Genomic DNA, 55,580 nt, shown 5'->3' on the forward strand with positions numbered 1-55,580 from the left:
GTGATCAGCACCTTTGCTTCCGTCAAAGCGGCCCATCACGCCTCCTTGTCGATCAGCTTCGCGGCAAGGCGCGAAAGCAGCTTTACCGCCTCGCCATAGGTCCGGGCCTTTTCCGGATTGGAGGCGTTGCCGTCCAGCGCCCGCTTGTAGACGCCCTGGCAAATCGCGGCCAGCCGGAAGAAGGAAAAGGCGAGGTAGAACGTCCAGTTGCCGATACCGATGAGCCCGCGCCGCCGGCAGTAGGCGGCGACGTAGTCCTCCTCGGAGGGCAGGCCGAGTGCGGAACGGTCGACACCGCCCAGGCCGCGAAAGCCGGAAGTGTGCGGCAGCCGCCATTGCATGCATTGATAGGCGATATCGGCGAAGGGGTGGCCTGATGTCGACAATTCCCAGTCGAGCACCGCCAGCACCTTCGGCCGGTCCGGCGCGAAGATCAGATTGTCCAGCCGGTAGTCGCCATGCACCAACGAGATCCGGCCGTCATCGGCGGGCATATGCGTTTCCAACCAGGCAATCAGCCCGTCCATCTCGGCGACTGCGTCAGTCTCCGAGGCGCGGTACTGGCTGGTCCAGCGCGCCAGCTGGCGCTCGAAATAATTTCCCGGCCGCCCGAAATCGCCGAGCCCCACTGTCCCGACATCGATCTCGTGCAGCGCCGCGAGGGTTTCGTTCATGGCATCGTATATGGCGGCGCGTTCTTCGTTGTCGCCTGCCTCCGGCAGCGCCGGATCCCAGAAAATGCGGCCGTCCAGGAAATCCATCACGTAAAACATGCGGCCGATGGGCGAGTCTTCCGCCGACAGATGCAGCATGGCAGGCACGGGCACGGCGGTGCCGGCAAGCGCGCTCATCACCCTGAATTCGCGGTCGACCTGATGCGCCGATTTCAGCAATTGCCCCGGCGGCTTGGCGCGCAGCACGTAACGGCCGCTTGCCGCCGTCAAAAGGTAAGTCGGGTTCGATTGGCCGGATTTGAACTTCTCGACTGCTGCAAGCTCGGAAAAGCCCGGTATGTTCGCCTCGAGGTAAGGCGCAAGCGCTGCCTGGTCGAGTACGGGATCACTCATGCCGTCTCGGGCTGGCGTTCGATCAAGGTCAGCGTCAGCCAGCGCGCGGTCAGTGCCGGCTTCTTCGAACCTTCGATTTCGATCGTCACGTCATGCGCGGTCTGCACCCAGCCCGACGGCCTGACCTTGACGTCGGCCAGCACGAAACGCGTGCGGATGCGCGCGCCCGTTTTCACCGGCGCCAGGAAGCGCAGCGAATCGAAGCCGTGGTTGACGCCCATCTTGCCGTTTTCCAGCGGCGGCATGGTCTCGAAGGTCATCGCCGACAACAGCGACAGCGATAGGAAGCCGTGCGCGATGGTGCCGCCGAACGGCGTTTCGCGCATGGCCCGCTCCGGATCGCAGTGGATGAACTGGTGGTCGTCGGTGGCGTCGGCGAACTGGTCGATCATGCGTTGCGTGACCGCCCGCCATGGCGACACGCCAACCTCCTTGCCGACACTGGCCAGAAGCACATCGAGACTGATCGGTTCCACGCTCATGTCCTCCAGTTCACCCCCGGCTTCTGTGGCCGGAAAATGTCATTCCTTGAACAGGGTCAGCCCATGCTGCACCGACTGTCCGCCGTCGATCGGCAGGATGGCGCCGGTGACATAGCTGCCTGCACGGCTGCACAAATAGAGCGTTGCGCCGGCAATGTCATCCGGTGCGCCGATACGGCCGATCGGAACATGGCTGCCGACGTGCCTGGCCTGCTCATCCGTACTGGTGGCGAATGCCGTCATCCGGCTCTGGAAGGGGCCGGGAGCGAAGGCATTGACGGTGATGCGGCGGCCGGCGAACTCGAGCGCAAGGGTGCGGGTCAGATGATGCACGGCTGCCTTGGACGCCGTGTAGGAATAGGCGTCGTCGGCCAGCGGCTGCGTGCCCATCACCGAACCGAGATTGATCACCCTGGCCGGATCGGCGTCGCTGGCGGCGGCATCAAGCAGCGGCAGCAATTCGCGGGTCAGATGGAAGACCGCGGTGACGTTGACGCCAAACACCTTGGCCCATGCCGAATAGGGGAAGCTTTCCAGCGGCGCGCCCCAGGAGACGCCGGCGTTGTTGACCAGAATATGCAGTTTCCCGGTCCGCGCTTTGACGTCGGCGACGAGTGCGGCAATGCCGGTTTCGCTGGAGACATCGCCGGCGAAGCCTTCGGCCCGGCCGGATGCGCCAAGCTCGTTCAGTTCTTCGGCGACTTTGATGCAGTCATCGCCCTTGCGCGACGCGATCATCACGTTGGCGCCGGCCTGCACCAGCGCGGTCGCCGCCATGCGCCCGATGCCGGTCGCGGCACCCGTCACCAGCGCAGTCTTGCCGGCCACCGAAAACAGCTCGTCCAGATAGCTCATCACAATCCTCCGCGCTCGGCATGCGGGCAAACAGTTCGCGTTGACAAGGCTATCCGAAGTACGGTCATCCTTGCCACTGACAAAATGCCTGGCATGCATGAAGGGTTAGCGACCGATGACGGAGATGAATCTCGGCATGACCGAGCGGCTGAAGCCGATCCATGCGCGCGTCGCGGCCATGGTGCGCGACAAAATCATGCCGCTCGACAGGGAGTTTCTCAGCGAGGTGGGCAAGGAAGGCGACCGCTGGGTCTACAGTGCGCGCCAGAGCGAGATCCTCGAAGGGCTGAAGAAGACCGCACGAGAGCGCGGCCTGTGGAATTTCTGGCTGACCGGCTCGGAACGCGGCTACGGCCTTTCCACCGTCGAATACGCCTATCTGGCCGAGGAGATGGGCAAGGCGCATCTCGGCGCCGAGACCTTCAACTGCTCGGCGCCCGACACCGGCAACATGGAGGTGCTCGAGCGGTACGGCTCGGCCGACCACAAGAAAGCATGGCTGGAACCGCTGCTCGATGGCAAGATCCGTTCGGCCTATCTGATGACCGAGCCGGATGTCGCTTCGTCCGATGCCACCAACATTGCCATGCGCTGCGAACGTCAGGGCGACGACTATGTGCTCAACGGCGAGAAATGGTGGGCTTCGGGCGCAGGCGATCCGCGCTGCGCCATCTACATCGTCATGGTCAGGACCGGCGGCGATGACGAGCCGCAGCACCGCCGTCATTCGATGATCCTGGTGCCATCGGACACAAAAGGCGTGACCAAGGTGCGGGCCATGCAGGTTTATGGCGATGACGACGCGCCGCACGGCCACATGCATCTTCGCTTCGACAATGTGCGGGTACCGGCATCGAACCTGATCCTCGGCGAAGGCAGGGGGTTCGAGATCGCGCAAGGGCGGCTCGGCCCCGGCCGCATCCATCACTGCATGCGCGCCATCGGACAGGCCGAGATGGCGCTCGAGATGCTGTGCCAGCGTTCCTTGCGCCGCGAGGCCTTCAGCCAGAAGCTGGCAAAGCTCGGCGCCAATTTCGACATCATCGCCGAATGCCGCATGGAGATCGAAATGGCCCGGCTGCTCTGCCTCAAGGCGGCGTGGATGATCGACCAGGGCGACGCCCGCGCCGCGGCCCCCTGGATCAGCCAGATCAAGGTGGTGGCACCCCGCGTCGCGCTCAAGGTCACCGACGAGGCCGTGCAGATGTTCGGCGCGCAAGGCATCAGCCAGGACACGCCGCTGGCGCGGTCGTGGACGCATCTGCGGACCTTGCGCCTTGCCGACGGGCCGGACGCCGTGCATCGCCGTCAGGTGGCGCGCACCGAGCTGAAGAAATACACGCAGGAAAAGGTCTGAGCGCCGGCATCGTCATCCGGCGATGCCGACAGCCCAAGCACGGAGTGTTCCAATGGCCGTCCCCTCCGAAATGAAGGCGCTGCTGCTGGTCGGCGACGGCTACACCAGGACGCCGAGCGGCAGTGTGCTGGAGGCGATGGAGCCGTATCTCGAGCCGGGCAACATCGCGGTGCCGACACCCGGACCGACGCAGGTGTTGATCAAGGTCAACCTCGCCTCGATCAACCCCTCCGACATCGCCTTCGTCAAGGGCCAGTACGGCCAGCCGCGCGCCAAGGGACAGCCGGCGGGCTTCGAGGGCGTCGGCATTGTCGTCGCCAGCGGGGACGAACCCGATCCCAAAGGCCTGATCGGCAAGCGTGTCGCTTTTGCCACGGGCGTCACCAATTGGGGCTCTTGGGCCGACTATGCCGTAGCCGAGGCCGATGTTTGCATCCCGCTGCTCGACACCGTTAGCGACGAGGATGGCGCGGCGATGATCGTCAACCCGCTCACCGCGCTCGCCATGTTCGACGTCGTCAAGGAGGAAGGCGGAAAGGCCTTTATGATGACCGCCGGCGCCAGCCAGCTCTGCAAGCTGATCATTGGCCTGGCCAACGGAGAGGGCTTCCGGCCGATCGTCACCGTGCGCCGCGACGACCAGATCGCGGCGCTGAAAGCGCTCGGCGCGGCGCACGTCCTCAACGAAAAGGCGCCGGATTTCAAGGCGGCGCTACGCGAGGTGGTGAAGGCCGAGCAGCCGCGCATCTTTCTCGACGCGGTGACCGGGCCGCTGGCTTCCGCCATCTTCGACATTATGCCGAAGCGGTCGCGCTGGATCATCTACGGGAAGCTCGATCCCGAAGCCACTGTTATCCGCGAGCCCGGCCAACTGATCTTCCAGCACAAGCGTATCGAAGGTTTTTGGCTGAGCGAGTGGATGCGCCAGTTCCGCGATCGCCGCGGCCCGGCGATCCTGGAAGCGCAGAAGCGTTTTTCCGACGGGCGCTGGTCGACCGACGTGACAGCGGTGGTGCCGCTTGCCGAGGCCATGACGCGGGTGCCGGCGGAACTGGCCAAGCCGAACGGCAAGGTGTTCATCCGGCCTTAGGCCAATTCGAAAGGTTCGAGAAGCTTGGACGCGAGGGGGCCTCGGAGTGCTTTGCGTCAGAGATTGCCGGTTATCCGCCGCCTCGGAACCGTCAGGCCGATATCCGCGTCCATCAAGCCCCCTATGCCATGCCGCTGCGTCCGTGATATGCCGCCGCCATCGAATGCCGGGACAGGCTGGACTGAGCTTGTTCCGGGATTGTGTGGGGTGCCTTGATGACGATTTCCAAGCCGGTTTTCGACCGTTTGGGGTTTGGCCTGTGGATCGGAGCGTTCCTGGTCGTTCTTGCCATGGTCCTGAGGTCGCCGTACACGCGGACGGTGTGGAAGGCCTATATAGATGGCAGCGAGGCGCTTCTGGCCGGTCTGCCGCTCTACGACACCCAATCCGAGATGGGGTATCTCTACGCGCCGGCCTTCGCCGCGCTCTACACTCCGATAGTCAAGCTCGGTCCGCATCTGGGCGGCGTGGTGTGGCACTCCCTCGGGTTTGCGGTGCTGACCTTTGCCGCGATGCGGCAGGTGCGCAAGCTCGGTGGTGGCGAGTTGATGTGGCTGCTTTCTTTCGGCCTCTTCCTCGCTTTGCCGATGGCGCTCGGCGCGATCCGCAACGGCCAGGCGACGATCCTTTTGACCGGCGCTTGCTGGCTTCTCACATTGTCGGCGCTGGAAGGGCGACGGGCGGAGACGTTCTTCTGGGCTTCGCTTGCCATCATCGCCAAGCCGACCGCGATCATAATGCTGTTGTTGGTAGGAGCCCTTCGGCTTCGGTTGATACCGGTGCTGGTGCTGGCGGTGCTGTTCGTGCTCGCACTGCCTTACGCTTTTGCTCCCGCCGGCTATCTCAACGATCAGTATCGTGTCTTCGCCCAGATGTTGACCTCCATGGCCGTCGACAATACCAGCCATTTCGTGTCCACCGATTTCACGGCACCGTTCACCACGATAGGGCTGCCGATACCGGAATTCGGCGCAACGATCGTGCGCATGGTCATGGCCCTCCTTACGCTTTCAGCCGTCATCTGGTTCGACCGCAGGCTCGAAGGGGGAAAGGCAGCGCTGGCGATCTTCCTGACGGCCACCTTCTACATGTGCGTCTTCAACCCGCGCGTCGAGCCCAACACCTTTGCCATGATCGCGGTACCAGCCGGTCTTGCCATCGCCCTGTTGTGGCGCGAAGAACGAGGCGGCGTCCTCGCCTCGGTGCTGTCGATGACGCTGTTCGTGACCGGCCTGAGCGGCGTCGAGCGCCATGTGCACGATTTCCTCTTCCCCTGGTTCCGGCCGGTCGCCGTCACTTTCATCGCCGGTTTGCTGATCTGGTGGTTCTGGGCCAAGGCACGGGAAAAGGTGGTGAATGCGGGAGTCGCGAATGGCTGAGTTGCGACAGAGCCTCGATATCGTTGCGCCATTCTTCAACGAGGCGGCTTCGGCATCGGCCTTCGCGCGCCTGCTCGGCGAGCTCGAAGCGGCCGTGGCACAGCGCTTCGGCATGACCGTGCACAAGATCCTGGTCGATGACGGCAGCCGTGACGATGGCGCCGGACGATTTTCGCAGGCGCTGACGGGATCGTGGGAGATCGTCCGCCTCAGCCGCAATTTCGGCAAGGAAGTCGCTGTGCTCGCCGGCCTCGACCAGTCGCGCGGCGACATGGTGCTGATCATGGACGCCGACCTCCAGCATTCCCTGGACATCAGCCTGAAGCTGATCGCCGAGCTGGTGAACCATCCCGACATCGACGTCGTCTATGCCCAGAACGACCGCCGCGAGGCGAGTTGGCGGCGCAGCCAGCTTGCACGGCTTTTCTACAGCCTGATCAACAGCAGCCAGCGTTTCGACATTCCTGAAAATGCCGGCGACTTTCGCGTCATGCGCGGCGCCGTGGCGCGCGCACTGACCAGCCTGCGTGACAAGCGTCGCTTCAACAAGGGCCTGTTTGCCTGGGCGGGCTTTCGCCAGAAAGCATTGCCCTATTCGCCGGAAGGCCGCGCCAGTGGCACATCGAAATGGAGCCGGCTCAACCTGATCGCCTTCTCGCTCGAAGGGTTCACCTCGTTCTCCGTCATTCCGCTGCGCCTGATCAGTCTTAGCGGGCTGCTCGCGGCGTTGGCCGGCGCGCTCTATGGTGCAAAGGTGTTCTTCGAGGTGATCTTCTACGGCATTGCCGTTCCGGGCTACCCCAGCCTGCTGGTTGCCGTCGTTCTGCTCGGCGGCCTCAACCTGACCCTGCTTGGCCTGATCGGCGAATATGTCTGGGTGACGCTCAGCGAGAGCAAGGATCGGCCGGTCTATCTCGTGCGCGATGTCGTGCGCAGCGATGCCCCCGCCGACCGGCCGGAGCCGGGCTCTTCGAACAGATGACGCGGCGCATTCGCCTGATCGCCGACGATTACGGCCTGGCGCCTGGCGTTTCCGCCGGGATTCTCGATCTTCTCGATCGGGGGCGCCTGACCGGCACCAGCTGCATGACCGGCTTTCCCGAGTGGGCAAAGGAGGCAGAGCGCATAAAACCGCTGTGCGGCCGGGCTGCGGTTGGGCTGCACCTCACCTTGACCGACCAGTTGGCCGTCACCGGCCGGTCGGCCCTGGCGCCGGAAGGCCGGCTGCCACCGCTCCGCGCACTGGCCTTGCCTGTTCTGCGCGGCCGCATCGGCGCCCGCCATGTCCATGCCGAGCTTGACGCCCAGTACAGCCGCTTCGTCGAGGCGCTTGGCCGCCGCCCCGATTTCGTCGACGGGCATCAGCATGTGCATTTCCTTCCTGTCGTGCGCACATGGCTGTGCGCACGGTTTCCAGAAGGCGCCGACAGGCCGGCCCTGCGCGGCGCCCCGGCGCTGGCCGCGGGAGCGAAAGTCGCTGCGATTGCCGCGCTCGCCGCCGGGTTCAACCGCTCGATGCAGCGCGCGGGCTTCACCGTTTTCCAGCCGCTCGCCGGCATCTATGACTGGCGGCAACCGGAAAAGTTCGCTGCGGTTCTGCTGGCCGCCGTCGAAGGGTTGCCAGAGCGAGGGCTGTTCATGTGTCATCCCGGCCATGTCGACGAGACGCTGCGCGCGCGCGACATGATGCAAGGTGTGCGCGAGGTCGAATTCGCGGCCCTCGCATCGGACGCGTTCGGAGCCAGCCTGGCCCGCGCCGGCGTCGAGATCTTGGACGGCAAGAGATGAGCGACGCCGATCGGCCCCAGCGTTCGGCCGGCAGCAAGATCGTCCGCTTCGCCATTGTCGGACTGGCGAACACGGCCATCGACCTTGCCAGCTTTTTCCTGCTGCTCAAGCTCGGGGTTCCGCCGGTGCCGGCCAACATCGCTGCCTGGTTCGTCGCCGTCACCTTTTCCTTCGCGGCGAACGGCTTGTGGTCGTTCGAGCGCAATCGAGCCATCCGTTTGCATGACGCGTTCCTTCGTTTCGCCACGCTTGGAGCGCTGATTTCGCTCGGTGTCTCCAGCCTCTCGATCGCGCTGTTCGCCGGCATCATCGGGGTGTGGCCGGCGAAAATCGGCGGCGTCGTGGTGGCGGCGGTGCTGAATTTCCTCGCCGCGCGCTGGTCGATCGAAGGCCGGTTCTTGAGATAGGCGGAATTATTTTTCTTACGAAATTCCGGACGAAAAACCGCTACACACTTTTCCTGGGATTTCTATTCAGCCGGCTCCACATTGGTGTAGGCGGCTTCCTCCAACTCGCGCTTCAGTCGGGCTTCCTCGTGGGTCTTCGGCGTGACGAAGCGGCCAAGCAGGAGATAGGCGACCGGCGTCAGGAACAGCGTCGAGACGGTGGCCAGCCCCAGGCCGCCGACGATGACCCAGCCGAGCGCGACGCGCGCCTCGGCACCGGCGCCGCTCGCCAGCACCAGCGGCAGGCCGCCGAGCACGGTGCAGATCATCGTCATCATCACCGGCCGCACGCGGATGATCGAGGCCTGTTCGATCGCCTCGCGCACGCCAAGCCCGCGGTCGCGCAACTGGTTGGCGAATTCGACGATCAGGATGCCGTTCTTGGCCATGACGCCGACCAAAAGCACCAGGCCGATCTGGCTGTAGGCGTTGAGACTGGTGCCCGAGAGGAGAAGCGCGAAAATCGCACAGGCCAGCCCTAGCGGCACCGTCGCCATGATGATGACGGCGCTGACAAAACTTTCGAACTGGGCGGCCAGCACCAAAAGGATGATGACCAGCGCGAAGCCGAAAATGGTGACCATGGCGCTGTTGGTCTCGCCCAGCGTCGCCGCCTCGGCCAGCGGCAGGATGCGGCTGCCTGGCGGCAGCAGCGGCGTGGCGATTTGCTCGGCGCGGGTGAGCGCATCGCCAAGCGCGAAGTCGCCGCTGAGGTTGGACGTGATCGCCACAGAGGGCTGCTGCTGTTCGCGCGACAGCGACGGCGGCACGGCGCGTTCGGTCAGCGTGGCGATGGTCGACATCGGCACGAAACGTCCGTCGGCTGTTTTCAGGAAGATGTTCTCCAGATCCGTCGGATCGTTGATCGGATTGGTGGTCGAGACCAGCTTCACGCCGTAGCTGCGGTCGGCGATGTAGACGTCGACGACGTCGTTGCCGTCGAGCATGGCCTGCAAGGTGTTGGCCAGTCCCGATATGTCGATGCCGAGGTCGGAGGCGCGCTCGCGGTCGATGGCCACGGCGAGTTGCGGCTGCGTCGGGTCGATGGACAGGCGCGGTGTCTGGAAGCGCGGGTCCTTCTGCATCTCGGCGATGATCTTCACGGCGGCATCGCCGAGCGCCTTGCGGTCGTTGCCGACCAGCGCGAACTGCAGGCCGTTGCCGGCGCCGCGGATACCGAGGCTGTTGGGCTGGACCGGGAAGATGCGCACGCTCGGCACCTGCCTGGTCAGCTGGCTGATCTCGGCCATGATCTCCTGCTGGCTGCGGCTGCGCTCGTTCCACGGCGCCAGCGTCATCACCATGAAGCCGGAGTTGTAGGAGCCGTTCTGGCCGGCATTTTCGAAAGTGCTGCGGATCTCGCCGGAATCGCGCATCGGCTGGATCAGTCTCTCGATCTTCTGCATCTGCTGCGTGGTGTAGTCGAGGCTGACGCCTTGCGGGGCGCTGATGCGCAGAAGTACGGCGGCGCGGTCCTCGGTCGGCGTCAGCTCCTGGCGGATGGTGCCGAACAGCGTGAAGGCGGTGCCGGCGAACAGCACCGCGACCAGGAGTACGATCCATGGCGCGTCGAGGCAGGCGTGCAGGCTGCGCTTGTAGGCCGTATTGAGCGCGCCGCCGATGCGGGCGCCGATGCCATGGTCACCTTCGTGGTGGAGCGATGCGCCGGTCAGCATGCGCGAGGCGAGCATCGGGCACAGCGTCAGCGCCACCACGCAGGACAAGAGCACCGACATGGCAAGCACGAAGCCGAATTCGCGGAACAAGCCGCCGGTCTGGCCGGGCAGGAACGAAATCGGCACGAAGACGGCGACCAGCGTCAAGGTGGTGGCAATAACGGCAAAGAACACTTCCTGCGCGCCAAGCACAGCGGCCGCACGCGGTCCCATGCCTTCGTTGCGTCGTCGCACGATGTTTTCGAGCACGACGATGGCGTCGTCGACGACCAGGCCGGTCGCCAGCACCAGCGCGAGCAGGGTCAGGATGTTGACCGAGAAGCCGGCCAGATAGATGGCGGCGATGGTGCCGATCATGGCGACCGGCATCGCCAGGCCGGGGATAAGCGTCGCGCGCCAGTCGAGGAGAAACACATAGATGACGATCAGCACCATGGTGACGGACAGGCCGAGCGCGATCTCGACTTCGTGCACCGCGCCCTTGACGAAGACCGCGTCGTCGCTGGTGATCTTGATCGACATGCCCTTGGGCAGGTTTTCCTGCAACTTGGCGACGGCGGACTGGACGCCGGTCGAGATGTCCAACGTGTTCGATTCCGCCTGGCGGATGACGCCGATGCCGATGCCGGTCTTGCCATCCGAACGCAATGTGGTCTGGCCGACATCGGGGCCGAGTGTGACGGTGGCAACATCGCGGATGCGCGTCGTGCCGCCGATGATGATGTTCTCGAACTCTCCCGGCGTGGTGACGTCGGCAGTCGTGCGGACGATCAGGTCCTGGTTGGTCGTGGTGATCGAACCGGCGGGGGAATCGAAGGCGACCGAGGCAAGGGCGGCCCTGAGATCGGCAACCGTGAAGCCGAGGCTGGCCAGCTTGTTCTGATCGACATCGATGCGGAAGATCTTGTCGCGGTCGCCATAGACCTGGACGTCGGCAACGCCGGGCACGGCGGCCAACTCGTCCTCGATCTGGTCCTGGACCACCACGGTCATGTCCTGGATCGACATGTTGTCCGAGGTCACCGCCAGCCGCATCACCGGGTCGGAATTGGCGTCGGCCTTGACGATGCGCGGCGGATCGGCGGTGTCCGGCATCTGGTTGGCGACGCGGCCGACAGCATCACGCACGTCCGAGGCGGCGACATTCAGATCGACGCCATCGTTGAACTCGATGGTGACGCGGCTTGAGCCGAATGAGGAAGACGACGAGATCGACTTGACGCCGGAGACGCGGGCGACGGCGCCCTCGATGGTGTCGGTCAGCTCGCGATCGACGGTCTCGGCCGCCGCGCCCTCGAAGGTGGTGGAAACGGTGACGACCGCGCGATCGACATCAGGCAGTTCGCGGATCTCGACGCCGTAGAAGGCGGCCAAGCCGGCGACCGCAATCAGTGTGTTCAGCACGAAGGCCATCACCGGCCTGCGGATGAACAGGGCGGTGAAGCCGGTCTCGCTGGCAGTGTTGGCGGGGCTGGTCATGTGCCTGCGGCGGCGTCCGCGGCGCGCTGCTCTTCACCTGCAAGGCGGACCGCGCCGCCCTCGCTGACGCTCTGGGTGCCCTCTGTGACCACCATGTCGCCATTGTCGATCTCGGCGTCGATCAGCACGGTCTCGGTGTTGCGCTGTATGATGCGCACCGGGACCCGCCTGGCCTTGCCATCCTCGATCTGCCAGACATAGGCGCCGTCCGACCCCCACAGGATCGCCAGCGGGCTGACGGCCGGATAGATTTGCCCCGGAAATTTCATGGTGATGCCGAACGACATGCCGGCGCGCAACGAATCCGCAGGGTTGGCGATCTTGGCCTTGACCAGCAGGGTGCGGCTCTTTTCATCGATGTGGTTGTCGATGGCCGAAACGGTGCCGCTATAAGCGTTGCTGGGATTGGCGATCGGCGTCGCCGTCAATTGTGCGCCGACCTTGACGGCGGCAGCGAAGCGCTCGGGCACCAGGAAATCGACCAGGATTGAGGACCGGTCGTCGAGCGTGGCGATGGCCGACTGGTTGGTGACATAATTGCCGGCCGAGATCGGCAGGATGCCGACGGTGCCAGCGATAGGTGCCAGTATCGACCGGCGCTGCAGCGCCAGTTCCGCATCCTGAAGCGCCAGCTTGGCGCCGGCCAAGACCACTTCGGCATCGGCCACTGCGACTGGTGTCGCGGCATTGGAGGCACGAAGCGACCTGACGCGGTCGAGTTTGGCCTGCGCATCCTGCAAGGCGAGCTTGGCGCGGTCCTGAGAGATCACTTCGGTCTCGGAATCCAGGGTGGCGAGGATCTGTCCCTTATCGACATGGCTGCCGGATTCGACCAGCAGTTCGGCGAGGCGGCCGGAGCTGTAGGGATTGACGGTCACCGAGGCGTTGGCACGGCCGGTGCCGATTGCCTGCAGGCGGTCGTTGATAACAGCCGAAGTGGCCGCAAGGGCGACCACGTTCACCCGCTGGTTGCCGCCATTACGGCCGTTTGCCTGCTTCGCGTTGGCGGTGCCGGTCTCAGCCGGGGGCGTTGCCGCGGAGGCCCAGTCGATGCCCCAGCGTGCCAGCACGTCCGGCGCGCCGGGATAAAAGCGCAGCCAGGCGGCTGCCGCCACCACCAGCACCACAAGTGCAAAAAGTATCTGTTTCCAGGCGGCCATCGGCACTCCGGTTGGTAAAACAATCCTTCCGTCTACCGGTTTCCCGAATGAAGCAGACGCAGCGAGGCTATTGTAAGGCAAAGAAGCCGCCTCGATATCGCGTCTTTATGACAATTCTCCGGGGCTGCGCACATTAAATATATGTAACCTTTGAGAAAATATGCGTAACGCTTTGGATCGTCGCACAGGCACTAACGCAGACTTTCCATCTCGCGAATGCGTTTGGCGCCTTCTGCTTCCAGTTGCCTGGTGACGGCGCCGATCAGCGTTTCGGCGACAACGAAAAGGGCAGCCGAAGAGTCCCATGCCGACGGCACCGCGGTTCGTCCGGCGATAACATGACGAGCAAAGCGGGCGATCGGCGACAGCCACTGGTCGGTGAACAGCACGATCTGGACGCCACGCTGATGCGCCTTCTCGGCGAAGCGGACGAGGCTGTCCTGGTAGCGCCTGATGTCGAAGATCACCAGCACGTCGCGCTTGCCTATGTCGATCAGCCGGTCGCGCCACATGCTCTCCTGCCCGGCGAGGTGAAAGACATCCGGCTGGATGACGGCGAGGTGGGCGGCCATGTAGCGCGCCAGCGGATCGGTGAAGCGACCGCCGATCAGGAATGTCTTGCCGCGCCGGTCGGCGAGCCGGGCGGCGATGTCGGCAAGCTGCCTGTCGGAGAGGTGCCTGAACGTCTCGCGCATATTGTCGAGCGTCGCTTCCAGCATCGGCGACGCCGTGCCGCCGCCGGGCGAGGGCGGGTTGAGCGTCCTTGTTGCCGGCGATTGCAGTTGCGCCGCCAGTTCGTCCTGCAGGCTCGACTGGAATTCCGGATAGTTCTGAAAACCCAGCCGGGCGACGAAACGCAGGATCGTCGGCGAGGAGACGCCCGCCGCGGCCGAGAATTCAGCGACCGTTTTCAGGCCGATCATCGGATAGTTGGCGATCAGTGTCTGGGCCGCGCGCCGTTCGCCGGCCGGCATCGTGCCGAGGCGATCGGCGATCAGTTCGGCAATGCTGGAAATCATGTTTTCCCCACCTCTGGCTCGGCCGAAGGCCTTTTCCGAGATCGCATTTGACAAAGCCGGACAAACTGTATGAAATCATCCACAGGGACGCAATGAGGCAAAATACGTAACATACGATACAGCGCTCCCCGGGGACGGCAGAGTATGGAGAAAGCACGGCCCGCCAGCCTTGCATCGTCTGATACCGTGAGGGTGACGAACCCCGCCGGATCGAGCCCATTCGTGCTGACCTGCGATCACGCCTCGAACTACCTGCCGGCCGAATTCGGCACGCTCGGCCTTGCCGCCGAGGACCTGTCGCGCCACATCGCCTGGGATCCCGGCGCGCTGCCTGTTGCCCGCCGCATGGCGCAGGCGCTTGACGCGACTCTGGTCGAGACCCGCATTTCGCGCCTTGTCATCGACTGCAACCGGCCGCTCGACGCGCCCGACCTGGTGCCGCCGGTCAGTGAGACAACGGTCATACCGGGCAATGCCGGCCTGTCGGAAAGCGAGCGGGCGGCACGTGTTGCCCTGTCATGGCAGCCTTTCCACGACACGATTGCCGGTATCATCGACAACAGGCTGTCACATGGTCAGGAAACGCGGCTGGTTTCGGTCCACTCCTTCACGCCGGTCTACAAATCCAAAAACCGGCCCTGGCATATCGGCATCATCCACGACGAGGATCGCCGGCTGGCGGCGCCGCTGATATCGGCGCTGAAGCGGCTTGCCGGCGTCACCGTCGGCGTCAACGAGCCGTATTCGCCTGCCGACCGCGTCTATTTCACGCTGGAACGGCATGCGCGATCACGCGGCCTGCCTTGCGCGATGATCGAAATCCGCAACGACGAAATCGCCGGCGAGACCGGGCAGCGGAAATGGGCGGATCTGCTCACGGGCATTTTTTCGGATCTGGAGCCAGAGGAGGCCGGATATTCCAGATCGCCTTCAGTCGGAAAGTCAGTTCAATCGGCCAATTAGAACCACAGGGGAATGAAAATGGCAGGACCGGATTATACGGACGTTGACAAGAAGGAGGACCTGAAGGTTCTCCACGGCATGGGCTATGCCCAGGAACTGTCGCGAAGCATGAGCCGCTTCTCGAATTTCGCGATATCGTTCTCGATCATCTGCATCCTTTCGGGCGGCATCAACTCCTTCGCGCAAGCCACATCGTCGATCGGCGGCGCAGGTGCGGGCATCGGCTGGATCGTCGGTTGCTGCGTGTCGGGCTTCTTCGCCCTTGCCATGGCGCAGATCGCCTCGGCATTTCCGACCGCCGGCGGCCTCTATCACTGGTCGTCGATCCTCGGCAACCGCTTCACCGGCTGGCTGACGGCCTGGCTAAACCTGTTCGGTCTGATCACTGTGCTCGGCGCCATCAACATCGGCACCGCTTTCTTCTTCGTTGGAACATTCGGAAGCTGGTTCGGCATCACCGGCACGCCGGGCGAAATCGTCGGGTTTGTCGCCTTCATCACCGTGCTGCAGGCGCTGTTCAACCATTTCGGCATCAAACTGACGGCAATGCTTACCGATGCTTCGGGCTTTCTTATCCTGGGCGCAACAGCAGTGCTGATCGTGGCCTGCCTGGTGTTCGCACCGGCAATCGACATCAGCCGGCTGTGGACGTTCACAAACTATTCAGGCGATGCGGGCGGCGGTGTTTTTCCGCAAACCGACTCCATGAGCTACCTGTTCCTGCTCTGCCTGCTTCTGCCCGTCTATACCATCACCGGCTATGACGCCTCGGCCCACACCTCCGAGGAGACCGTCAAGGCAGCACACTCCGTTCCGCGGGCGATCGTTTCGTCGGTGCTGTGGTCGTCTCTGATCGGCTGGGTGATGCTGTGCGCAATCGTTCTCGCGATCCCGGACCTGGCTGCCGGCGCCAAGCAGGGATGGAGCGTATTCTTCTCGACAATGGATGCAATCCTGCCGGTGTGGCTGAAGGAACTGCTTTATTTTGCAATCCTGATCTCGCAATTCCTCTGCGGCCTCGCCACCGTGACCTCGGCTTCGCGCATGCTGTTCGCCTTCTCTCGCGACGGCGGCATGCCTGTTGGCTCCGCGGCTCTCGCCAAGGTCAACCCGACCTGGCGCACGCCGGTCAATGCGATCTGGACGGCCGCGATCCTCGAGATCCTTTATGTGTTCCTTGCCCAGTTTATTTCGATCGGCGGCACCAACATCTACACCATTGTCGTCAATTCGACGCTGGTGTTCCTGTTCCTGTCGTTCACAATCCCGATCGCACTCGGCATGGTCGCATTCGGCACGGCCAAGTGGCCTAATCCTGGCCCGTGGAACCTGGGCGCCGGACTGTTCAAGCTCTTCTGTGCGCTGTCGATTGTCGGCATGGTGATCATCTTCTACATCGCCATCCAGCCGCCGAACGACAAGGTGCTTTACATCACCATAGGCTTCATCTTGCTGACCGCCGTGCTTTGGTTCGGTTTCGAGAACCGCCGCTTCCAGGGTCCGCCGATCGGTGACCAGATCGCCAAACGCCAGGCCGCGATCAGGGCAGCCGAGGTGGCTATCGGCGAAGCTGGCGCCTGACATCGCCCAATATGGCCATGGCCGGCCTCGCGCCGGCCATGGCTACGTTTATCCCTTTCAATCGACAAGCGCTGGAGTGCCAAAGGAATGGCCGGAAATTTCTCGTTCGATCAGTTGAAGAAAGCGGTCTCCAGCGGTGAGATCGACACCGTGCTGGCCTGCATCGTCGACATGCAGGGACGGCTAGCGGGAAAACGCTTCCTGGCGCAGTACTTCGTCGATTCCGCGCATGACGAAACGCATGGCTGTAATTATCTGCTGGCCGCAGACATCGATATGGAGCCGGTGCCCGGCTACAAGGCGGCGAGCTGGTCGAAGGGCTATGGCGACTTCGTCATGAAGCCGGATCTCGCCACGCTGCGGCGCATTCCCTGGCTGGAAAAGACCGCACTCGTGATCTGCGACGTGCTCGACCACCACACCCATGATGACCTGCCACATTCGCCGCGCGCCATCTTGAAGAAGCAGGTCAAGCGGCTGACGGAGCGCGGCTATATAGGCTATTTTGCTTCCGAGCTTGAATTCTATCTGTTCAACGAGACATACGATTCCGCCCGCAAGAAGCACTGGCAAGGTCTCGATACCGCATCGCCCTATATCGGCGACTACCAGATCGGTATCACCACCAAGGAAGAGGGCGTCATGCGCCGGCTTCGCAACGAGATGGAAGCGGCCGGCATTCCGATCGAGAATTCCAAGGGCGAGTGGGGTCCGGGTCAGGAAGAGATCAATGTGCGCTACGCCGAGGCGCTCGACATGGCCGACCGTCACGTCATCCTCAAGAACGGCGCCAAGGAAATCGCGGAGTCCGAGGGCAAGGCGATTTCGTTCATGTCCAAATACAATTACGGGCTCGCCGGCAATTCCAGCCACATCCACAATTCGCTGTGGAGCGCCGACGGCAAGACGCCGTTGTTCTTCGATAAGGCGGCCGACTGGACGCTGTCGACGCTTGGCCAGCAATGGGCCGCCGGCCAGCTCAAATACGCCAAGGAATTCACCTGGTTCCTGGCGCCCTACATCAACTCCTACAAGCGCTTCCAGGCCGGCACCTTCGCGCCGACCAAGATCATGTGGAGCGAGGACAACCGTACCGCCGGCTTCCGCCTGTGCGGCGAGGGCACCAAGGGCATCCGCATGGAATGCCGCATCGGCGGCGCCGATCTGAACCCGTATCTTGCGTTCGCAGCGCTGATCGCCGCCGGCCTTGCCGGCATCGACGAGAAGCTGGAATTGCAGAAGCCGTTCGTCGGCGATGCCTATCAGGCATCGCGCCTGCCGGAGATTCCGAAGACGCTGCGCGATGCCACCGAGACGCTTGCGAAGTCGAAGATGCTCAAGCAGGCGCTCGGCGAGGATGTGCTCGAACATTATGTCCACACCGCAAAGTGGGAGCAGCTTGAATACGACCGCCGCATCACGGATTGGGAACTGCACAGAGGGTTCGAGCGGTACTAGGTATCGACGGTTCGTCGGCGCCCCTTCACTCTTACCCTCTCCCCGTGGGGGAGAGGGTGCCGGCAGGCAGATGAGGGGCAGCGCCAGGCCATACGATTTTGTTGTAGAATACGAGGACTTACAAAATGACCGAGACGGTCAAACTCATATCCCCCATCGACGGTTCGATCTATGCCGAGCGACCGATCGCGACCGACCAGGCGATCAATGCCGCGGTCGAGCGTGCCAAGGCGGCTCAGGAGAAGTGGGGGCTGACGCCAATCGTCGAGCGCGGCAAGTACATGCTCGCCATGCTGGAAGCGCTGGTCGCGATATCAGACGAGATCGTGCCGGAGATTGCCTGGCAGATGGGGCGGCCCGTACGCTACGGCGGCGAGTTCGGCGGCGTCAGGGAACGCACCACCTATATGGTCGAGATCGCCGAGCAGGCGCTCAAGTCGGTGCCTGCCTCCAACCCGAAGGACGGCTTCCGCCGTTATGTGAAGAAGGACCCGCTCGGCGTGGTCATGGTGATCGCGCCGTGGAATTATCCCTATCTCACCGCCGTCAACACCATCGTGCCGGCGCTGATGGCCGGCAACACCGTCATCCTCAAGCATGCGGCGCAGACGCTGCTGGTCGGCGAGCGCTTTCAGCAGGCGTTCGACAAGATCGGCCTGCCCAAGGGCGTGTTCCAGAATGTCGTGCTCAATCACGCCCAGACCGAAAGGCTGCTCGGCTCGGGAAAGATCGACCATGTCAATTTCACCGGTTCGGTCGGCGGTGGCCGCGCCATCGAAAAGGCGGCGGCCGGCACCTTCATGACGCTCGGCCTCGAGCTGGGCGGCAAGGATCCGGCCTATGTGCTGCCGGACGCCAAGATGGATCATGCGATCGCCAATCTGGTCGACGGCGCCTTCTACAATTCCGGCCAGTGCTGCTGCGGCATCGAACGCGTCTATGTGCACGAAAAGGTCTATGACGAATTCGTCGAAGGCTTCATCGCCGAGACCAAGAACTATGTCGTCGGCAACCCGCTCGACCAGGCGACGACGATGGGACCGATGGCGCAGGCGCGCTTCGCCGATCTGATCCGCGAACAGAAGGCCGAAGCGCTGCGCAAGGGTGCCAAGGCGCACATCGACATGAAGGTGGCTAACGACAAGGCCGGTTCGCCTTATCTGGCACCGGAAGTGCTGACAGAAGTCGATCATCAGATGAGCGTCATGCGCGAAGAGAGCTTTGGCCCGGTCGTCGGCATCATGAAGGTGCGTAACGACGAAGAGGCGATCGCGCTGATGAACGACAGTCCTTACGGGCTGACGGCTTCGATCTGGACCCGCGATACCGAGCATGCCGTCGCGATCGGCAATCGGGTCGAGACCGGCACGGTGTTCATGAACCGCTGCGACTACCTCGATCCGGCACTGGTCTGGACCGGCGTCAAGGACACCGGCAAGGGCGCGGGCTTGTCGGCCATCGGCTATGACAATCTCACCAGGCCGAAATCATTCCATCTGCGCGAAGCCATCTGATTTATTGAAAGACAAAAATGTCCAAGCTGATCTCCAAATGGAACTACCCCACCACCGTCCGCTTCGGCGCCGGCCGCATCAAGGAATTGCCTGAGGTGCTGGCGGCCACCGGCATCAAGCGGCCGTTGTTCGTCACCGATCCTGGACTGGCGAAACTGCCGGTCGTCGCCTCGACCCTAGAGATCCTCGACGATGCGAAGGTCCCTTACGGCGTTTTCTCCGAGGTCAGGCCGAACCCGGTCGAATCCAACCTGACCGCCGGCATCGCCGTGTTCAAGAAGGGCAAGCATGACGGCGTCATCGCCTTCGGCGGCGGCTCGGCGCTCGATCTCGGCAAGCTGATCGCCTTCCAGGCCGGGCAGACGCGGCCGGTGTGGGATTTCGAGGATGTCGACGACTGGTGGACGCGCGCCAATTCGGATGCCATCGCGCCGATCATCGCCGTGCCGACCACCGCCGGGACCGGATCGGAGGTTGGCCGCGCCGGCGTCATCACCAATGAGGCCACGCACACCAAGAAAGTCATCTTCCATCCCAAATTGTTGCCGGCTATCGTCATTGCCGATCCGGAGCTTTCGGTCGGCATGCCGGGCTTCATCACCGCCGGTACCGGCATGGATGCGCTGGCCCATTGCCTCGAAGCCTATTGCGCGCCCGGCTACCATCCGATGGCCGACGGCATCGCCGTCGAAGGTGTGAGGTTGGTCTTCGAGAACCTGCCGAAGGCCTATGCCAACGGCGGGGATCTCGTTGCGCGCGCCCATATGATGAGCGCCGCCGCCATGGGCGCCACCGCCTTCCAGAAAGGGCTCGGCGCCATCCATTCGCTGTCGCACCCGGTCGGCGCGCTCTACGACACCCATCACGGCATGACCAACGCGGTGTTCATGCCCTATGTTCTGGCCTTCAACCGGGACTCCATCGAGGAGCGTATCGGCCGGCTCGCCGCCTATTGCGGCATCAAGGGCGGCTTTGACGGCTTCGCCAAAGCCATCATCAAGCTTCGCAAGGAACTGAAGGTGCCGCATGCACTGCCCGGCCTTATCAAGGGGCTCGATATGGACAAGAAACGTAAGACGCTGATCGCCGATATGGCGGTGGTCGATCCGACTGCCGGCGGCAACCCGGTCAAGCTGACCAAGAAGGCGGCGCTGACCTTGCTCGAAAACGCCATCGCCGGCACGGTCTGAGGCGTTTTCCGCGCCGCAAAGTGATCTGAAAAGGGGCTATGAAAACAAGGGGGAGGATGACGGGCAAGGCAAAAACTAGTTAGCCGGAAAAAGAATCGCGGAGCGATTGCTACATTAGGTTAAAAAGAGTTTACTTTTTCGCACTGCGAGCAGCCGCTTTCACAAAGCTTTCATCTGGCTGTCACATGAAAACGATACCGCATCGCAGGCGTCCAACGGCGTCAGTTCAACGGAGAGAACACATGTTCAAATTCACGGGGAAAGTGCTTTCCCTTTCGGCCGCGGCGCTTTTCGCGTCGACGGTGATTTCGTCCGCGGATTCGCTGGACGATCTCGTCAAGGCCGCCAAGGCGGAAGGCCAGCTCACCACCATCGCGCTGCCGCATGACTGGTGCGGCTACGGCGACGTCATTGCAGGCTTCAAGGCGAAGTATCCGGAAATCACCGTCAACGAACTCAATCCCGATGCCGGTTCCGGCGACGAGATCGAGGCGATCAAGGCCAACAAGGACAACAAGGGCCCGCAGGCGCCCGACGTCATCGACGTCGGCCTGTCCTTCGGCCCGACCGCCAAGGCCGACGGCCTGATCCAGCCCTACAAGGTGTCGACCTGGGACTCGATCCCCGACAGCGCCAAGGATGCCGAGGGCTTCTGGTACGGCGACTATTACGGCGTGCTGTCGTTCATGGTGAACAAGGATCTGGTCAAGGAATCACCGAGCGACTGGGCTGACCTCTTGAAGCCGGAATTCGCCAACGCGGTTGCTCTTGCCGGCGATCCGCGCGCCTCGAACCAAGCCATCCAGGCGGTCTACGCTGCAGGCCTTTCCGGTGGCGCTGCAGCCGGTGAAGCCGCCGGCACCGCTGGCCTCGACTTCTTCAAGAAGCTCAACGCCGCCGGCAATTTCGTTCCGGTCGTTGGCAAGCCGGCAACCCTCGCCCAGGGCCAGACCCCGATCCTGATCAACTGGGACTACAATGCGCTCGCCGGCCGCGACACGCTGAAGGGCAATCCGCCCGTCGACGTCGTCGTGCCGAAGACCGGTGTCGTCGCCGGCGTCTACGTGCAGGCGATCAGCGCCTACGCGCCGCATCCGAACGCAGCCAAGCTGTGGATGGAGTACCTCTACTCCGACGAAGGCCAGATCGGCTGGCTGAAGGGTTATTGCCACCCGATCCGCTTCAACGATCTCGCCAAGAATGGCAAGATCCCGGCGGACGTGCTGGCAAAGCTGCCTCCGGCGGAATCCTATGCCGCAGCAGTGTTTCCGACGCTCGACGAGCAGGGCAAGGCCAAGGAAGCGATCAGCAAGAATTGGGACGCCACTGTCGGCGCCAACGTCAAGTAAGGTTTGAAATCGTGCCGGGCGGCCGCATGGCCGCCCGGTATCCCTCTAGGACGGTAGCCGGCGCATGACCGATCTCTCGCTTTCCGATCAGGCAATTGCCGGGAAGACTGCGCCCCCAAGCGAGGCGCGCGCGATGCGATTGCCGACGCAGTGGCTCGGCGTTGCGCCGTTCTTCATCTTCGCCATCATGTTCCTGATCCTGCCTACGCTCTATCTGATGCTGGGCGCATTTCAGAACAATGATGGCGAGTTCACCCTCGAAAACATTGCCGCGCTGGCGCAGCCGTCTATCGTTGCCGCCTATTGGATCTCGATCAAGGTCAGCCTTGCCTCCGCGCTGATTGGCGCGTTCGCCGGTCTGGCAATTGCGATTGCCATCGTGCGCGGCGGCCTGCCGGACTGGATACGTTCCGCGACGCTGACCTTTTCCGGCGTGGCCTCCAATTTCGCCGGCGTGCCGCTGGCCTTTGCCTTCCTTGCCACGCTCGGCCGGCTTGGGCTTGCCACCGTGCTGCTTAACACGGTGTTCGGGTTGAACATCTATGCGCACGGCTTCAACATCCTGTCCTTCTGGGGCCTGACGCTGACCTATATCTATTTCCAGATTCCGCTGATGGTGGTCATCATCACGCCGGCGATCGATGGGCTGAAGAAGGAATGGGGCGAAGCGGCGGCGACGCTCGGCGCCACCCAGGCGCAGTACTGGCGCATGGTGGTCATTCCGGTGATCTGGCCGAGCTTCCTCGGCACGGTAATCCTTTTGTTCGCCAATGCCTTCGGCGCCATCGCCACCGCCTATGCGCTGACCGGCTCGTCGCTCAACATCGTGCCGATCCTGCTCTATGCGCAGATACGCGGCGATGTGCTGCACAACCCGCATCTGGGCTATGCGATTGCCTTCGGCATGATCGTCATCACCGGGCTTGCCAATGTCTTCTACATTTGGTTCCGGACCCGTTCCGAGAGGTGGCTCAAGTGAAGTCTGGACGTTTCTGGGCCTGGGTCGTCTTCATCCTCGGCGCGGCCTACTTCTTCATTCCGCTGATCGCGACGGTGGAATTTTCCATGCGCATGCGGCGCGGCGTCTATTCCTTCGACGCCTATCAGATCGTGCTGGGCGATCCGCGCTTTCAGGCGACCTTTGGCTATTCGGTGCTTGCAGCCCTCTTCACCATCATTCTCGGCGTGCTGATCGTGGTGCCCGCCGCTTATTGGATTCGGCTTCGGCTGCCGCAATTGCGGCCGATCGTCGAATTCATTACCCTGCTGCCGCTGGTCATTCCGGCCATCGTCATCGTCTTCGGCTACATCAGAATGTACGGGTCGAATTCGCCGCTGCCGTTCCTGGCGACCGATACAGGCACCAATGCCTTGCTGGTCATCGGCTATGCAACACTGGCGCTGCCGTACATGTATCGCGCCGTCGACACCGGGCTTCGCACCATCGACGTGCGCACACTGACGGAGGCGGCACAGATCCTTGGTGCTGGTTGGGGGACGATCATCACCCGTGTCATCCTGCCCAACGTGCTGATCGCGGTGCTCTCGGGCGCCTTCCTCACCTTCGCCATCGTCATCGGCGAATTCACCATGGCCAGCCTGCTCAACCGGCCGGCCTTCGGCCCCTATCTGCAGAATATCGGCGCCAACCGCGCCTATGAGCCGGCGGCACTTGCCATCATCGCCTTCGCCATCACCTGGGGCTGCATGTCGCTGATACAGATCCTGTCCCGCTTCGCGCCGAGATCGGCGAACCGTCCGAACTGAAAGTCAAAGCCATGGCCGACCCATTCCTCTCCATCCAGCACGTTCGAAAATCCTTCGGCGCCACCACGGTGGTCGAGGACTTCAATCTCGACGTAGAGCGCGGCGAATTTGTCTCTTTCCTCGGGCCATCCGGCTGCGGCAAGACCACCGTGCTGCGCATGGTGGCGGGCTTCGAGGAGCCGAGCGCGGGCACGATCGTCGTCAGCGGCAAGGACATTACGAGGCTGAAGCCCAACCAGCGCAATGTCGGCATGGTGTTCCAGGCCTATGCGCTGTTTCCGAACCTGACCGTGGCGCAGAATATCGGCTTTGGCCTGAAGGTCGCCGGCATGCCCAGGGCGGACATCGATGCTCGTGTCGCCGAGATGCTCGGCATCATCAAGCTGCCGCAGATGGCGGATCGCTATCCCTACCAGCTCTCGGGCGGCCAGCAGCAACGCATCGCGCTGGCCCGCGCCATCGCGCCGAAGCCGAAGCTCTTGCTGCTCGACGAGCCGCTGTCGGCGCTCGACGCCAAGGTGCGCGTGTCGCTGCGCGAGGAAATCCGCTCGATCCAGAAGAAGCTCGGCATCACCACCATCTTCGTCACGCATGACCAGGAAGAGGCGCTGTCGATCTCCGACCGCATCGCCGTCATGTATGGCGGCAAGGCCGAGCAGGTCGGCACGCCGTTCGAGATCTACAACCGCCCGGCGACCAAGTTCGTCGCCAATTTCGTCGGCACGCTGAACGTGCTCGAAGGCACCGTCACCGATGCCGCCGCAGGCACGGTGCGGGTCAATTCCGAACAGGTTTCGCTCAAGGGCAAGCTCAACGGCTCCAAGTCCGGCGACACGCTGTCGCTGGCGCTGCGTCCGGAAGCGATTTCGCTGGGCCGTCAGCCCGGCCGTGACTCCAGCCTTTCGGGAGAAATCTCCGAAGTGCATTTTCTCGGCTCGGTCATCCGGGTTCGCGTCGGCATCGGCGGCAACACGGTCTCGCTCGACACCTTCAACAGCCCGGCAACCCCGCCACCCGCAGTCGGTGAAAAGGCCGAGATCTCGTTCTCGTCGAGCGACATGCTGGTGCTGCACTAAAAACGGCAACACCGGCTTGGATGGCCAAGCGAAGCGAAGCCAGTGTTCTATTCGGTGGGGCAACGCCCCCAAAGGATAGGTTGCGCGAAGCTGAAATCGATCTCCAGCAGGGTATTGGGTGTCATCATCAGCAATGCACTCGTCCCGTTGGCGTTCTTCAGAATTTCCTTACCGTTTCCACTGCCGAGCACCTCCATTTGCTGTTCGATGTTCCATCGGTAGTTGTAGGATATCCCCGTTTTGAAAATGTACTCTCTGTGGATCGCGTGCTTCGAACGGGTAACCGGACCAATAATGTCGAAGGAATAGTCCGTCAATTTCTTAAAGGACTCTCCAAATTTATCACAGTATTTCTTCATGTTGTCTTCGTTGGTCAGGTCGGAATAACCAAGGTCGATCCACTTCCCTTCGATGAGAGACATCATTGTCTCGTTAGTCTTCTGCGCCCAAAGCCCCCATGCCCGGATCCGGTCGCGTCGTTCCCAGAAGTTTGATCTTAGCCGCCGCCAATTCATCATATAACGCGGAAGCGCCAGCCGCCGGCGAGAGCAGTATCAATGTGAACAGCGTTGCGGACAATCTCAGCATGGGAGGTCCTCGATCAGCCAATTGTTGCGACATGACTTTGGCGATCAGTAATAAACGACCGTTGGTTTTCATAGGTCAAGGCTGATTGTTATGCTGGCCTGGCCTCAAGCTGGCGCGATGAAGGGCTTCGAAATCGCCTGGAATACCGGCAGGGCTTCCATCCGTGTGGAGTGGGCTTCCAGAGCCGGAAAGCCCGTCAGCGAAACCAGCCCGGATGGGCCTCGTCGATGAAGCGGAGCGCCGCGGCAACCGCGATGTCGGCGTGACCGATGCGGCCGTCGAACCAGTATGGTGTCGGCCCCTCCTGACGATCGGCCTCCAGCACAGCCAGAACAGCTTCGATCTGTGTACGGCAGCGCCCGATCCAGAGGTTCGAGACTTTCTCGTGCAGTCGCAATTCGTAGAACAGGCTGATCGCCTTGTCGCCCAGCCCGGTCGCAAGGGCCGAGACCTTCAGCGCCTGATGGCGCGCCGGTTCGGTCGCCGGAAACACCCGTCGGTCGGCCGGAACCAGGCTGTCGAGGTAGTCGAGCATCAAATGGCTCTCGATCAGCACCTCGCCATTGTGTCGAGCCCCAGTATCGGCACATTGTAGGGCCGAATCTTGTCGGCATCGCCGAAGGCCGACCAGGAACGATGTTCGTAGGCAATGCCATACAAGGTCAGCGCGATTCCGACGCGGCGGACGAAAGGCGAGTCATACTGGCCGATGAGGATCATGCCATTCTTGTACGGCAAGAGGCTGTTTAAGGCGTACTGCCAGAGGGCTTGAGTTTGATGGCCAATCGACCCCATCCTGCAGGTATATCTGCGCCGGCAATCCCGTCTCACTGAAGTAACAGCCCATGGCTCTTTTCGAACTCACCCTTGTCCTGCTTTTGATCGCTGTCGCGCTGACCGCGCTGTCGCGGCGGCTTGAGACTCCTTATCCGTCCCTGCTGGCTTTGGCCGGGGTGGGCATCGCCTTCGTGCCTGGCGTGCCGACCGTCGAGATCGACCCGGAACTGGCGCTTGCCCTGTTCATCGCGCCGGTTCTGCTCGATGCCGCCTATGATACCTCGCTGCGCGATCTCAACCGCTACAGGGTGCCGCTTGTGCTGCTGGCGCTTGGCGCCGTCCTTTTCACGACAGTGACGGTCGCACTTGCCGGCTGGGCGATGGCAGGCCTGCCGATCGCCGCGGCCATAGCGCTTGGCGCCATCGTGGCGCCGCCCGATGCGGTTGCGGCATCGGCCGTGCTTGGCCAGTTCAAGGTGCCGCACCGCATCACTGCCATTCTGCAAGGCGAGAGCCTGCTCAACGACGCCACCGCCTTGCTGATCTACCGCATGGCGATTTCGGCGGCAGCAGGTTCCATTCTGCTGAGCAGCGCCGTTCCGATGATCCTGCTGTCCACGCTCGGCAGCCTTGCCGCCGGCTACCTGCTTGGCCGGGTGTCTCTGATGACGCTGGGCCGGATCGAGGACCCGGCGAGCGGCACTGTGGTGCAATTTGCCGGCACATTCGGGGTCTGGATCCTGGCCGACAGGATCGGACTATCGGCCATCATCACCATAGTCGTCTATGCCATGACGATCGCCCGCACCGCGCCGCGCCGCATGCCGGCCAGAAACCGCATCAGCTCCTATTCGGTCTGGGAGACGGCGGTCTTCGTGCTCAATGTTCTGGCTTTCGTGCTGATGGGCCTGCAGGCGCGTACGATCGTCGGCAGGCTTGCCGGGCAGGGGCAGACCGATGCGTTCGTCCTGGCCGGGACAGTGCTTGCCATCGTCATCGTCTCACGCCTCATCTGGGTGCTGGGGTGCGGCGCGATCATCAGGTGGTTTGGCCGTTTCGGCGTGGCTGATCGTCAGCGTGACGCTCCGTCGTTTCGTGGCGGCGTGCTGATCGGCTGGTGCGGGATGCGCGGTTTGGTGACGCTTGCGGCGGCATTCGCCCTGCCGGCTGAATTCCCGGCCCGCGACCCGATCGTGCTCGCTGCTTTCACGGTCGTGCTCGGCACACTGGTGCTGCAAGGCATGAGCCTGAAGCCGCTGCTGCGCCTGCTGAACCTCGACCCTGACGAAACCGTCGACCGCGAGGTTGCGCAGGCGCGCGTCGTGGTCATGCAGGCCGCGCTCGACATATTGAGCGGCAAGACATCGGACGCGGCGGCCGCGGTGCGCGAGCAATATGCCGCTCAACGCAAGATTGCCAAGAATCCCGATGATGCCCAGGCGGCGACCGAATATGACCGCTTGCGTCTTTATGCGATCAAGAGCCAGCGCGACGCGCTGGAGGAATTGCGCCGCAACGGGACGATTGGCGACGAAGCCTATCATCGCCTTGAGGAAGAGATCGACTGGACCGAACTGGCGGCGTCGCCACCCGGCCGTTTCCAGCCGCTGAATACATAAGGCATCGCACGCCGTTTTCCGGCGCACGGAAGATATCGAAGTGCTTCGGGATCGGTGCATGATCCCGGTGAAGGGCAAGGCTGGTCCAAGCCACGTCCATTCTCCTGCACATTGCCACCGTGGCATCGAACCGTTACTGCCAACACGAAATTGAGCCGGATAAGCAATGAAGCTGGTCAGCTACAACATCCAGTACGGGTTCGGCGGCGACGGCCGCTACGATCTTTCGCGCGCCGCGCGCATCGTTGCCGGCGCCGACATCATTGCGCTGCAAGAGGTCGAGCGGCACTGGCAGCGCAGCAATTTCGACGACCAGCCGGAACTGCTTTCGCGTCTGCTGCCCGAACATCACTGGGTCTACGGCCCGGCCTTCGACATGGATGCCAGCGAAAGGCGCGACGGCCGTCTGGTCAATCGGCGCCGCCAGTTTGGCACCATGCTGCTGTCGAAACTTCCGATCGTCTGGTCGCGGCTGCATGCGCTGCCGATGCGCCGCACGCAGCGGCCGCTCAACACCCGCAACGCCGCGCTTGAATGCATGATCCGCACCCCGGCAGGGCCGGTGCGGGTGTTGTCGCTGCATCTCGCCCACATCGCGGCCGAGGAGCGGCTGGAGCAGATCGACTACCTCATGGCCGAGCATCGCCGGGCACCGTCCGATGGCGGACCGTGGAGCGGCGTCGACGACGAGCCCACGCGCAATTGGACCAGCGGCGAAGCGGAGCCGGAAAACCCGCTGGCGGCGATCTGGATGGGTGATTTCAACATGGAGCCGGACAGCGCCGAGTATCGCCGCATCGTCGGCAGCACGCCCTACCATCGAGGTGCCGCCTATCTCAGCGGTTTCGTCGATGCCGCCGCCGTTGCCGGGGAGCCGGTTCCGGATTTCCACACCCATGTGAAGACCATCGACGGCAGACTGGCAAAACGCCGGCTCGACCATTGCTTCGTCGGCGGTATGTTGGCCGGGCGCGTGCGCTCGATCAGTGCCGACATCGGCGAGGTTGCGTCGGATCATTTCCCTCTGCGGGCCGACATCGACCTGGAAACGCCCGGCATCGCCACATGACGCTTTTCGTCTTCTTCGCAGTGCTTGCCGCCGCTGCCATGCACGCGATCTGGAATGCGCTGGTCAAGGTTCATCTCGACCGCTTCCTGTCGATCACGCTGATGACATTAGGCATGGGCGCGGCGGCACTCGTGGTGCTGCCCTTCGTCGAAGTGCCGAAGGCGGAGGTGTGGCCCTACATCATCGCCTCCGTCGTTTTCCACATGGGCTACCGGACCTTCCTGATCGGCGCCTACAAGGCCGGCGATTTCGCCCAGACCTATCCGCTGGCGCGCGGCACCGCACCTCTGCTCTCAGCCTTCGGCGGCATGTTCGTCGTTGCCGAGATTCCCGGCCCGTTCGCCATGCTCGGTATCTTCCTGTTGTCGGCCGGCACGCTGGTGATGTCGTTTCGTGGCGGCGCGCATCTGGAAAAACTCAACCTGCGCGCGGTCGGTTTTGCGCTCGGCACTTCCATCTTCATTGCCAGCTACACGCTGTCGGACGGCAGCGGCGCGCGGCTGGCGGCAACCGCGCAGAGCTATGCCGCCTGGCTGTTCATCTGCGATGCTTTTGGCGCGTTGGTGCTGTGCCTCATCTTCCGCGGGCCGAAGGCGCTGCCGGTGCTGGCGCGCGACTGGAAGGCAGGGCTGTTCACCGGCGTGCTCAGCGGCGCCGCCTACTGGATCGTCATGTGGGCGATGACCAAAGCACCGATCGCTTCGGTGGCTTCGCTGCGCGAAACCTCGATCCTGTTCGCCATGATGATCTCCGTTTTTGCGCTCGGTGAAAAGATGACGGGCTGGCGCGGTGCCGCCGCACTCAGCATCGTTGCGGGTGTCGTCGCGCTCAGGCTCAGTTGAGCCTTCAGCCCAGAACCGTCATCACCTGGCCGCGCTTCTCCGGGCTGAAACGGATGACGACGATGATGCAGACGGCGACCACGCCTGCGAACAGCGCCAGCGCATAGCCATAGCTGCCTCCGGCGCTTTCAGCGATTCCTGCTTGATAGGGGCCGCCATAGGACGCGGCGAGATTGCCCGCCTGATAGATAAAGCCGGGCAAGGTCGCCCGCACCGCGCCGGGCGAAAGCTCGTTGAGGTGCACGGGGATGACGCCCCAGGCACCCTGGACCGCGACCTGCATGACGAAGGCGCCGATGGCGAGCATGAACGGCGTGGTCGAGTAGGCCCATAGCGGGATGGATGGCAAGGCGATCAGGCATGCCAGCGTGATGGCGTTGACGCGGCCGATCTTCTCCGACAGCGCGCCGAAAGCCAGGCCGCCGACGATGGCGCCGATATTGGCGACGATGGTGATCCAGCTCACCGTATGCGGATCGAAGCCGTGCTGCTTCTTCAGGAAGGTAGGGTAGAGGTCCTGCGTGCCATGACTGAAGAAATTGAAGAACATCATCAGGACGACGGCATAGAGCGCGACGCCCCAGTGCTTCTGCAGCGTTTCCCACATGCCCGGTCTCGCGGTCTTCTGCGCTTCGACGAAGGCCGGCGATTCCGGCACATGCGAGCGGATGAAGAGCACGATCAGCGCCGGCACGAAGCTGAGCAGGAACATGGCACGCCAGCCGATCGTGTAGCCGCCGATCGTCTGCTGATAGAGCAGGCCATAGACCACCGCCGCCAGCAGATAGCCGGCCGGATAGCCGCATTGCAGGATGCCGGAAACCATGCCGCGTGCGCTCGGCGGAATGGATTCCATGGCCAGCGAACTGCCCAGCCCCCATTCGCCGCCCATGGCGATGCCGAACAAAGCACGCAGGGCGAGGAATATGCCGAGATTGGGTGAGAAGGCCGCCAGCGCGCCGATCACCGAATAGCTGACGATGTTGAGCATGAGGATGGGCTTGCGCCCATTTTGTCGGCAAGCATGCCGAAGAAGAACGCGCCGATGAAGCGTGTCGCCAAGGTCAGGAACAGCGCCTTGGAGACTGCGGGCACGTCGGCGTGGAATTCGGTCGCGATATCGGTGAGCAGGAATGTCAGAAGGAAGAAATCGAAAGCATCGAGCGTCCAGCCCAGGAATGAGGCGAGGACGGTCTTCTTCTGCTGCGAATTAAGGGGCAAATCTTCCTCCATCATCATCGATGGGGGAATTATCGGCCAGTTCAGGGAAGACCGGTGGTCACGTTTTCGCGCGGCTCATTTGATCGAACGCCCGCTGGAATGGCGGAAGGTGCGATGAGAGCGAGCGGTGCCATCTGTCGATGAACTCGATCGTGGCTTGAGGGTGAGGTCTAGATTTCGAGATCAAACACCAGCAGTCCGTCCGTGCCGCCTTCCAGGGCAGCAACCAGGCGCGTGCCGGCGCGCTGGTGCGCTTCATGCACAAGATAGGCATCGCGCGCGGCAGCATCGCGGAAATCGATGGTGAAGCCGTGGGTGAAGCCGCGTGCGAACGGCTCCGGGCTGACATTGGCGCTGAATTTTACGGCGTCCATGCCGTCGATCACCTGTCGAAGCGCCTCGAGATCGGAATGGATCGCCATGCGCTCGGCGGCGGCAACATCGTTGCGAAACTTGGCGAAAACACAGTGCCTGATCATGTCTTACCTCTCAGTGGCTAAGCAGCCCGGTTTCCGGAAAACACCGCTGGCGGCAGCGGCTCGCGGCCAAGGACCAGGTCGGCGCCCTTTTCACCGACCATGATGGTCGGTGCATTGGTGTTGGATGAAGGCACGCGCGGCATCACCGAGGCGTCGCAGACGCGCAGGCCCTCGATGCCGCGCAGCCGCAGATCCGGCGTCACGACAGCCATCTCGTCATGGCCCATGCGGCAGGTGCCGACCGGATGGTGGTCGGTCTTGGAACTGCGGCAGGCATAGTCGAACAGCTCGTCGTCGCTGGCGAGTGACGGGCCGGGCAGCACCTCGCGCAGCACGTAAGGGGCAAGCGCCTTCTGCCGCATGATCTCGCGGGCCAGCCGCAGCCCCTTGATCGACATGGCGCGGTCATAGGGATCGGACCAGTAGTTCGGATCAATCAGCGGGTGGTCGGCCGGGTCGGCGCTCTTCAGCCGCACCGTGCCGCGCGAGCGCGGCCGCAGGAAAGCCGAGTTCAGGGTGACGCCGGGGTTTTTCAGCTTCTCGACGCCGGCTTCGATGCCGGAGCCCAAGCCGAGATGAAACTGGATGTCGGGCGAGGCGGCTGTCGGGTCGGCGTACCAGAAGCCGCCGGTCTCGAACAGGCTGGAGGCCACCGGCCCCTTCTTCAGCAGCAGATATTGCAGGCCGGCCCATGCCGTGCGGTGCAGCTTGGCGTAGTTGTCATAGGTGTGATCGCCGGTGCATTCGGCGATGACGAACAGATCGAGATGGTCCTGCATGTTGGAGCCGACGCCGGGCAGGTCGTGCACCGGTGTGATGCCGACCGACTTCAGATGGTCCGCGGGGCCGATGCCCGACTGCATCAGGAGTTTCGGCGAGCCGATGGCGCCGGACGAGACGATCACCTCGCGCTCGGCGTGCAGGATTTTCTTCTCGCCGCCTGGCCTGTCGACCAATTCGACGCCGATGGCGCGGCCCTTCTCGACGACGATGCGCGTCACCAGCACATCGGTTCGGACGGTCAGGTTCTTGCGGGCGCGGATCGGCTTCAAATAGGCGACTGAAGCGGACGAGCGCCGGGCATCCTTCTGGGTCAGCTGGTAGTAGCCGACGCCTTCTTGGGCAGCGCCGTTGAAGTCCGGGTTGAAGGGGATGCCCATCTCCTGGCCGGCACGGAAATAGGCTTCGCAGATCGGCAACGGCGCAATCGGGTTCGAGACGCCGAGCGGCCCCTGGTCGCCGTGAAAATCGTTGGCGTAGCGCTGGTTGTTCTCAGCGCGTTTGAAATAGGGCAACACATCGCGATAGCCCCAGCCGGCGAGGCCCTCTTCCTTCTCCCAGGCGTCGTAGTCGCGGGCGTTGCCGCGTGTATAGATCTGGGCGTTGATGGACGAGCCGCCGCCGACAACCTTGGCCTGCGTGTACCAGAAGACGCGATCCTTCATGTGCTTCTGCGGCACGGTCGACCAGCCCCAGGAGGCGATGCCTTTGGTCATCTTGGCGAAGCCTGCCGGCATGTGGATGTAGGGATGCCAGTCCTTACCGCCAGCCTCCAGCAGCAGGACCGAATTTGCCGGATTCTCGCTCAGCCGGTTGGCCAGAACGCAGCCGGCCGGACCGGCGCCCACGATGATGTAGTCGGTCATGACACTGTCCACTTACAGCCGCGGCACGGAGAGCGCACCGTCGACATTGATGATCGAGCCGGTCGAAAAGCCGAGTTTTCCGCCAGCGAGTGTTGCCACCACCGCGCCGATGTCCGATGCTTCGCCCCAGCGCTTTGCCGGCACCAGACCGCCGTCGATGAGGGCGTCATATTTGGCGGTCACGCCTGATGTCATATCGGTGCGGATGATGCCTGGCCGGACCTCGAACACGCCGATATTTTCGGGCGCAAGCCTAAGCGCCAGGTTCTTCACCCACATTGAAAGGCCGGCTTTCGAGATGCAATAGTCCGGCCGCTCCGGCGATGCCATTTCGGCGCTGACCGAGGTGATGGTGATGATCGACCTCTGGTGATCGCCTGGCGCAGCCAGCATCGCCTTGGCCACGGCTTGGCTGAGGAACACGGTGCCGCGCAGATTGATGCCGAGCGTGCGGTCGAAATTCTCCGGCTTGAGGTCCAAGAGGTCACCGCGCACCACGGCGCCGACGCCGGCATTGTTGACCAAGCAATCGATACGGTCGAAGGCGCGCATCGCGGCATCGACAAGTGCGGTGTGGCTGGCGAGATCGGCGATGTCGCACTGGATGTAGGCAAATTTCGCGCCACGCTTGGTGATGTCGGCGGCAAGTCCGTCAGCGGCTGTTTCGGCAAGGTCGGCGACCAGAATATCGTAGCCGCCATCCGCCAGCGCCTGGGCACAGGCAAGGCCAATGCCCCGCGCGCCGCCGGTGACGATGGCGGAGGGGCGGGTCATTGGAAGCTAGCCTTGCGGATGTCAGCGCCGCCCCTCATCGCCCTGCCGGAGCGTTCGTCGTTCGAAAAGCCAAGCAGTTGGCTTTTCGTCCGCTGCGCGGACCACTCCTCAACCCCCCGTATAGTGACGGGGAGAAGGACGCTCGCGCCGCCGTTCTCGCCAATCGCCAAAGGATCGCCGAGGTTGCGACCAGCTTTCTTCTCCCCGTTTACGGGGAGAAGGTGCCGGCAGGCGGATGAGGGGCGGCGCAAACCGGTCATGCCGTAAGCTCCACCTTGCGGATGTGATCGGCAACGCGCAATGCCTGGGCGGCGATCGACAGCGCCGGGTTCACGGCGGCCGAATTGGGCAAGAAGCTTCCATCGACGACGAAGAGGTTCCGGTGGTCGAAGGAGCGGCAGAAAGGGTCGAGCGGCGCGGTCGCCGGATCGTCGCCCATCTTTATCGTGCCGCACTGGTGCGACGGCGTGCGCTTGTCGAAGGGGCGTGAGAGAACGATGGGATAGCCGCAGGCGCGGAAGTTCTCGCGCATCACCTTGGTCAGCCCGTCGAGCGACCGCATGTTGGAGCGCCGCCATTGCATGACGATGTCCTTGCCGTCGACCATGATGCGGCTTTCAGGATCGGGCAGATCCTCGCACATCAGGTACCAGTCGACGGCGTGGCCGGCCATGAAATCGAGCGCGAATCCCGGCGTGTATTTGACATTGGCCCGCAGCATGTTGCCGTCGATCTTGCCGAGCAACTGGACGTTCCCCAGCGGCTTGCCGCCCTTGCCGTCGGACAGGTAATAGTCGTTCAGCATCAAGGTCTTCTGATAGACGGCATCGTTGCGGCGGCGCGGGTCGATCGCCAGCATGGCGCTTGAATTGTGGTTCATGAAATTGCGGCCGACCTGGTCGGAGCGGTTGGCTAGGCCTTTGCCATCCGATGTGGGCGAGCGCAGCAGGATGACGGCGGAGTTGACCGCGCCGGCCGAGAGGATGACCAGCTTCGGCGATACTTTCTTCAGCTCGCCATTCTGCCGGTAGTGAATGGCTGATATCGTCGTGCCGTCTGGCGAGGCTTCGAGATATTCGACGTAAGCGCCGGTCTCGAGCTTGATGTTCTGGTCGGTCAGCGCAGCCGTCAGCGGACCCGTCTGCGCGTCGACCTTGCCCTGGCCGGTGTTGGGAAAAGCATCCCAGCCGGTCTTGCCCTCTTTCAGCCAGGTGTCGATGTCGACGCCGAGCGGCAGCGAGGCTGGATGCAGGCCGAGGCCCTTCAGCTCGGCGCGGGCGCGGGCGATCGGTGCCTCGTCGGGCACCGGCTTGTAAGCGTAGGGGACCGAATGGAACGGCTCGGTCGGATCCTCGCCCAGTGCACCGCGCACGCGAAACAGCTGTTCGGCTTTCGAATACCAGGGCTCGAATTCGTCATAGGTGAACGGCCATGCCGGAGAGACTCCGCCGAAATGCTCCATGGCCGCAAAGTCCTCCTTGCGGTAGCGGATCAGCACCGCGCCGTAGAACTTCGAATTGCCGCCGACATAGTAATAATTGCCGGGGTTGAAGGCGGCGCCGCCGGCCTCACGCCACATCTCCTTCGGCCTGTAATGGCCGTCGACGAAGATCGAGCGCGTGTCGCGCGCGTGCGGCGTCGCCGGCAACGGCTCGCCGCGCTCCAGCATCAGGATCGAGGCGCCGCTGCCGGCAAGGCCGGAAGCGATCGTAGCGCCGCCGATGCCGGAGCCGATGATGACGATGTCCGGATTTGTCATGGCCTAAATCGCGTCCCGACGCGCTTTAGTTTTTTGTTTTGATGCATGTCGTTGCCCCAAAACCGGATCCACTTTTGGGCGACATACATTAGCGAATACGGGTCTCGGTCGCCGGGTCGAAGAACACCGCCTTGGTCAGGTTGAAGGCAAGCGGGGTGTTGGTGCCCGGCTGGATGTTGGCGTCGGCGCGCAGCCGCGCCACCACGCCCTTGCCGCCGAGATTGGTGACGGCGAAAGTGTCCGAGCCGGCCGGTTCGACGACCTCGATGTGACAGTCGGCGGTGGCGATGTGCGAAGCGTTGCGCTCGGCACCTTCCGGATCGGTCAGGGCTTCGGGGCGGACACCGAAGATGATCGGCTTGCCCTGGAATGCCGACAGGCCGGCCGGTGCATTGGCCATCGGCAGCGAGATCGGCTCTCGTGTTTCGCGCTGCAGCACGACGGACAGCGCGTTGCCTGACGTGCCGATCGTCGCCGGGATCAGGTTCATCGCCGGCGAGCCCATGAAGTCGGCGACGAAGAGGTTGGTCGGATTGTTGTAGATTTCAGCCGGGGTGCCGAACTGCTGCACCTCGCCATCGCGCATGACGGCGATCTTGGTGGCCAGCGTCATCGCCTCGATCTGGTCGTGGGTGACGTAGACGATGGTGGTGCCGGTGGTGGCATGCAGGCGCTTGATTTCGATGCGCATGTCGACGCGCAGCTTGGCGTCGAGGTTGGACAGCGGCTCGTCGAAAAGGAACAGTTTGGGGTCGCGCACCAGCGCCCGGCCCATGGCGACGCGCTGGCGCTGGCCGCCGGATAGTTGGCTCGGCTTGCGCTGCAGCAGGTGACCGATCTGCAGCACCTTGGCCACCTTGTCGATCGCCTTCTGGCGCTCCGCCGCCGGCACGCCGCGCATCTCCATGCCGAAGGAGATGTTTCCGGCCACCGTCATGTTGGGGTAGAGCGCGTAGCTCTGGAACACCATGGCGATGTCGCGCTTGGAGGGGTGCAGATCGTTGATGGTGCGGCCGTCGACACGGATTTCGCCCGAGGTGATCGTCTCCAGGCCGGCGATGGTGTTGAGCAAGGTCGACTTGCCGCAGCCGGACGGGCCGACCAGTACCAGGAAGCCGCCTTTCTCGAGCTCGACATCGATCCCCTTCAGGATCTCGACCTGGCCGAAGCGCTTTCTCAGACCATCAATTTCCAGAAAAGCCATCAGATCATCCTTTGACGGCGCCAGCCATGAGACCACGCACGAAGTAGCGGCCGGCGAGCACATAGACGAGAAGGGTGGGCAGTGCCGCGATCATCGCGGCGGCCATGTTGACGTTGTATTCGACGACGCCGGTCGAGGTGTTGACGACGTTGTTGAGCGCCACCGTCATCGGCATTGCGTCGCCGGTGCCGGCGTAGGCCGAGGCGAACAGGAAGTCGTTCCAGATGTTGGTGAACTGATAGATGACGGTGACGACGAAGATCGGCATCGAGTTCGGCAGCATGATGCGGCGGAAGATCTGGAAGAAGGATGCGCCGTCGACCTGTGCCGCCTTGACCAGTTCGGTCGGGAACGCCTCGTAGTAGTTGCGGAAAAACAGCGTGGTGAAGCCGATGCCGTAGACGACGTGGACGAAGACGAGGTTGACCGTCGGGTTGCCGAGGCCAAAGCTGGTTCCCGTCGCATTCTGCAGCGTGACGCCGAAGCGGCCAAGGCTGCCGAGGATGGTCGCCATCGGCAGCAGCACCGACTGGAACGGGATGAAGCAGGCGAACAGCATCAGCCCGAACACCAGCGTTGCCCCGCGAAAACGCCATTTGGTCAGCACGTAGCCGTTGAGCGCGCCGAGCATCGTCGAGATCAGCACGGCCGGGACCACCATCTTGATGGAGTTCCAGAAATAGCCCTTGATGCCGGCGCAGGTGAGGCCGACGCAGGTCTCGCCCCAGGCCTTCAGCCAGGGATCGAAGGTCGGTGCCCTGGGCAGCGCCAGCATGTTGCCGTTCTGGATCTCGTCCATGGTCTTGAACGAGGTCACCAGCATGACGAACAGCGGCATCAGATAAAATAGCGCAAACAGCGCCAGCAGCCCGTAGATGACGATGCGGTTGATAACCTTGACGTTGACGCCGCCAGAGGCCTGGCGGGCGGGAGTGGTGACGGCGCTCATCGCGGCTTCTCCCGCAGTTCCGAATAGAGATAGGGCACGATGATTGCGACGATGGTCATCAGCATGATCACCGCACTGGCCGAGCCGACGGCCATTTCGTTGCGCTTGAACGTGTACTCATACATGAAGTTGGAGGGCAGCCAGGCCGAGCCGCCGGGGCCGCCGCTGGTCAGCGCCACGACCAGATCGTAGGATTTGATGGCGAGATGCGCGAGTACGATGAAGGCCGACAGGAAGATCGGCCGCAGCAGCGGGATGACGATGCGGCGATAGAGCTGGAAGGTGGTGGCGCCGTCGATCTGCGCCGCCTTCATGATCTCGCCGTCGATGCCGCGCAGGCCGGCCAGGAACATCGCCATGATGAAGCCGGAGGCCTGCCAGACGCCGGCAATGACCACCGTGTAGATGACGAAATCCTTGTTCTTGATCCAGTCGAAATGGAAGCTCGTCCAGCCCCATTGATGCAAGGTCTGCTCGAGGCCGAGGCCGGGATCGAGGAACCATTTCCAGGCGACGCCGGTGACGATGAAGGACAGCGCCATCGGGTAGAGATAGATCGGCCTCAGCACGCCTTCGCCGCGGATCTTCTGGTCGAGCAGGATGGCCAGGAACAGGCCGAGCGCCAGGCAGATTGCGATGTAGAGGAAACCGAAAATACCCATATTGGTGATCGACGTGTACCAGCTCGACGGCGGGTCGGTGTCGAAGGTCCAGCCCCACAGCCGCTGATAGGCGCGCGAGCCGGTCAGGACATAGGACGGGAAGGTCTTGGAATTGGTGAAGGACAGATAGATCGTCCACAGGATGAAGCCGTAGACGAAGACGATGGTGATGGCGAAGCTCGGCGCCAGCACGATCTTCGGCAATGCGTCCTGCAGGCGTGAGCGCACCGAGGCGCGTGGCCGCGCATGCTCCGGCGTCAGCTTGATCTGGCTTGTCGCTACCGTGCTCATGGGGCTCCTCCCGTCGACTCGCGGCCAACCAGCTTCGCGGATCTAAGTTCGCGGATCTGGGCCTTCCCCGCTGGAGCGGGGAAGGCATTTTTGGCGTGGCGCTTACTTGGCGTCGTCGATCGCCTTGACCAGCTCGGTCACGGCTTCGTCCGAGGTCTTGATCTGACCATGGACGAATTTGGAGACGACATCCTTATAGGCATTGGCGACCGCCGGGGGCGCGCCATAGCCCTGGGCCAGCGAGCCGAACAGCGTGCCGCCTTCGTTGGCTGCCTTCAGGTCGGCGATGCCCTTCTTGCCGCAAGCGTCGAAGTCGGTATCCGGAACGTCGGTACGGGCCGGGACCGAACCCTTGACGACGTTGAAGGCCGACTGGAAGCTCTTCGACAGGGTGGCGGTGGCCAGCGCGACCTGGGCGGCCTTGCGGTCATCCGGAACGTTGAACATGCCGAACATGTCGGAGTTGTAGATCACCGAGCCGTCGGTGCCCGGGAAGCGATAGCACAGGAAGTCGGTGCCCGGCGTTTTCTTGGCGGCGTTGAACTCGCCCTTGGCCCAATCGCCCATGACCTGCACCAGGGCATCGCCCTTGATGACCATGGCGGTGGCAAGGTTCCAGTCGCGGCCGGAGAAGTTGGGGTCGACATAGGTGACGAGCTTGGCCAAATTGTCGAACGACTTCTTCATCGTGTCGGACTTCAGGGATGCGTCATCGAGGTCGTTGAAGGCCTTCTTGTAGAACTCAGGTCCGCCGGTCGACAGCACGACCGAGTCGAACATGGTGGCTTCCTGCCAGTTCTGGCCGCCGAGAGCGAGCGGGATCACCCCTGCCGCCTTGGCCTTGTCGAGCAGGGCAACGAAGTCGTCGAAGGTCTTCGGCTCGGTGCCGCCGATCTTGTCCAGGACGGCCTTGTTGATCCACAGCCAGTTGACCGAGTGAACGTTGACCGGCGCCGCGACCCACTTGCCGTCATAGACCGAAAACTTCTGCAGGGCTGCCGGAACGGACTTGTCCCAGCCTTCCTTCTTCGCCGTTTCGGTCAGGTCGCCCATGACGCCGGCAGCGGCGTAGTCGAGCACGGTATAGCCGAGCATCTGCGAGGCGGTCGGATAATTGCCGGCCGCGACCATCGCCTTCAGCGCGGTCATGGCGGCATCGCCGCCGCCGCCGGCCACCGGCACGTCCTTCCAGGCATAGCCTTCCTTGGCCAGGTCGCCCTTAAGGACGTTGAGAGCAGCCGCTTCGCCGCCCGACGTCCACCAATGCAGCATCTGCACTTCCTTGACGTCCTCGGCGTGGGCCGCGAAAGCCAGGCCGGATGCGAGAGCGGTTCCGATAAGCAGTTTGCGCAACATGTACTACCTCCCTTGTTGCATTACACGACCGGTGAAGCCCACCGGGTTCTTCTCAACTCAGCCGACCCACCACCCGGTGCGCAGGCCGCGATGAAACTGGATTGTCTTTTCCTCGGTATAGTCCTCGACGGCGCGTTTGCCGAGTTCGCGTCCGAGACCGGACTGCTTGTAGCCTCCGAAAGGCAGCTCGGGATAACCTTCCATGAATGTGTTCACCCAAACGGTTCCCGAACGCACTCCACGCGCGACCGACATGCAAGTGTCGATGCTGGCGCTCCACACGCCCGCCGACAAACCATAGGGCGTGTTGTTGGCGATGTGCAACGCCTTTTCAATCGATTCAAAAGTCAGCACCGAGAGCACCGGTCCGAACACTTCCTCGCGCGCTGTGGCCATCTCCTCGGTGACGCCGCGGATGATGGTGGGATCGAGGTATTGGCCGACATTGGAGGCCAATTGCTTGCCTCCGCTGTAAACCTGGCTGCCGTCGCCTTCAGCGGCAGAAACATAGCCGGCCACCTTCTTCAGATGGTCGGACGAGATCATCGCGCCGACCTTGGTTTGGTCATCGAGCGGATCGCCGACCGTGACCCTGGCGGCAAGCGCCTTGACGGTGCTGAGAAAATCGTCGGCGATCGCCTCATGAACGATCAGCCGGCTCCCGGCATTGCAGCACTCGCCGGCATTGAAGAAGCCGCCGAACACCGCCGCATCGGCGGCCGCTTCGAGGTCGGCGTCCGGGAAGACGATCTGGCCGTTCTTGCCGCCGAGCTCCATCGAGACTTTCTTCAGCGACTGCGCGGCGGACGCCATCGTCATCTTGCCGACGCGGGTGGAGCCGGTGAACGAGACCATCTCGACCAGCGGGTGGCTGACCATCGGCGCACCGACATCGGCGCCAAGCCCGGCCAGGATATTGACGACGCCGTCGGGCAGGCCGGCCTGCATCAGGATATCGCCGAGCACGAAGGTCGAGGCCGAGGTCATTTCGCTCGGCTTGACCACCGCCGTGCAGCCGGCGGCGAGCGCGAAGGGCAGTTTCTGGCTGACGATCAGGAACGGGAAATTCCATGGGGTGATGATCGAGACGACGCCGATCGGCTCGCGCAGGACGACGCCCAGCATGGCATCGCCGAGATTGGCGTAGGATTCACCATGCAGCGTGCGGGCAAGCGAGGCGGCATAGCGCCAGATGTCGACGGCGCCGCCGATCTCGCCGCGCGCCTGGGCGATCGGCTTGCCGGATTCCAGTGCATCGAGCCGGGCGATGTCTTCCAGCCGGCCCTCGATCAGGTCAGCCGCCTTGAGCAGGATCGCGGCCCGCTCAGCTGCCTTCATGCGCGGCCATGGACCGGTCTCGAACGCCTTGTGGGCGGCCTGCACAGCGGCTTCCACTTCGGCCTCGCCGGCCTGTGCGTAGTGCGAGACGGTGAAGTCGTGGCCGGGGCTATTTCGAGCAATCATGCGGCCGTCGCGGGCATCGACATGCTTGCCGTCGATCAGCAGCCTGTACGCTTTCGGCGCCGCGGACGCCTCGGCCGGCATGGCGATCTTGAGGGGTGCGTTCATCTGTTTCCTCTAGGATCTCGAAAAGGCCGGCTTCTGCTTGGCCTTGAAGGCGTCGACGCCGGCCTTGAGATCTCCGGTCAGGGCTATGAAGCCGCTGGCCAGCGCTTCGGCGGCGGCGGCACTTTCCTCGCCTTCGGCGATCGCGATCATCAGCTTGGCGGCCTCGGTCGCCAGCGGGCCGCGCTCGGCGATCTTTTCCGCCCACGCCCTTGCTTCGTCGTATGCCTTGCCAGTCGCGACCACCCGGTCGACGATGCCCAGAGCGAGTGCCTCGGGGGCGAGAAAGATCTCGCCGCCGAGCGCCATGCGACGCACCGTCTGCGTGCCGAAGCGGCGCACGGCGCGTTGCGTGCCTGACCAGCCGGGTACGACACCGATCGAGGTTTCGGGGAAGCCCAGTTTCACCTGTGTTTCCGCCACGCGAAAATCACAAGCCACTGCCAGCTCTAGCCCGCCGCCCAGTGCATGGCCCGACAAAACGGCGATGGTCGGCTGCCTGAGCCGCGCCAGCCGGTCGAAGACGCGGTGGCCGTAGCGTACCCATTGCACCTGGAAATCGGCGGCACTCATCCGCGCCCAGGCCTCGACATCGCCACCGGCGCAAAATCCCTTGCCTTCGCCACGCAGCAGCACGACGCGGACGCCCTCGGCCATCTCGGCCGCGTCGAGCGCCGTCTCCAGCGCGCGCAGCATCGGAATGTCCAGCGCGTTGAATTTCTCCGGCCGGCGCAGCGTGACGACGCCGATGGCGCCGTCGGTTTCAAAGGTGACGAGGTGCTCAGCCATGCGCGCCTCCAAGCGAGGCGCCGCCATTCAGCGACAGGCCTATCGGTTGCTCCTGATAGAGGGCTGCCGGTGTCGTCTTGAGGTCCTTGGCAATGCCCAACGGAATTTCCGACTGCGCCAGCACATCGCGCTGCAGATCGATGCCGGGTGCGAGTTCTGTGACGACCAGGCCCTTCGTCGTCAGCCTCATCACGCAGCGTTCGGTGACATAGGTGATGTCCTGTCCCTGCGCGATTGCGCGCTTGCCCGAAAACGAGATGTGCTCGACTTCGTTGACCACCTTCTTGACCTTGCCCTCCTGATCGATGCGGATGCCGCCATCGGCCAATGAGAGTTTTGCCCCGGCGTTGAAGAAGCCGGAAAACACGATCTTCTTCGCCCGCGCGGTGATGTCGACAAAGCCGCCGGCGCCAGCCGTGACATGCGGGCGCGCCGAAAGCTTCGAGACATTGACCGAGCCATGGCGGTCGATCTGCAGGAAGGACAATAGCGAGGCGTTGAAGCCGCCCGCCTGGAAATAGATGAACTGGTGCGGCGAGGGCATAAAGGCGTCGGCGTTCGACGAACAGCCGAATTTGAAGTCGAGCAGCGGCACGCCGCCGACCGCGCCCTGTTCGATCACCCAGGTAATCTTGCCGTGCTGTCCTTCCTCGAGAAGGATGCGCGGGACATTGGCGGAAATGCCGAAGCCGATGTTGACGGCCATGCCGTCGCGCAACTCCATGGCGACGCGGCGCGCGATCACTTTCTGGACGTTCATCTCCGGCGTGCGGAAGCTCGACAGCGGCCGGAAGATTTCTCCGGAGATCGCCGGGTCATAGGGTGTCAGCGTCGTCTGCAACTGGTCGGGCGCGACGACGATATGGTCGACCAGGACGCCCGGCACGCGCACGTCATGCGGTTTCAGCGTACCGTTTTCGACGACGCGCTTGACCTGCGCGATAACGATGCCGCCATTGTTACGGGCGGCGAGCGCCTGTTCGAGGCCACCGAGATAGGCGCCCTCATGCTCGTAGGTGAGGTTGCCGCGCTCGTCGGCTGACGTGGCGCGAATGATCGAGACCTGCGGCACGATGGAGCGGAAATAGAGCCATTCCTCGCCGTCGAACTGCTGCACCGAAACGATCGGCTCGCTTGCGGCGGCGTTCATGGCGCAGCCCTGGTGGCGCGGGTCGGCGAAGGTGTCGAGGCCGACCTTGGTCAGCACGCCCGGCCGCTTGGCGGCCGCTTCGCGGTGCATGTCGAACAGGATGCCGGACGGCACGTTGTAGGCGGCCACCGAATTGTCGCCGATCATCTTCCAGATCTGCGGCGGTTCGGAAGAGGAGGGGCCGGACGGGTAGGAGCCGCACAAAGTACGCTTCAGCAGGCCGGGCTTGGCCAGATGGTCGATGCCTTTGATGCCGTACATGTCGCCGGCGGCGATCGGGTGAAGTGTGGTGATATTTTTTGGGTGGCCTTCCTCCTCGAAGCGTTCGCCGATCGCGGCAAGCACCGCGTCCGGACAGCCGAGACCGCTCGACGACGACACGGATACGACCATGCCGTCCTTGATCAGGCCCGCTGCCTGCGCTGCCGAAACGACCTTGCTCAATTCATGATCCCCGAACCGGCCGTCCTGTTTCGGGTGCGGCGATCCGGGCCACAGCTTTCCCTGACGACCAGATTGACCGCGCCGATATGGTCCTCGGCCCGCGTGGTGCGCGACTGGATCATTTTCAGCATGACATGGGCGGCGCGTTCGCCGAGGCCGGCCGAGTCCACCGCGACGCTGGTCAGCGCCGGCATATAGTGCTCGGCCTCGGCTACATCGTCGAAACCGACGATGGCGAAATCAACTCCCGGCTCAAGCCCGCGCTTGCGCAGCGCCAGCATGGCGCCAAAGGCGACAGCGTCGTTGAAGCAGAGCGCCGCGGTCGGCGGTTCAGCCATAGCGAGAGCGGTTTCCAGACACCCTATACCCCCTCTGCGGCTGGTCTCGCCCTCGACGACCAGTGCGTCGCGGGCGGCGATGCCCTGCGTCTCGCAGGCTTCGCGAAATCCGCCAAGCCGATCGTGATAGACCACCAGGTCGGACGAACCGCCGAAGAAGACCAGCCTGCGATGTCCCTTGCCGATCAGATGGGCGGTGGCGAGATAGGCGCCGCGATGATTGTCGGGCGCGATAACCGGAATACGGCTCTCGGGAAGCCGGCGCATGGCGAAGACCACCGGCAGACCTGCCGTCTCGATCCGCCTGAAGGCGCCCGGCGTCGTGCCGCGAGCCGGCGAGACGATGAGGCCGGCGACGCCTTGCTCCATCAGCGATTTCAGCACTTCTTCCTGGCGCACCGGATTTTCCGCCGTGTTGGCGATGAACGGCACGATGCCCGCCGACTGGAAGACCCGCTCCATCCCAACCGCCAACTCTGCGAAGAAAGGATTGGTGAGATCGTTGATGACCATGCCGATGACATTGGAGTGCGCCTTGCGCAGATTGGCGGCGCCGCGGTTGTAGACGTAACCGACATCCTCGATCGCCTTGCGCACTTTGCTCGCTGTTTCGGGCCGGATCAGCCCGCTGCCCTGGAGCACGAGCGATACCGTCGATTTGGACACGCCTGCTTCGCGGGCGATGTCGAATATCGTCGCCTTGGCCCGGTTGGCCATCCAGATGCATCCTCCCCGACTGCAGGCCCAAAGTGTTGGAACGTTCTAATCTCTGCTCCGGTCGTGAGTCAATCGGGATTTTTCCCGCGCCTCGAATGCCGATCGTGCGTACTCAAATGGCTTGCTGCATAAGGCTTTTGTGTTGCAATGCAGCATTCTTCCTGCCGTGGAGTTCGAATCTTAAAGGTTCTTGATTTATTGGAACGTTCCATTTAGTAGCGTTGCGAAGGGAGAGATCGATGGACATTTCCTTGCCTGGTGAGGGGGGCGGCAGCACCCGGTACACGCTGGTCGGCGAACCGGTGCAGCCTGACATCGGCGCGCGATTTTCGCGTATCGCCTATGCCGCCGCGCACGTCGTTGCCGATCCGCTTGCCATGACCGATCCGTGGTCCAGGCCGGTGGTCGACTGGGACAGGACGATGGCGTTCCGTCACCATCTGTGGCGGCTGGGATTCCGCATTGCCGAAGCGATGGACACGTCGCAACGCGGCATGGGTTTCGACTGGGCAAACGCGCAGGAATTGATCCGCCGTTCGATCGCCGAGGCGCGCACCGTCGATGGCGCCGATCTCGCCTCGGGTGCCGGCACCGACCATCTGGCGCCCGCCGCCGCCAGGACGCTGGACGATGTGGTCACCGCCTATGAGCGGCAATTCGCTTTCATCGAAGGCTTGGGCGGCAAGGCGATCATGATGGCCAGCCGGGCACTGGCGGCTGTGGCCAAGGGGCCGGACGACTATGTCAGCGTCTACGACCGCATCCTGTCCCAGGCATCCGGCAAGGTCATCCTGCACTGGCTGGGCGACATGTTCGATCCGGCGCTCAGGGGCTATTGGGGCAGTGAGAATTTCGAGGCCGCTCTCGATACAGTGGTTGCCATCATCGAACGCCACGTTGGCAAGGTGGAGGGGATAAAAATCTCGCTGCTCGATGCCGGCAAGGAGGTCGCGCTGAGGAACCGTCTGCCGGACGGCGTCGTCATGTTCACTGGCGACGATTTCAATTATCCCGAACTGATCGCCGGCGACGAGAAAAGACACTCGCACGCACTGCTCGGTATTTTCGACGCGATTGCGCCGGTCGCCAATGCAGCGCTGGCGAAACTGGCGGAGGGTGACCGCGCCGGCTATGACACGTTGATGGCGCCGACCGTGCCGCTATCGCGAAAAATCTTCGAGGCGCCGACCGAGTACTACAAGGCCGGCATCGTCTTCATGGCCTGGCTGAATGGCCATCAGGACCATTTTGCGATGGTCGGCGGCATGCAGTCGGCGCGCGGCATCCGTCACTATGCCGACGTGTTCCGCCTTGCCGACCAGGCCGGATTGCTCGCTGATCCCGATCTGGCGGTGGCCAGAATGAAGAGCCTTTGCACCGTCGCGGGCGTTTGATTTCGGGAAAGTGGTTCTCATCATCGACGTGACAGGCCAGGAATGCCGGACGTCCCTAGAGCAATTCCAGGAAAAGTGTGAAACGGTTTTCCGTCCGGAATTGCGTAAAAACAAGGAGTTAGAGCGGGTCGCCGTTTCCGTGAAACGGTGAACTGCTCTAACGTCTTCGCCACAGCCAAAAAGGCGCGATTGCCTCGTCTGGATGAAAAATGGGCTTGGCCGCCCTTCCCAGATCGGCAGGTGGCATCCCTGCGGGATCATGATGCGTCAGGTCGAGAAGCAGCGGCCCAAGCCGATCCGGATCGACAGTTTCGGCCGACATGGTGTGTCGCTTGTTCTCGTGCGCAACAAGCCAGTGCAGCGCCTGGACCAGTCCCAGTCCCTCGGCTGTCTTGTGCTGCCAGAGATTGTCACCAACCGAAGACAGGACACGGGCCAGCGACGTCCAGCCTTGCAAGGTAAACATGGCGTAGTGCCTGGGGCGCGTGCGGGACAGTTCCCTGGGCAAGGAGCCGTCGGCTGCGATCTGGGTCGCCAATCTCTCCCGAGCATAGAGGCTGATCTTGGCCAGGGTGGCGCTGTCGCCAAGAAATGTGGCGATCGATGCCCGCTGCAAATCGTAGTACGTTCCTTGGTTGCTGCTGCTGCAGAAGGCCGTCGCGGCTGCCGGCGCGGTGTCCAGCCATTCACAGTAGGAACCGAGCCAGGCTCTGAACGCCTCGCGATCCTCGTCGCCCAGTACTCCTGTTCGCTCGATCAAGCGTACGGCATCCAGGAAGAAATAGAAATCCTTCAGCTCGATGATGCCGTAGCCGGCCCCTTCATTGTTGTCGTGGCCCGACCGCACCTGCGCATAGCGCAAATGCGGGTTCATTCTTGTCTTGGGATCGACAAACCATGCGCGAATGAGCCTCGCGGCGTGGACGGCGTAATGACGTCCATCAAGCACGGTTGCGGCGAGCGCAAGCACGGTTGTGTCGTCGAAGACGCGCTGTAAGCGTGTGCGATCGTAGGTTTCGCTTCCTGCTGCATACAATGCCGTGCCGGGCACGCGTTCGCCATCGAGCCTGATATAGGGCAGGCCATCGGGTCTGTCGGGGTCGGGCCACCAGTAAGGCGCCGGGTGAAAATAGTCCTGGGGATCCCCGCTGGGGGCTCGGCCAGTCTTGTCGAGCACGCTGAACGGACCGCGGGCGAGTGCCTGACCGGCCGCGGTTTCGAGATAGCGCAGGATGGGTCCGTCCTTTACCGCGTGGGCGAGGGCGTCTTCGTCATAGAAAGCCAGGCGGGAGGTATCAAGCCGAGCGGCGACTGCCTTGGCGTCACATTGATCGACCATATCGACGATCGCCTGGTCGCGGCTGACCAGACGCGCGACGAAGCCGGCCTTGCCGATCTCCAGATGCGAACGTCCTGAATCCAGGCGCGCCACCCAGCCCGCTTTCTGGAGCAGCCCGGCATCCGCTGCCCGGACCGGGCGTGGAAAATCCCAGGCGTCGTCGCGGTAGCGATCCCAGGGGCCGGGAACTGCCAACCGCCACAGCATCTCGATTTTTGGCCGCCTTCCGTAGCCATAGTTTTCGTCGAACAGTTGCGTGGTATCGGCTCGAAATATGATCTGCGGCTCTTCCTCGGCCGGCGGCTGGAAGCTCTGGTCCAGCAGAAGCGCATTGTCGACAATACGCGCCATGGGCACCACAGCGTAGGGAAGGTGCGGGTTTCTCTCGATCGCGGACCGTATCCGCTGGAACGCAGAGCCTGTCAGGTAGCAGTTCCCGTCCCAGGGCATCAGCCATTTTGCCCTGCCGCGGGCAATCGCGAGCGCGGCGTTGCGAGCCCCATTGTTGTTCATCACATAGAGGTTCTTGCTGCGGCGGATGTGCGTTTCGTAACGCGCGGACTTTCCGCTCGCCCGGCCCTTCTCTGAGAATCTGAGGTCGCCGGCAACAAGCTGGTCGACGTCCCAGGATATCTTCCGGTACGCATCGAGTTCGAAGGGGATTGTGTGAAAATTCTGGCGGCGGCTTTCGAGCAGGCCGATGATCCGGGCTTCCTCGTCGGTGTCGACTATCCGATTGACGATCCAGAATTTTTCGCAGGCGTCGAAGACCGGTTCGTTGTCCAGAATGAACAGCACGTTGTCGAATGACTGGCCCTTGCGGTGTCGCGGTTCCAGATCATTGCCGATGATCCGGACGAGCATGAAGCTGTCGGCAATCTGCGAGATCGGCGACGCCGTGTAAGTCTCGCGGGCGGCTTCGATCCGCTTGCCGAGTTCGCGTCGGTATTCAGCGTTCTGCTTTGCGGAAATGAGCGCGTTGCCCAATGTCGACCACGGCGACTGCAATTGCGTGCGCACACGGTTCAGTTCGCGATGTATCTTCGGCCAAGGCGACAGTTTTTCCCTTCTGGACTGTGAACTCATGACGGCACGCAAGGAGACCCGATCACCGCCTCGGGAATGCGCGCAGTTTCGCCAACCATTCCGGCTTCGATCCTGGACCATTTCTGAGTGTGAGGCGACCAAGCCCTGAATTGTCCAACGCGATCAATCATGGAAAACGTCTCTCGCCTGCAATGTTGCGAATGTCCTGTTACGGTTCTGCTGCATCGGTCACGGCAGGTTGCAGGCAACGCCGACAAGACAATGCGATAAATCAAATCCGAAAACCACATAGCATGGCAAATGCCCCGGCATCGGCGATGCGCCTTCACGCGAAGGCAAGCTCGCAAAAAGATTCCGCCGGTGATCGCAATTTTCTTGTGAACCAATTTCTCCCGAGGCGCGACCAAGCGATGTGTCCAAACATGGTCCATCAAGGAGAACGTCTGATGTTTACTGTTTCAAGAAACGTCCTTTTGGCCGCCATCGCCGTTTCGGTGCTGGCCGGCTGCAAGACAACCGCTCCCAGGGAATGCGACAAGCTGAAGCCCGGCGTCACCTACAACGGCAAATGCTGCGGCATCGGCGAGCCTTGCCGTGAAGGCAAGGGCGGCGGCGACAGGCCGGGAAATACGCCTGATCCAGAGCCGCAATGATCTGATCGCCTGTCGCCCGTCCCGGTCAGCACCGGGACGGGCGCACAGCTTTCCGCGACGGCGTTTGCGTCCGGCGTCCGGTCTGCCAGGACCGGGTTGCGAAACTCGCCGGCGCCGCCCACGACAATGGCGAAACGGCAAATGTCAACGTCAGCTTGTGGCGGCCATTCCCCGCATATCACCTCACGGCCCCAGCCTCGTCCGTCCTGCGTTGTTGAACCCGACAACCCTTTGCTTACTATACGGTTTTTCGGTGCTTGTCGGCTGCCCCCATGCGTGCTTACTTGTGGTTGTTTTCATTCCGGGGATACAATCATGCGTTTTCTACTTGCTGGCGTCGCCATGCTGTCGTTCGCCGCCACTGCGGCTATGGCTGATCCAGCTTCGGACTTCAAAAGAGCCGATCAGGCGTTGAACCAAACCTTCAAGCAAATCCAGAAGCGGCTTACGGACGATTCCGACGGCAAGGCACGGTTGGTGAAAGCGCAGAGAGCGTGGATTGCGTTCCGCAACGCCGAATGCACGTTTCAATCCAGCGGTGACGATGGTGGCTCCGCGGCGCCGATGGTTGCCGCTGCTTGTCAGGCTGAACTGACCAAGGCTCGCACCAGGCAGTTGAGGGCCTACCTGAACTGCCAGGAGGGTGACCTCTCTTGCCCGGTGCCATCAGAATAATCTGGAGCGACAAAATGCCGAATTTCAAGATGAGATATGTGCTGATCGCGCTTGCGCCGTTGGCGGTTGCTGGTTGCGTCAGCGCTGAGGATCAGCGCGCAATGGATCAGCAACAGTGCGCTTCTTACGGCTACAGGCCAGGAACCAACAGGTTTGCCGACTGCATGATGCAACAGACTTCACAACGTTCAGAAGACGAGCAGCGCTCAATGGATCGCATAGCCGCGCAGGAACAGAGAGACAAGGATCGCAAGGAAGCGCGTCGAAAGAACGACAGCTACATCGACCCAAGGCCGAGTTACGACAAGGACGGCAATCCGAATTTCGACACTCAAGGCAATTACCAAGGGTGTCACGGCGCGGGATGTTTGGTCGACAATCCAGACAATGGCGATGACGATGACCAGTAGGCTGGCTTCGCAGGGGCCCTTCTTCCTGCCCCTATAGTCCGGACCTCAGCCCAAATCGACAAACCGTTCGCCAAGCTCAAGCACTGCATGCGGCGTTGCGCCAGGTGCAGGCTATAAGTCAACCTATGCGAACCGCTCTACCTCTGGGGAACCAGCCGGGAAATGCCGATGCAAGATCTGCTTGTCTGGTTGGATGGTGGGCGTGACAGGGATTGAACCTGTGACCCCTGCAATGTCAATGCAGTGCTCTCCCGCTGAGCTACACGCCCATCCGAAGCCGCGCATACACCATTTTTGATCCAGCGCGTCAATAGCAGGAAAAAGGAAAGAAGGCGTCGTCTCGCCGCAGTGGCGAAGAGGTGCGGCGCCTCGCCTAGAAAAGGGCTCAGGCCGCCTGCAGCATCTTCTCGACCTCGTTGACGAGGTCGCGCAGGTGGAAGGGCTTCGACAGCACCTTGGCGTCTTTCGGCGCCTTGGAATCCGGGTTCAGCGCAACGGCGGCGAAACCGGTGATGAACATGACTTTCAGATCAGGATCGATCTCTGTGGCACGCCGCGCCAGTTCGATGCCGTCCATCTCCGGCATGACGATGTCGGTCAACAGCAGCGAGAAAGGCTCCTCGCGCAGCCGCTCATAGGCGCTGGCGCCATTGTCGAAATCACTGACCTGGTAACCGGCGCGCTCCAGCGCCTTGACGAGGAACCGACGCATATCGTCGTCGTCTTCCGCCAGAAGAATGCGTGCCATGATATCCCGTCCGAATCACCCGCCCGAGGTTGCCGTTGGGCAAGCCCGTTAACCATCCTGTATATGAGGAGGTGAGGGTAAACATCAAGTGAACGCTGACGGGGATGATCCATATTTGCCGGGCGTGTGCTGCGGCCGAAATGCTGGACACGAGGCTTGCAAGGTGGCACTTTCACATCATGATGCACTGGTGTTTTCGGGTTCGTTCAAATTGAAGACGGCAGCCGAGGATTTTTCGGTCTTTCCACCCTTCGAAATCCGGTCGGGCGTCGAGCAGCGCGTCCCCTTCCTCTTCAACTCACCGCATAGCGGCCGCTACTATCCGGAGCGCTTCCTTGCCATGGCAAGGCTGGACCGCAACGCCATCCGCCGGTCCGAGGACTGCTACGTCGATGAGCTGTTCGGCGGGACCGTCGCGCTCGGCGCGCCGTTGCTGGCGGCGAATTTCCCGAGGGCCTATCTCGACGTCAACCGCGAGCCGTGGGAGCTTGATCCGCGCATGTTCGCCGAGCCGGTGCCGTCCTTCTGCAACATCCGCTCGGCGCGGGTGGCCGGCGGGCTGGGCACGGTGCCGAAGCTGGTCGGCGAGGGGCTCGACATCTATTCCGGCCGCTTGCCGCTGGCCGAAGCGGTCTCCCGCATCGAGGCCGTCTACAAGCCCTATCACGAGACGCTGAAGCGGCTGTTGACCAGAACCCATGCGCGGTTTGGCTTTGCCGTGCTGATCGACTGTCATTCGATGCCGGCGAGCATACGGGTCGGCGACAGCGGCCAGCGGCCCGACTTCATCATCGGCGACCGCTTCGGCATCTCGGCAACCGCCGCCCTGACCGAGACCGCGATCGGCCTGCTCAGCGCCATGGGCTATTCGGTCGCCCACAACAAGCCCTATGCCGGCGGCTTCATCACCGAGCACTATGGCCGCCCGGCGCGCCATCTGCACGCGCTGCAGATCGAGGTCAACCGGGGGCTCTATATGAACGAGCGGACGTTCGAAAAGGCTGCCGGCTTCGATGCGCTGGCCGACGATCTGACGCGGTTCTCAGCCGACCTGATGTCGATGCCCGATCATCATTTCATCGACTTGCCACTGGCCGCGGAGTGAATAACCTGCCGCTGGCCGCGGACTGAATGGCGCCATAAAAAAAGACCGCATCGTTTGCACGATACGGTCGAAGTCTAGGGAGGAAACGCCCAAGGAGGGCATGGACAGGAAACCCTGTCCGAGATTGAGGGTATTGTGCGCTGCACAAATGTCAAGCGACCTTCAGCCTTTTTTAATTCACTCTGATGTGGAAATTGCGTTTCGATGGCGCCTGTGTGACATCCAGGCAACAGATGCCGTCGCGGAAAAATCCTCGACACCCTTGTTTTGGCACGAAATTGGCGGCAAAGCCGGGCTCGGGCATGCTGCAATGCGGGAGAATCAGTTGGACATCAGCATCGATTTCATGCGTCGCATCGCGCAGGCGGCAGCGGCGGAGACCTTGCCGCGCTTTCGTGCCCAAGGTGCGGTCGCCAACAAGGAACAGGGCAGTTTTGATCCGGTCACCGAGGCCGATCGCGAGGCCGAGCGCGCCGTCCGGGCTCTGATATCGGCTGAGTATCCCGATCATGGTATTCTAGGCGAGGAGCATGGCAGCGAGAACATTTCAAGTCGGCACGTCTGGGTGATCGACCCGATCGACGGCACGCGCGCGTTCATTTCCGGCCTGCCGGTGTGGGGCACACTGGTCGGGCTGACGGTCGATGGCGACGCCGTTGCCGGCATGATGGCGCAGCCCTTCACCGGCGAGCTTTTCTACGCCAACGGCTCGGGCTCCCATTATGAGGGGCCAGGCGGGCCGCGAAAACTGACGACCCGCAAGACGACGAAGTTGGACCAGGCGACGCTGTTCACCACCACGCCGGCCCTGTTCAAGGGCGAGGCGCGCAACCGTTACGATGCATTCGAAAGACAGATCCAGCTCGCCCGCTATGGCGCCGATTGCTATGCCTTCGCCATGATCGCCTCGGGAAGCGTCGACATCGTCGCCGATCCCGGATTGAAGCCCTACGACATCGTGGCGCTGATCCCGATCATCGAAAAGGCAGGCGGCGTCGTCACCACATTCGATGGCGGGCCGGCGGAACAGGGCGGCGATGTACTCGCCGCGGCGACGCCGGAACTTCATGCCGCCGCCATGGCCGCCCTGCGGGGCTAAACGAGCGTCCGCCGCCATTCAGGTGATGCCGACCGCTTGAAGCAGTCGTTTTACTGCCGGCGGCACCCCTTGGGGAGCGGGCCAGCGACCGGCGCCCGTCAGGCTGTGGGGTCGTCGCTGCCGGGAATGAAGGCGTCGAAGGCGGCGAGCAATTGCTCGCGGTAGATGTCGGCTTCCTGCAGGATTTCGTGGCGGGAGCCATCGATCATCAGCAGCGAACCGAGCCGCAGACGCCTGGCATAGGCTTCCACGGCCCTGGTCGAGACGACCTGGTCGGCGCCGGCGGCGATGATCAGCAGCGGGACCTGGATCCGAGCCATGAAATCGGGGTCGCTGACGGCTTCCGATGCTTTGGCGGCTGCCTGCAGCCAGCGGATCGTCGGCCCGCCAAGCGCCAGTTGCGGGTATTCTTCATAGATCCGTGTGTTGCGCCGATAGCGCTCCGGGTCCGATGTCAGCTTGTTGGTCTCGAACGGGGCCGTAATCCTCGGCCGCGGACCCCAGGCGGCGTAGAGCCGGCCGAGGCCGAGAGCGCAGAACAGAGAACAGACGCGGCGAACCGTCGAGATCGAGACCGGCAGGTCGGGCAGCGTCAGGAAGGGCGCGATCAGCACCATGCGCCGGATGCGGTTCACCATTGATGGGGCGGCAAGCAGGGTGATCAAGGCACCTGCCGAATGGGCGAGGATGTAGTACGGTCCGCGGCAATCGGGCAGCACGATCTCCTCGAAGAACTGTTCGAGGTCGGCGGTGTACTCGCGGAAGCTGCTGACGTAGCCGCGCTGGTGATCGCGGATCAGCCGGTCGGAATCGCCCTGGCCGCGCCAATCGAGCGTGGCGACGCCAAAGCCGCGATCGGCAAGGTTGCGGATGGTTTCGAAATATTTCTCGATGCACTCGTTGCGGCCGGTGAGCAGGACCACGGTGCCCTTCATCGGGCGAGCGACCGCGCCGAACAGGCCGTAGCGGATATTCTTGCGGTCACGCGTGGTGAAGAAGCCGCCGGTGGCATTTTCCGGCCGCGGATTGCCCTCGATTTCGTGAAAAAGGGAGTTCTCGGTGAAAAGATCCGTCATTCGGCGCTTCGTGCTCGGCGTCTCGCATGCCCGCCTGCGCTGGCCGGCTCCGCTAAGGTGATAGACGCCCATGCGCCAAAAGCCAAGGAATTCCCGGTGAAGGGAAGGCTGCATCAGGGAAGGCCGGAAGCCGCTTGAAAGCGTGCTTCCGGCCTCTGTCGATCCGGGAGGAAGGGACGTTACACCCGGTCGGCCTCGTTGCGGTGCCTGTTGTGCAATCGGCGCCGCCAGTCCTTGATCCTGGAATGGACTTTAGCGCCGGCTGCCTGAACGCGCGCCGAAGTGCCGGTTCATCTGCCGTTCATCAAGGGTCCGGCCGCCGTGGCTTTTGCCGCCAGGTGAAATCTTGAAATACTTTCCAGCGCTCCCCAAATGTCTCGTGCGGTCGCCAATGTCGGGGCCGCTGGTCCACCCGAAACGCCGCTCAAGGGTTTCGCACCGGCCATACGCAAACCATGTTGCTCAACAGGAGAACACCTCATGCGTCACGTTGATTTTTCCCCGCTTTATCGCTCGACCGTCGGCTTCGATCGTCTGTTCACGATGCTCGATTCGCTCGCGCAGCCGGATGGCGCGCAGACCTATCCGCCCTACAACATCGAGCGCACCGGTGAGGATTCCTACCGGATCTCGATGGCGGTTGCCGGCTTCTCGGACGAGGAAATCTCGATCGAAGCCCATCGCAACGTGCTGACCGTGAAGGGTGAGCGCAAGGACGAGGGCACCGGCGAAGGCTCCGAGCTGCTCTATCGCGGCATTGCCTCGAGGGCTTTCGAACGCCGCTTCCAGCTTGCCGACCACGTCGAGGTCGTTGGCGCCTCGCTGAAGAACGGCCTGCTCTTCGTCGACCTCAAGCGCAACATCCCCGAGGAGCTGAAGCCGCGCAAGATCGCCATTACGGCGTCTTCGGCCAAGGCCAAGCAGATTGAGGCCAAGACCGCTGCCTAAAATACAAGTCTCCTCCCGAGACGGAAGCGGGGGCGAAAAAGAGCACAATATTTTTTTATTTGTAATAAAATTTTAAAGATAAATAATGAGAAAAAAAAGCAAGTCAAAATCTTGAGGAAGCAAGAAGTGTGAAGAGACTGGGAGAAACAA

At 62.7% G+C, this 55,580-nt stretch carries 49 protein-coding genes, 1 tRNA gene and 2 pseudogenes; 25 read left to right on the forward strand and 27 right to left on the reverse strand.

The window, feature by feature from the left end; translation table 11 throughout:
* Positions 1-35 precede the first annotated feature (35 nt).
* The 3 genes from NKJ67_RS08445 to NKJ67_RS08455 are packed head-to-tail and all read right to left on the reverse strand — an operon-like array spanning position 36 to position 2,404.
* Positions 36-1,067 carry a phosphotransferase family protein gene (locus tag NKJ67_RS08445; RefSeq protein ID WP_352581054.1) on the reverse strand — a complete coding sequence of 344 codons (1,032 nt, stop codon included), beginning with the start codon at positions 1,065-1,067 and terminating at the stop codon, positions 36-38.
* Positions 1,064-1,549, reverse strand: a complete 486-nt coding sequence (locus tag NKJ67_RS08450; protein ID WP_023810115.1) for a MaoC family dehydratase — start codon at positions 1,547-1,549, stop codon at positions 1,064-1,066. The genes NKJ67_RS08445 and NKJ67_RS08450 overlap by 4 nt, the downstream gene beginning before the upstream one ends.
* Positions 1,550-1,588: 39 nt before the next feature.
* Positions 1,589-2,404 carry an SDR family oxidoreductase gene (locus NKJ67_RS08455; protein WP_256745457.1) on the reverse strand — a complete coding sequence of 272 codons (816 nt, stop codon included), beginning with the start codon at positions 2,402-2,404 and terminating at the stop codon, positions 1,589-1,591.
* Positions 2,405-2,519: 115 nt separating this feature from the next.
* On the opposite strand from NKJ67_RS08455, the gene NKJ67_RS08460 reads away from it, so the two are divergent.
* The 6 genes from NKJ67_RS08460 (at position 2,520) to NKJ67_RS08485 (ending at position 8,425) form a co-directional block, all read left to right on the forward strand.
* Positions 2,520-3,761 (forward strand): acyl-CoA dehydrogenase family protein, encoded by a 1,242-nt coding sequence (locus NKJ67_RS08460; RefSeq protein WP_352581055.1) that lies wholly within the window; start codon positions 2,520-2,522, stop codon positions 3,759-3,761.
* Positions 3,762-3,813: 52 nt separating this feature from the next.
* Positions 3,814-4,851, forward strand: a complete 1,038-nt coding sequence (locus NKJ67_RS08465) for a zinc-binding dehydrogenase (RefSeq protein ID WP_352581056.1) — start codon at positions 3,814-3,816, stop codon at positions 4,849-4,851.
* Positions 4,852-5,066: 215 nt separating this feature from the next.
* Positions 5,067-6,230, forward strand: coding sequence for a glycosyltransferase 87 family protein (locus tag NKJ67_RS08470; protein ID WP_352581057.1), 1,164 nt, complete (start codon positions 5,067-5,069; stop codon positions 6,228-6,230).
* Positions 6,223-7,212: a glycosyltransferase family 2 protein gene (locus NKJ67_RS08475; protein WP_127329411.1), complete on the forward strand. Its 990-nt coding sequence runs from the start codon at positions 6,223-6,225 to the stop codon at positions 7,210-7,212. The genes NKJ67_RS08470 and NKJ67_RS08475 overlap by 8 nt, the downstream gene beginning before the upstream one ends.
* Positions 7,209-8,018, forward strand: a complete 810-nt coding sequence (locus NKJ67_RS08480) for a ChbG/HpnK family deacetylase (RefSeq protein ID WP_352581058.1) — start codon at positions 7,209-7,211, stop codon at positions 8,016-8,018. The genes NKJ67_RS08475 and NKJ67_RS08480 overlap by 4 nt, the downstream gene beginning before the upstream one ends.
* Positions 8,015-8,425, forward strand: coding sequence for a GtrA family protein (locus NKJ67_RS08485; protein WP_127269060.1), 411 nt, complete (start codon positions 8,015-8,017; stop codon positions 8,423-8,425). The genes NKJ67_RS08480 and NKJ67_RS08485 overlap by 4 nt, the downstream gene beginning before the upstream one ends.
* 62 nt (positions 8,426-8,487) lie before the next feature.
* Here the strand turns inward: NKJ67_RS08485 and NKJ67_RS08490 are convergent, their stop codons facing one another.
* The 3 genes from NKJ67_RS08490 to NKJ67_RS08500 form a co-directional block, all read right to left on the reverse strand.
* Positions 8,488-11,619 carry an efflux RND transporter permease subunit gene (locus NKJ67_RS08490; RefSeq protein WP_127329405.1) on the reverse strand — a complete coding sequence of 1,044 codons (3,132 nt, stop codon included), beginning with the start codon at positions 11,617-11,619 and terminating at the stop codon, positions 8,488-8,490.
* The gene (locus NKJ67_RS08495) at positions 11,616-12,779 is read right to left on the reverse strand and encodes an efflux RND transporter periplasmic adaptor subunit (RefSeq protein WP_127271405.1); all 1,164 of its coding nucleotides are present in this window, start codon (positions 12,777-12,779) and stop codon (positions 11,616-11,618) included. Before NKJ67_RS08495 ends, NKJ67_RS08490 begins: the two co-directional genes overlap by 4 nt.
* A gap of 191 nt (positions 12,780-12,970) precedes the next feature.
* Positions 12,971-13,798 (reverse strand): MurR/RpiR family transcriptional regulator, encoded by an 828-nt coding sequence (locus tag NKJ67_RS08500; RefSeq protein ID WP_352581059.1) that lies wholly within the window; start codon positions 13,796-13,798, stop codon positions 12,971-12,973.
* A gap of 144 nt (positions 13,799-13,942) precedes the next feature.
* Between NKJ67_RS08500 and NKJ67_RS08505 the strand changes: the two genes are divergently transcribed.
* From NKJ67_RS08505 to NKJ67_RS08545, 9 genes are all read left to right on the forward strand, one after another.
* Complete coding sequence (locus tag NKJ67_RS08505) at positions 13,943-14,761, forward strand: N-formylglutamate amidohydrolase (RefSeq protein WP_352581060.1); 819 nt, start codon at positions 13,943-13,945, stop codon at positions 14,759-14,761.
* A gap of 18 nt (positions 14,762-14,779) precedes the next feature.
* Positions 14,780-16,342 carry an amino acid permease gene (locus NKJ67_RS08510; protein ID WP_023810103.1) on the forward strand — a complete coding sequence of 521 codons (1,563 nt, stop codon included), beginning with the start codon at positions 14,780-14,782 and terminating at the stop codon, positions 16,340-16,342.
* Positions 16,343-16,429: 87 nt separating this feature from the next.
* Positions 16,430-17,800, forward strand: a complete 1,371-nt coding sequence (locus NKJ67_RS08515; RefSeq protein WP_127268306.1) for a glutamine synthetase family protein — start codon at positions 16,430-16,432, stop codon at positions 17,798-17,800.
* A gap of 125 nt (positions 17,801-17,925) precedes the next feature.
* On the forward strand, positions 17,926-19,314 hold the full coding sequence (locus NKJ67_RS08520; RefSeq protein WP_352581061.1) for an aldehyde dehydrogenase family protein: 1,389 nt from the start codon (positions 17,926-17,928) through the stop codon (positions 19,312-19,314).
* Between the two features lie 17 nt (positions 19,315-19,331).
* Positions 19,332-20,504, forward strand: coding sequence for an iron-containing alcohol dehydrogenase (locus NKJ67_RS08525; protein WP_352581062.1), 1,173 nt, complete (start codon positions 19,332-19,334; stop codon positions 20,502-20,504).
* A gap of 242 nt (positions 20,505-20,746) precedes the next feature.
* Entirely contained in the window at positions 20,747-21,853 is a 1,107-nt protein-coding gene (locus tag NKJ67_RS08530; RefSeq protein ID WP_352581063.1) for an ABC transporter substrate-binding protein, read from the forward strand.
* Between the two features lie 64 nt (positions 21,854-21,917).
* Complete coding sequence (locus tag NKJ67_RS08535; protein WP_292336314.1) at positions 21,918-22,832, forward strand: ABC transporter permease; 915 nt, start codon at positions 21,918-21,920, stop codon at positions 22,830-22,832.
* The gene (locus NKJ67_RS08540) at positions 22,829-23,620 is read left to right on the forward strand and encodes an ABC transporter permease (protein ID WP_352581064.1); all 792 of its coding nucleotides are present in this window, start codon (positions 22,829-22,831) and stop codon (positions 23,618-23,620) included. Before NKJ67_RS08535 ends, NKJ67_RS08540 begins: the two co-directional genes overlap by 4 nt.
* An 11-nt stretch (positions 23,621-23,631) precedes the next feature.
* The gene (locus NKJ67_RS08545) at positions 23,632-24,696 is read left to right on the forward strand and encodes an ABC transporter ATP-binding protein (RefSeq protein ID WP_013529688.1); all 1,065 of its coding nucleotides are present in this window, start codon (positions 23,632-23,634) and stop codon (positions 24,694-24,696) included.
* Between the two features lie 47 nt (positions 24,697-24,743).
* Here NKJ67_RS08545 and NKJ67_RS08550 read toward each other — a convergent pair whose 3' ends face one another.
* The 3 genes and pseudogenes from NKJ67_RS08550 to NKJ67_RS08560 all read right to left on the reverse strand — a co-directional run bounded on the left by NKJ67_RS08550 (position 24,744) and on the right by NKJ67_RS08560 (position 26,004).
* The gene (locus NKJ67_RS08550; RefSeq protein ID WP_352581065.1) at positions 24,744-25,118 is read right to left on the reverse strand and encodes a hypothetical protein; all 375 of its coding nucleotides are present in this window, start codon (positions 25,116-25,118) and stop codon (positions 24,744-24,746) included.
* Between the two features lie 10 nt (positions 25,119-25,128).
* Positions 25,129-25,356: a hypothetical protein gene (locus NKJ67_RS08555; RefSeq protein WP_352581066.1), complete on the reverse strand. Its 228-nt coding sequence runs from the start codon at positions 25,354-25,356 to the stop codon at positions 25,129-25,131.
* 32 nt (positions 25,357-25,388) lie between these two features.
* Positions 25,389-26,004, reverse strand: a pseudogene (locus tag NKJ67_RS08560) (glutathione S-transferase family protein).
* A gap of 125 nt (positions 26,005-26,129) precedes the next feature.
* Here NKJ67_RS08560 and NKJ67_RS08565 point away from each other — a divergent pair.
* The 3 genes from NKJ67_RS08565 to NKJ67_RS08575 all read left to right on the forward strand — a co-directional run bounded on the left by NKJ67_RS08565 (position 26,130) and on the right by NKJ67_RS08575 (position 29,591).
* A complete protein-coding gene (locus NKJ67_RS08565; protein WP_352581067.1) occupies positions 26,130-27,680 on the forward strand; it encodes a cation:proton antiporter in 1,551 nt (516 codons plus the stop codon).
* Positions 27,681-27,846: 166 nt separating this feature from the next.
* Entirely contained in the window at positions 27,847-28,749 is a 903-nt protein-coding gene (locus NKJ67_RS08570) for an endonuclease/exonuclease/phosphatase family protein (protein ID WP_352581068.1), read from the forward strand.
* A complete protein-coding gene (locus NKJ67_RS08575) occupies positions 28,746-29,591 on the forward strand; it encodes an EamA family transporter (protein WP_352581069.1) in 846 nt (281 codons plus the stop codon). Before NKJ67_RS08570 ends, NKJ67_RS08575 begins: the two co-directional genes overlap by 4 nt.
* Before the next feature lie 4 nt (positions 29,592-29,595).
* Here NKJ67_RS08575 and NKJ67_RS08580 read toward each other — a convergent pair.
* The 14 genes and pseudogenes from NKJ67_RS08580 to NKJ67_RS08645 form a co-directional block, all read right to left on the reverse strand.
* Positions 29,596-30,830: pseudogene (locus NKJ67_RS08580) on the reverse strand (MFS transporter).
* A gap of 152 nt (positions 30,831-30,982) precedes the next feature.
* Entirely contained in the window at positions 30,983-31,291 is a 309-nt protein-coding gene (locus tag NKJ67_RS08585) for a Dabb family protein (RefSeq protein ID WP_352581070.1), read from the reverse strand.
* Between the two features lie 17 nt (positions 31,292-31,308).
* Positions 31,309-32,937: a GMC family oxidoreductase gene (locus NKJ67_RS08590; RefSeq protein WP_352581071.1), complete on the reverse strand. Its 1,629-nt coding sequence runs from the start codon at positions 32,935-32,937 to the stop codon at positions 31,309-31,311.
* A 12-nt stretch (positions 32,938-32,949) separates the two neighbouring features.
* Entirely contained in the window at positions 32,950-33,711 is a 762-nt protein-coding gene (locus tag NKJ67_RS08595; RefSeq protein WP_352581072.1) for a 3-ketoacyl-ACP reductase, read from the reverse strand.
* Positions 33,708-33,971 (reverse strand): hypothetical protein, encoded by a 264-nt coding sequence (locus tag NKJ67_RS08600; RefSeq protein ID WP_352581073.1) that lies wholly within the window; start codon positions 33,969-33,971, stop codon positions 33,708-33,710. Before NKJ67_RS08600 ends, NKJ67_RS08595 begins: the two co-directional genes overlap by 4 nt.
* Complete coding sequence (locus NKJ67_RS08605) at positions 33,968-35,470, reverse strand: GMC oxidoreductase (RefSeq protein WP_352581074.1); 1,503 nt, start codon at positions 35,468-35,470, stop codon at positions 33,968-33,970. Before NKJ67_RS08605 ends, NKJ67_RS08600 begins: the two co-directional genes overlap by 4 nt.
* An 88-nt stretch (positions 35,471-35,558) precedes the next feature.
* Positions 35,559-36,674 carry an ABC transporter ATP-binding protein gene (locus NKJ67_RS08610; RefSeq protein ID WP_128307657.1) on the reverse strand — a complete coding sequence of 372 codons (1,116 nt, stop codon included), beginning with the start codon at positions 36,672-36,674 and terminating at the stop codon, positions 35,559-35,561.
* 4 nt (positions 36,675-36,678) lie between these two features.
* On the reverse strand, positions 36,679-37,623 hold the full coding sequence (locus tag NKJ67_RS08615) for a carbohydrate ABC transporter permease (protein WP_023810088.1): 945 nt from the start codon (positions 37,621-37,623) through the stop codon (positions 36,679-36,681).
* A complete protein-coding gene (locus tag NKJ67_RS08620) occupies positions 37,620-38,576 on the reverse strand; it encodes a carbohydrate ABC transporter permease (protein WP_024502750.1) in 957 nt (318 codons plus the stop codon). Before NKJ67_RS08620 ends, NKJ67_RS08615 begins: the two co-directional genes overlap by 4 nt.
* 102 nt (positions 38,577-38,678) lie before the next feature.
* A complete protein-coding gene (locus NKJ67_RS08625) occupies positions 38,679-39,932 on the reverse strand; it encodes an ABC transporter substrate-binding protein (protein WP_032900903.1) in 1,254 nt (417 codons plus the stop codon).
* Between the two features lie 57 nt (positions 39,933-39,989).
* Positions 39,990-41,501, reverse strand: a complete 1,512-nt coding sequence (locus tag NKJ67_RS08630) for an aldehyde dehydrogenase family protein (protein ID WP_352581075.1) — start codon at positions 41,499-41,501, stop codon at positions 39,990-39,992.
* A 9-nt stretch (positions 41,502-41,510) separates the two neighbouring features.
* Positions 41,511-42,287, reverse strand: a complete 777-nt coding sequence (locus NKJ67_RS08635) for an enoyl-CoA hydratase/isomerase family protein (RefSeq protein ID WP_352581076.1) — start codon at positions 42,285-42,287, stop codon at positions 41,511-41,513.
* Positions 42,280-43,881 (reverse strand): acyl CoA:acetate/3-ketoacid CoA transferase, encoded by a 1,602-nt coding sequence (locus NKJ67_RS08640; RefSeq protein WP_352581077.1) that lies wholly within the window; start codon positions 43,879-43,881, stop codon positions 42,280-42,282. Before NKJ67_RS08640 ends, NKJ67_RS08635 begins: the two co-directional genes overlap by 8 nt.
* Positions 43,878-44,936, reverse strand: a complete 1,059-nt coding sequence (locus NKJ67_RS08645) for a LacI family DNA-binding transcriptional regulator (protein WP_127267243.1) — start codon at positions 44,934-44,936, stop codon at positions 43,878-43,880. The genes NKJ67_RS08640 and NKJ67_RS08645 overlap by 4 nt, the downstream gene beginning before the upstream one ends.
* 239 nt (positions 44,937-45,175) lie before the next feature.
* Here NKJ67_RS08645 and NKJ67_RS08650 point away from each other — a divergent pair, with 239 nt between their 5' ends.
* Positions 45,176-46,330, forward strand: coding sequence for a dihydrodipicolinate synthase family protein (locus NKJ67_RS08650; RefSeq protein WP_352581078.1), 1,155 nt, complete (start codon positions 45,176-45,178; stop codon positions 46,328-46,330).
* 157 nt (positions 46,331-46,487) lie between these two features.
* On the opposite strand, the gene NKJ67_RS08655 is transcribed toward NKJ67_RS08650, so the two are convergent.
* Positions 46,488-48,755 carry an alginate lyase family protein gene (locus NKJ67_RS08655; protein ID WP_352581079.1) on the reverse strand — a complete coding sequence of 756 codons (2,268 nt, stop codon included), beginning with the start codon at positions 48,753-48,755 and terminating at the stop codon, positions 46,488-46,490.
* 407 nt (positions 48,756-49,162) lie between these two features.
* Between NKJ67_RS08655 and NKJ67_RS08660 the strand changes: the two genes are divergently transcribed.
* The 3 genes from NKJ67_RS08660 to NKJ67_RS08670 all read left to right on the forward strand — a co-directional run bounded on the left by NKJ67_RS08660 (position 49,163) and on the right by NKJ67_RS08670 (position 50,454).
* Positions 49,163-49,369 (forward strand): hypothetical protein, encoded by a 207-nt coding sequence (locus NKJ67_RS08660; protein ID WP_127267240.1) that lies wholly within the window; start codon positions 49,163-49,165, stop codon positions 49,367-49,369.
* A gap of 315 nt (positions 49,370-49,684) precedes the next feature.
* Positions 49,685-50,044, forward strand: coding sequence for a lysozyme inhibitor LprI family protein (locus NKJ67_RS08665; RefSeq protein WP_352581081.1), 360 nt, complete (start codon positions 49,685-49,687; stop codon positions 50,042-50,044).
* A 14-nt stretch (positions 50,045-50,058) separates the two neighbouring features.
* On the forward strand, positions 50,059-50,454 hold the full coding sequence (locus NKJ67_RS08670; protein WP_127379878.1) for a hypothetical protein: 396 nt from the start codon (positions 50,059-50,061) through the stop codon (positions 50,452-50,454).
* 194 nt (positions 50,455-50,648) lie between these two features.
* Here NKJ67_RS08670 and NKJ67_RS08675 read toward each other — a convergent pair.
* A tRNA-Val gene (locus NKJ67_RS08675) sits at positions 50,649-50,723 on the reverse strand.
* A 116-nt stretch (positions 50,724-50,839) separates the two neighbouring features.
* Positions 50,840-51,202, reverse strand: a complete 363-nt coding sequence (cpdR, locus tag NKJ67_RS08680) for a cell cycle two-component system response regulator CpdR (protein WP_006199474.1) — start codon at positions 51,200-51,202, stop codon at positions 50,840-50,842.
* A gap of 163 nt (positions 51,203-51,365) precedes the next feature.
* On the opposite strand from cpdR, the gene NKJ67_RS08685 reads away from it, so the two are divergent.
* Both NKJ67_RS08685 and hisN read left to right on the forward strand, forming a co-directional pair.
* Positions 51,366-52,307 (forward strand): N-formylglutamate amidohydrolase, encoded by a 942-nt coding sequence (locus tag NKJ67_RS08685; RefSeq protein ID WP_352581082.1) that lies wholly within the window; start codon positions 51,366-51,368, stop codon positions 52,305-52,307.
* Between the two features lie 325 nt (positions 52,308-52,632).
* The gene (gene hisN, locus NKJ67_RS08690; protein WP_352581083.1) at positions 52,633-53,406 is read left to right on the forward strand and encodes a histidinol-phosphatase; all 774 of its coding nucleotides are present in this window, start codon (positions 52,633-52,635) and stop codon (positions 53,404-53,406) included.
* Positions 53,407-53,504: 98 nt separating this feature from the next.
* Here hisN and NKJ67_RS08695 read toward each other — a convergent pair whose 3' ends face one another.
* A complete protein-coding gene (locus NKJ67_RS08695) occupies positions 53,505-54,482 on the reverse strand; it encodes an alpha/beta fold hydrolase (protein ID WP_127329365.1) in 978 nt (325 codons plus the stop codon).
* Between the two features lie 480 nt (positions 54,483-54,962).
* Here NKJ67_RS08695 and NKJ67_RS08700 point away from each other — a divergent pair, with 480 nt between their 5' ends.
* Entirely contained in the window at positions 54,963-55,430 is a 468-nt protein-coding gene (locus tag NKJ67_RS08700; protein WP_013529716.1) for an Hsp20 family protein, read from the forward strand.
* Positions 55,431-55,580: the final 150 nt, after the last annotated feature.

This window comes from Mesorhizobium sp. M0088 (assembly GCF_040322895.1).
GTDB lineage: Bacteria > Pseudomonadota > Alphaproteobacteria > Rhizobiales > Rhizobiaceae > Mesorhizobium.

What these genes read in the sequence shown, in the direction of transcription:
- NKJ67_RS08445 (WP_352581054.1), bottom strand. Translation starts at nt 1,067, where the DNA reads ATGAGTGATCCCGTACTCGACCAGGCAGCGCTTGCGCCTTACCTCGAG.
- NKJ67_RS08450 (WP_023810115.1), bottom strand. Translation starts at nt 1,549, where the DNA reads ATGAGCGTGGAACCGATCAGTCTCGATGTGCTTCTGGCCAGTGTCGGC.
- NKJ67_RS08455 (WP_256745457.1), bottom strand. Translation starts at nt 2,404, where the DNA reads ATGAGCTATCTGGACGAGCTGTTTTCGGTGGCCGGCAAGACTGCGCTG.
- NKJ67_RS08460 (WP_352581055.1), top strand. Translation starts at nt 2,520, where the DNA reads ATGACGGAGATGAATCTCGGCATGACCGAGCGGCTGAAGCCGATCCAT.
- NKJ67_RS08465 (WP_352581056.1), top strand. Translation starts at nt 3,814, where the DNA reads ATGGCCGTCCCCTCCGAAATGAAGGCGCTGCTGCTGGTCGGCGACGGC.
- NKJ67_RS08470 (WP_352581057.1), top strand. Translation starts at nt 5,067, where the DNA reads ATGACGATTTCCAAGCCGGTTTTCGACCGTTTGGGGTTTGGCCTGTGG.
- NKJ67_RS08475 (WP_127329411.1), top strand. Translation starts at nt 6,223, where the DNA reads ATGGCTGAGTTGCGACAGAGCCTCGATATCGTTGCGCCATTCTTCAAC.
- NKJ67_RS08480 (WP_352581058.1), top strand. Translation starts at nt 7,209, where the DNA reads ATGACGCGGCGCATTCGCCTGATCGCCGACGATTACGGCCTGGCGCCT.
- NKJ67_RS08485 (WP_127269060.1), top strand. Translation starts at nt 8,015, where the DNA reads ATGAGCGACGCCGATCGGCCCCAGCGTTCGGCCGGCAGCAAGATCGTC.
- NKJ67_RS08490 (WP_127329405.1), bottom strand. Translation starts at nt 11,619, where the DNA reads ATGACCAGCCCCGCCAACACTGCCAGCGAGACCGGCTTCACCGCCCTG.
- NKJ67_RS08495 (WP_127271405.1), bottom strand. Translation starts at nt 12,779, where the DNA reads ATGGCCGCCTGGAAACAGATACTTTTTGCACTTGTGGTGCTGGTGGTG.
- NKJ67_RS08500 (WP_352581059.1), bottom strand. Translation starts at nt 13,798, where the DNA reads ATGATTTCCAGCATTGCCGAACTGATCGCCGATCGCCTCGGCACGATG.
- NKJ67_RS08505 (WP_352581060.1), top strand. Translation starts at nt 13,943, where the DNA reads ATGGAGAAAGCACGGCCCGCCAGCCTTGCATCGTCTGATACCGTGAGG.
- NKJ67_RS08510 (WP_023810103.1), top strand. Translation starts at nt 14,780, where the DNA reads ATGGCAGGACCGGATTATACGGACGTTGACAAGAAGGAGGACCTGAAG.
- NKJ67_RS08515 (WP_127268306.1), top strand. Translation starts at nt 16,430, where the DNA reads ATGGCCGGAAATTTCTCGTTCGATCAGTTGAAGAAAGCGGTCTCCAGC.
- NKJ67_RS08520 (WP_352581061.1), top strand. Translation starts at nt 17,926, where the DNA reads ATGACCGAGACGGTCAAACTCATATCCCCCATCGACGGTTCGATCTAT.
- NKJ67_RS08525 (WP_352581062.1), top strand. Translation starts at nt 19,332, where the DNA reads ATGTCCAAGCTGATCTCCAAATGGAACTACCCCACCACCGTCCGCTTC.
- NKJ67_RS08530 (WP_352581063.1), top strand. Translation starts at nt 20,747, where the DNA reads ATGTTCAAATTCACGGGGAAAGTGCTTTCCCTTTCGGCCGCGGCGCTT.
- NKJ67_RS08535 (WP_292336314.1), top strand. Translation starts at nt 21,918, where the DNA reads ATGACCGATCTCTCGCTTTCCGATCAGGCAATTGCCGGGAAGACTGCG.
- NKJ67_RS08545 (WP_013529688.1), top strand. Translation starts at nt 23,632, where the DNA reads ATGGCCGACCCATTCCTCTCCATCCAGCACGTTCGAAAATCCTTCGGC.
- NKJ67_RS08550 (WP_352581065.1), bottom strand. Translation starts at nt 25,118, where the DNA reads ATGTCTCTCATCGAAGGGAAGTGGATCGACCTTGGTTATTCCGACCTG.
- NKJ67_RS08555 (WP_352581066.1), bottom strand. Translation starts at nt 25,356, where the DNA reads ATGAAAACCAACGGTCGTTTATTACTGATCGCCAAAGTCATGTCGCAA.
- NKJ67_RS08565 (WP_352581067.1), top strand. Translation starts at nt 26,130, where the DNA reads ATGGCTCTTTTCGAACTCACCCTTGTCCTGCTTTTGATCGCTGTCGCG.
- NKJ67_RS08570 (WP_352581068.1), top strand. Translation starts at nt 27,847, where the DNA reads ATGAAGCTGGTCAGCTACAACATCCAGTACGGGTTCGGCGGCGACGGC.
- NKJ67_RS08575 (WP_352581069.1), top strand. Translation starts at nt 28,746, where the DNA reads ATGACGCTTTTCGTCTTCTTCGCAGTGCTTGCCGCCGCTGCCATGCAC.
- NKJ67_RS08585 (WP_352581070.1), bottom strand. Translation starts at nt 31,291, where the DNA reads ATGATCAGGCACTGTGTTTTCGCCAAGTTTCGCAACGATGTTGCCGCC.
- NKJ67_RS08590 (WP_352581071.1), bottom strand. Translation starts at nt 32,937, where the DNA reads ATGACCGACTACATCATCGTGGGCGCCGGTCCGGCCGGCTGCGTTCTG.
- NKJ67_RS08595 (WP_352581072.1), bottom strand. Translation starts at nt 33,711, where the DNA reads ATGACCCGCCCCTCCGCCATCGTCACCGGCGGCGCGCGGGGCATTGGC.
- NKJ67_RS08600 (WP_352581073.1), bottom strand. Translation starts at nt 33,971, where the DNA reads ATGACCGGTTTGCGCCGCCCCTCATCCGCCTGCCGGCACCTTCTCCCC.
- NKJ67_RS08605 (WP_352581074.1), bottom strand. Translation starts at nt 35,470, where the DNA reads ATGACAAATCCGGACATCGTCATCATCGGCTCCGGCATCGGCGGCGCT.
- NKJ67_RS08610 (WP_128307657.1), bottom strand. Translation starts at nt 36,674, where the DNA reads ATGGCTTTTCTGGAAATTGATGGTCTGAGAAAGCGCTTCGGCCAGGTC.
- NKJ67_RS08615 (WP_023810088.1), bottom strand. Translation starts at nt 37,623, where the DNA reads ATGAGCGCCGTCACCACTCCCGCCCGCCAGGCCTCTGGCGGCGTCAAC.
- NKJ67_RS08620 (WP_024502750.1), bottom strand. Translation starts at nt 38,576, where the DNA reads ATGAGCACGGTAGCGACAAGCCAGATCAAGCTGACGCCGGAGCATGCG.
- NKJ67_RS08625 (WP_032900903.1), bottom strand. Translation starts at nt 39,932, where the DNA reads ATGTTGCGCAAACTGCTTATCGGAACCGCTCTCGCATCCGGCCTGGCT.
- NKJ67_RS08630 (WP_352581075.1), bottom strand. Translation starts at nt 41,501, where the DNA reads ATGAACGCACCCCTCAAGATCGCCATGCCGGCCGAGGCGTCCGCGGCG.
- NKJ67_RS08635 (WP_352581076.1), bottom strand. Translation starts at nt 42,287, where the DNA reads ATGGCTGAGCACCTCGTCACCTTTGAAACCGACGGCGCCATCGGCGTC.
- NKJ67_RS08645 (WP_127267243.1), bottom strand. Translation starts at nt 44,936, where the DNA reads ATGGCCAACCGGGCCAAGGCGACGATATTCGACATCGCCCGCGAAGCA.
- NKJ67_RS08650 (WP_352581078.1), top strand. Translation starts at nt 45,176, where the DNA reads ATGGACATTTCCTTGCCTGGTGAGGGGGGCGGCAGCACCCGGTACACG.
- NKJ67_RS08655 (WP_352581079.1), bottom strand. Translation starts at nt 48,755, where the DNA reads ATGAGTTCACAGTCCAGAAGGGAAAAACTGTCGCCTTGGCCGAAGATA.
- NKJ67_RS08660 (WP_127267240.1), top strand. Translation starts at nt 49,163, where the DNA reads ATGTTTACTGTTTCAAGAAACGTCCTTTTGGCCGCCATCGCCGTTTCG.
- NKJ67_RS08665 (WP_352581081.1), top strand. Translation starts at nt 49,685, where the DNA reads ATGCGTTTTCTACTTGCTGGCGTCGCCATGCTGTCGTTCGCCGCCACT.
- NKJ67_RS08670 (WP_127379878.1), top strand. Translation starts at nt 50,059, where the DNA reads ATGCCGAATTTCAAGATGAGATATGTGCTGATCGCGCTTGCGCCGTTG.
- cpdR (WP_006199474.1), bottom strand. Translation starts at nt 51,202, where the DNA reads ATGGCACGCATTCTTCTGGCGGAAGACGACGACGATATGCGTCGGTTC.
- NKJ67_RS08695 (WP_127329365.1), bottom strand. Translation starts at nt 54,482, where the DNA reads ATGACGGATCTTTTCACCGAGAACTCCCTTTTTCACGAAATCGAGGGC.
- NKJ67_RS08700 (WP_013529716.1), top strand. Translation starts at nt 54,963, where the DNA reads ATGCGTCACGTTGATTTTTCCCCGCTTTATCGCTCGACCGTCGGCTTC.